This window comes from Paenarthrobacter sp. YAF11_1, assembly GCF_052113445.1.
Classification (GTDB): domain Bacteria; phylum Actinomycetota; class Actinomycetes; order Actinomycetales; family Micrococcaceae; genus Arthrobacter.
Window position 1 is genome coordinate 166734 of sequence record NZ_JBFRDF010000008.1, and the last position, 55004, is coordinate 221737.

The 55004-nt window shown below is 64.2% G+C and carries 57 protein-coding genes and 1 tRNA gene (2 of these 58 cut by a window edge); 34 read left to right on the forward strand and 24 right to left on the reverse strand.

Features of this window, described 5'->3' with window-relative positions:
- On the reverse strand, positions 1–105 hold the start of the coding sequence (gene hxlB / locus AB4Y77_RS14180; protein WP_442014391.1) for a 6-phospho-3-hexuloisomerase. It extends 492 nt beyond the left edge of the window; the window shows 105 of its 597 coding nt (coding positions 1–105); its start codon is at positions 103–105; the stop codon falls past the left edge of the window.
- Positions 106–246: 141 nt separating this feature from the next.
- Between hxlB and AB4Y77_RS14185 the strand changes: the two genes are divergently transcribed.
- On the forward strand, positions 247–1557 hold the full coding sequence (locus AB4Y77_RS14185) for a LuxR C-terminal-related transcriptional regulator (RefSeq protein ID WP_442014392.1): 1311 nt from the start codon (positions 247–249) through the stop codon (positions 1555–1557).
- A gap of 134 nt (positions 1558–1691) precedes the next feature.
- A complete protein-coding gene (locus tag AB4Y77_RS14190; protein WP_442014393.1) occupies positions 1692–1913 on the forward strand; it encodes a hypothetical protein in 222 nt (73 codons plus the stop codon).
- A gap of 84 nt (positions 1914–1997) precedes the next feature.
- Here AB4Y77_RS14190 and AB4Y77_RS14195 read toward each other — a convergent pair whose 3' ends face one another.
- Positions 1998–2495, reverse strand: coding sequence for a hypothetical protein (locus AB4Y77_RS14195; RefSeq protein WP_442014394.1), 498 nt, complete (start codon positions 2493–2495; stop codon positions 1998–2000).
- 234 nt (positions 2496–2729) lie between these two features.
- On the opposite strand from AB4Y77_RS14195, the gene AB4Y77_RS14200 reads away from it, so the two are divergent.
- Positions 2730–3467 (forward strand): ANTAR domain-containing protein, encoded by a 738-nt coding sequence (locus AB4Y77_RS14200; protein ID WP_442014395.1) that lies wholly within the window; start codon positions 2730–2732, stop codon positions 3465–3467.
- 20 nt (positions 3468–3487) lie between these two features.
- Here the strand turns inward: AB4Y77_RS14200 and AB4Y77_RS14205 are convergent, their stop codons facing one another.
- Entirely contained in the window at positions 3488–4339 is an 852-nt protein-coding gene (locus tag AB4Y77_RS14205; protein ID WP_442014396.1) for a LysR family transcriptional regulator, read from the reverse strand.
- 85 nt (positions 4340–4424) lie between these two features.
- Between AB4Y77_RS14205 and AB4Y77_RS14210 the strand changes: the two genes are divergently transcribed.
- Complete coding sequence (locus AB4Y77_RS14210) at positions 4425–5345, forward strand: EamA family transporter (protein WP_442014397.1); 921 nt, start codon at positions 4425–4427, stop codon at positions 5343–5345.
- Between the two features lie 2 nt (positions 5346–5347).
- Here AB4Y77_RS14210 and AB4Y77_RS14215 read toward each other — a convergent pair whose 3' ends face one another.
- Together AB4Y77_RS14215 and AB4Y77_RS14220 are read right to left on the reverse strand one after the other, a co-directional pair.
- Positions 5348–5653 carry a hypothetical protein gene (locus AB4Y77_RS14215; RefSeq protein WP_442014398.1) on the reverse strand — a complete coding sequence of 102 codons (306 nt, stop codon included), beginning with the start codon at positions 5651–5653 and terminating at the stop codon, positions 5348–5350.
- A 95-nt stretch (positions 5654–5748) separates the two neighbouring features.
- On the reverse strand, positions 5749–6465 hold the full coding sequence (locus tag AB4Y77_RS14220) for a hypothetical protein (RefSeq protein WP_442014399.1): 717 nt from the start codon (positions 6463–6465) through the stop codon (positions 5749–5751).
- Positions 6466–6869: 404 nt separating this feature from the next.
- On the opposite strand from AB4Y77_RS14220, the gene AB4Y77_RS14225 reads away from it, so the two are divergent.
- On the forward strand, positions 6870–7250 hold the full coding sequence (locus tag AB4Y77_RS14225; protein WP_442014400.1) for an META domain-containing protein: 381 nt from the start codon (positions 6870–6872) through the stop codon (positions 7248–7250).
- Between the two features lie 43 nt (positions 7251–7293).
- Positions 7294–8316, forward strand: a complete 1023-nt coding sequence (glsA, locus tag AB4Y77_RS14230) for a glutaminase A (RefSeq protein ID WP_442014401.1) — start codon at positions 7294–7296, stop codon at positions 8314–8316.
- A gap of 35 nt (positions 8317–8351) precedes the next feature.
- Here glsA and AB4Y77_RS14235 read toward each other — a convergent pair whose 3' ends face one another.
- The 3 genes from AB4Y77_RS14235 to AB4Y77_RS14245 form a co-directional block, all read right to left on the reverse strand.
- Positions 8352–8759: a DUF6855 family protein gene (locus tag AB4Y77_RS14235; RefSeq protein WP_442014402.1), complete on the reverse strand. Its 408-nt coding sequence runs from the start codon at positions 8757–8759 to the stop codon at positions 8352–8354.
- Positions 8760–8788: 29 nt separating this feature from the next.
- Complete coding sequence (locus AB4Y77_RS14240) at positions 8789–10111, reverse strand: MFS transporter (protein ID WP_442014403.1); 1323 nt, start codon at positions 10109–10111, stop codon at positions 8789–8791.
- 74 nt (positions 10112–10185) lie between these two features.
- Complete coding sequence (locus AB4Y77_RS14245) at positions 10186–10353, reverse strand: hypothetical protein (RefSeq protein ID WP_311211579.1); 168 nt, start codon at positions 10351–10353, stop codon at positions 10186–10188.
- Between the two features lie 198 nt (positions 10354–10551).
- Here AB4Y77_RS14245 and AB4Y77_RS14250 point away from each other — a divergent pair, with 198 nt between their 5' ends.
- Genes AB4Y77_RS14250 through AB4Y77_RS14260 form a run of 3 tightly spaced genes read left to right on the forward strand, consistent with a single transcriptional unit; the run spans position 10552 to position 12984 of the window.
- Complete coding sequence (locus tag AB4Y77_RS14250) at positions 10552–11385, forward strand: hypothetical protein (protein ID WP_311211578.1); 834 nt, start codon at positions 10552–10554, stop codon at positions 11383–11385.
- A complete protein-coding gene (locus AB4Y77_RS14255; RefSeq protein WP_311211577.1) occupies positions 11369–12118 on the forward strand; it encodes a LamB/YcsF family protein in 750 nt (249 codons plus the stop codon). The genes AB4Y77_RS14250 and AB4Y77_RS14255 overlap by 17 nt, the downstream gene beginning before the upstream one ends.
- A gap of 53 nt (positions 12119–12171) precedes the next feature.
- Entirely contained in the window at positions 12172–12984 is an 813-nt protein-coding gene (locus AB4Y77_RS14260; protein ID WP_442014404.1) for a biotin-dependent carboxyltransferase family protein, read from the forward strand.
- Between the two features lie 47 nt (positions 12985–13031).
- Here the strand turns inward: AB4Y77_RS14260 and AB4Y77_RS14265 are convergent, their stop codons facing one another.
- The 3 genes from AB4Y77_RS14265 to AB4Y77_RS14275 are packed head-to-tail and all read right to left on the reverse strand — an operon-like array spanning position 13032 to position 15729.
- The gene (locus tag AB4Y77_RS14265) at positions 13032–13841 is read right to left on the reverse strand and encodes an MBL fold metallo-hydrolase (protein ID WP_442014405.1); all 810 of its coding nucleotides are present in this window, start codon (positions 13839–13841) and stop codon (positions 13032–13034) included.
- A 14-nt stretch (positions 13842–13855) separates the two neighbouring features.
- On the reverse strand, positions 13856–14284 hold the full coding sequence (locus AB4Y77_RS14270; RefSeq protein WP_311211574.1) for a VOC family protein: 429 nt from the start codon (positions 14282–14284) through the stop codon (positions 13856–13858).
- A 50-nt stretch (positions 14285–14334) separates the two neighbouring features.
- Entirely contained in the window at positions 14335–15729 is a 1395-nt protein-coding gene (locus AB4Y77_RS14275; RefSeq protein WP_311211573.1) for a DUF445 domain-containing protein, read from the reverse strand.
- A 50-nt stretch (positions 15730–15779) separates the two neighbouring features.
- Between AB4Y77_RS14275 and AB4Y77_RS14280 the strand changes: the two genes are divergently transcribed.
- The 4 genes from AB4Y77_RS14280 to AB4Y77_RS14295 are packed head-to-tail and all read left to right on the forward strand — an operon-like array spanning position 15780 to position 18210.
- Positions 15780–16667, forward strand: coding sequence for a glycerophosphodiester phosphodiesterase (locus AB4Y77_RS14280; RefSeq protein ID WP_311211572.1), 888 nt, complete (start codon positions 15780–15782; stop codon positions 16665–16667).
- A 36-nt stretch (positions 16668–16703) separates the two neighbouring features.
- A complete protein-coding gene (locus AB4Y77_RS14285) occupies positions 16704–17138 on the forward strand; it encodes a DoxX family protein (protein ID WP_311211571.1) in 435 nt (144 codons plus the stop codon).
- Positions 17135–17902, forward strand: coding sequence for an AzlC family ABC transporter permease (locus AB4Y77_RS14290; RefSeq protein ID WP_311211570.1), 768 nt, complete (start codon positions 17135–17137; stop codon positions 17900–17902). The genes AB4Y77_RS14285 and AB4Y77_RS14290 overlap by 4 nt, the downstream gene beginning before the upstream one ends.
- Positions 17899–18210 (forward strand): AzlD domain-containing protein, encoded by a 312-nt coding sequence (locus tag AB4Y77_RS14295; RefSeq protein ID WP_089593385.1) that lies wholly within the window; start codon positions 17899–17901, stop codon positions 18208–18210. The genes AB4Y77_RS14290 and AB4Y77_RS14295 overlap by 4 nt, the downstream gene beginning before the upstream one ends.
- Here AB4Y77_RS14295 and AB4Y77_RS14300 read toward each other — a convergent pair.
- Together AB4Y77_RS14300 and AB4Y77_RS14305 are read right to left on the reverse strand one after the other, a co-directional pair.
- Complete coding sequence (locus AB4Y77_RS14300) at positions 18207–18767, reverse strand: DUF5684 domain-containing protein (protein WP_311211569.1); 561 nt, start codon at positions 18765–18767, stop codon at positions 18207–18209. The two genes, AB4Y77_RS14295 and AB4Y77_RS14300, sit on opposite strands and share 4 nt — an antisense overlap.
- An 82-nt stretch (positions 18768–18849) precedes the next feature.
- The gene (locus tag AB4Y77_RS14305; protein ID WP_311211568.1) at positions 18850–19479 is read right to left on the reverse strand and encodes a TetR/AcrR family transcriptional regulator; all 630 of its coding nucleotides are present in this window, start codon (positions 19477–19479) and stop codon (positions 18850–18852) included.
- Between the two features lie 92 nt (positions 19480–19571).
- Here AB4Y77_RS14305 and AB4Y77_RS14310 point away from each other — a divergent pair, with 92 nt between their 5' ends.
- From AB4Y77_RS14310 to AB4Y77_RS14335, 6 genes are all read left to right on the forward strand, one after another.
- A complete protein-coding gene (locus AB4Y77_RS14310; RefSeq protein WP_089593387.1) occupies positions 19572–19904 on the forward strand; it encodes a thiamine-binding protein in 333 nt (110 codons plus the stop codon).
- A 40-nt stretch (positions 19905–19944) separates the two neighbouring features.
- Positions 19945–20616 carry an O-methyltransferase gene (locus tag AB4Y77_RS14315; RefSeq protein WP_311211567.1) on the forward strand — a complete coding sequence of 224 codons (672 nt, stop codon included), beginning with the start codon at positions 19945–19947 and terminating at the stop codon, positions 20614–20616.
- Positions 20616–21113, forward strand: a complete 498-nt coding sequence (locus tag AB4Y77_RS14320; protein WP_311211566.1) for a GNAT family N-acetyltransferase — start codon at positions 20616–20618, stop codon at positions 21111–21113. The genes AB4Y77_RS14315 and AB4Y77_RS14320 overlap by 1 nt, the downstream gene beginning before the upstream one ends.
- A gap of 103 nt (positions 21114–21216) precedes the next feature.
- The gene (locus tag AB4Y77_RS14325; protein WP_311211565.1) at positions 21217–21546 is read left to right on the forward strand and encodes a BatC protein; all 330 of its coding nucleotides are present in this window, start codon (positions 21217–21219) and stop codon (positions 21544–21546) included.
- Between the two features lie 2 nt (positions 21547–21548).
- Positions 21549–22754 (forward strand): cupin domain-containing protein, encoded by a 1206-nt coding sequence (locus tag AB4Y77_RS14330; RefSeq protein WP_396136265.1) that lies wholly within the window; start codon positions 21549–21551, stop codon positions 22752–22754.
- A gap of 65 nt (positions 22755–22819) precedes the next feature.
- Positions 22820–23659: a sucrase ferredoxin gene (locus AB4Y77_RS14335; RefSeq protein ID WP_396136266.1), complete on the forward strand. Its 840-nt coding sequence runs from the start codon at positions 22820–22822 to the stop codon at positions 23657–23659.
- Positions 23660–23687: 28 nt separating this feature from the next.
- Here the strand turns inward: AB4Y77_RS14335 and AB4Y77_RS14340 are convergent, their stop codons facing one another.
- Positions 23688–23843, reverse strand: coding sequence for a hypothetical protein (locus AB4Y77_RS14340; RefSeq protein ID WP_311211563.1), 156 nt, complete (start codon positions 23841–23843; stop codon positions 23688–23690).
- Positions 23844–23961: 118 nt separating this feature from the next.
- Here AB4Y77_RS14340 and AB4Y77_RS14345 point away from each other — a divergent pair, with 118 nt between their 5' ends.
- Complete coding sequence (locus AB4Y77_RS14345; protein WP_311211562.1) at positions 23962–24882, forward strand: spermidine synthase; 921 nt, start codon at positions 23962–23964, stop codon at positions 24880–24882.
- Here AB4Y77_RS14345 and AB4Y77_RS14350 read toward each other — a convergent pair.
- Together AB4Y77_RS14350 and AB4Y77_RS14355 are read right to left on the reverse strand one after the other, a co-directional pair.
- A complete protein-coding gene (locus tag AB4Y77_RS14350; protein ID WP_311211561.1) occupies positions 24865–26619 on the reverse strand; it encodes an ABC transporter ATP-binding protein in 1755 nt (584 codons plus the stop codon). The two genes, AB4Y77_RS14345 and AB4Y77_RS14350, sit on opposite strands and share 18 nt — an antisense overlap.
- On the reverse strand, positions 26616–28439 hold the full coding sequence (locus AB4Y77_RS14355) for an ABC transporter ATP-binding protein (protein WP_311211560.1): 1824 nt from the start codon (positions 28437–28439) through the stop codon (positions 26616–26618). The genes AB4Y77_RS14350 and AB4Y77_RS14355 overlap by 4 nt, the downstream gene beginning before the upstream one ends.
- A gap of 40 nt (positions 28440–28479) precedes the next feature.
- Between AB4Y77_RS14355 and AB4Y77_RS14360 the strand changes: the two genes are divergently transcribed.
- The 6 genes from AB4Y77_RS14360 (at position 28480) to AB4Y77_RS14385 (ending at position 34344) form a co-directional block, all read left to right on the forward strand.
- A complete protein-coding gene (locus tag AB4Y77_RS14360) occupies positions 28480–29313 on the forward strand; it encodes a helix-turn-helix domain-containing protein (RefSeq protein ID WP_311211559.1) in 834 nt (277 codons plus the stop codon).
- A gap of 135 nt (positions 29314–29448) precedes the next feature.
- Complete coding sequence (locus AB4Y77_RS14365) at positions 29449–30402, forward strand: ABC transporter substrate-binding protein (RefSeq protein ID WP_311211558.1); 954 nt, start codon at positions 29449–29451, stop codon at positions 30400–30402.
- Positions 30399–31280, forward strand: coding sequence for a siderophore-interacting protein (locus tag AB4Y77_RS14370; protein WP_311211557.1), 882 nt, complete (start codon positions 30399–30401; stop codon positions 31278–31280). The genes AB4Y77_RS14365 and AB4Y77_RS14370 overlap by 4 nt, the downstream gene beginning before the upstream one ends.
- The gene (locus AB4Y77_RS14375; RefSeq protein WP_311211556.1) at positions 31281–32411 is read left to right on the forward strand and encodes an iron chelate uptake ABC transporter family permease subunit; all 1131 of its coding nucleotides are present in this window, start codon (positions 31281–31283) and stop codon (positions 32409–32411) included. It begins immediately after the preceding gene.
- Positions 32408–33496 carry a FecCD family ABC transporter permease gene (locus AB4Y77_RS14380; RefSeq protein WP_442014406.1) on the forward strand — a complete coding sequence of 363 codons (1089 nt, stop codon included), beginning with the start codon at positions 32408–32410 and terminating at the stop codon, positions 33494–33496. Before AB4Y77_RS14375 ends, AB4Y77_RS14380 begins: the two co-directional genes overlap by 4 nt.
- On the forward strand, positions 33493–34344 hold the full coding sequence (locus tag AB4Y77_RS14385) for an ABC transporter ATP-binding protein (RefSeq protein ID WP_442014407.1): 852 nt from the start codon (positions 33493–33495) through the stop codon (positions 34342–34344). Before AB4Y77_RS14380 ends, AB4Y77_RS14385 begins: the two co-directional genes overlap by 4 nt.
- 19 nt (positions 34345–34363) lie before the next feature.
- Here the strand turns inward: AB4Y77_RS14385 and AB4Y77_RS14390 are convergent, their stop codons facing one another.
- Positions 34364–35260, reverse strand: a complete 897-nt coding sequence (locus AB4Y77_RS14390) for a LysR family transcriptional regulator (protein ID WP_311211553.1) — start codon at positions 35258–35260, stop codon at positions 34364–34366.
- Between the two features lie 137 nt (positions 35261–35397).
- Here AB4Y77_RS14390 and AB4Y77_RS14395 point away from each other — a divergent pair, with 137 nt between their 5' ends.
- Together AB4Y77_RS14395 and AB4Y77_RS14400 are read left to right on the forward strand one after the other, a co-directional pair.
- Entirely contained in the window at positions 35398–36780 is a 1383-nt protein-coding gene (locus AB4Y77_RS14395; protein ID WP_442014408.1) for an MFS transporter, read from the forward strand.
- Positions 36781–36784: 4 nt separating this feature from the next.
- Entirely contained in the window at positions 36785–37534 is a 750-nt protein-coding gene (locus AB4Y77_RS14400; RefSeq protein WP_311211551.1) for a 3-hydroxybutyrate dehydrogenase, read from the forward strand.
- A gap of 93 nt (positions 37535–37627) precedes the next feature.
- Here the strand turns inward: AB4Y77_RS14400 and AB4Y77_RS14405 are convergent, their stop codons facing one another.
- Complete coding sequence (locus tag AB4Y77_RS14405; RefSeq protein ID WP_442014409.1) at positions 37628–38005, reverse strand: winged helix-turn-helix transcriptional regulator; 378 nt, start codon at positions 38003–38005, stop codon at positions 37628–37630.
- 106 nt (positions 38006–38111) lie between these two features.
- Between AB4Y77_RS14405 and AB4Y77_RS14410 the strand changes: the two genes are divergently transcribed.
- The gene (locus AB4Y77_RS14410) at positions 38112–38975 is read left to right on the forward strand and encodes an SDR family oxidoreductase (RefSeq protein WP_442014410.1); all 864 of its coding nucleotides are present in this window, start codon (positions 38112–38114) and stop codon (positions 38973–38975) included.
- 82 nt (positions 38976–39057) lie between these two features.
- On the opposite strand, the gene AB4Y77_RS14415 is transcribed toward AB4Y77_RS14410, so the two are convergent.
- Complete coding sequence (locus AB4Y77_RS14415) at positions 39058–40518, reverse strand: amino acid permease (RefSeq protein ID WP_442014411.1); 1461 nt, start codon at positions 40516–40518, stop codon at positions 39058–39060.
- A gap of 267 nt (positions 40519–40785) precedes the next feature.
- On the opposite strand from AB4Y77_RS14415, the gene AB4Y77_RS14420 reads away from it, so the two are divergent.
- Both AB4Y77_RS14420 and AB4Y77_RS14425 read left to right on the forward strand, forming a co-directional pair.
- A complete protein-coding gene (locus tag AB4Y77_RS14420; RefSeq protein WP_442014412.1) occupies positions 40786–42894 on the forward strand; it encodes an ALF repeat-containing protein in 2109 nt (702 codons plus the stop codon).
- A gap of 184 nt (positions 42895–43078) precedes the next feature.
- Positions 43079–43885 (forward strand): IclR family transcriptional regulator, encoded by an 807-nt coding sequence (locus tag AB4Y77_RS14425; protein WP_311211548.1) that lies wholly within the window; start codon positions 43079–43081, stop codon positions 43883–43885.
- A 63-nt stretch (positions 43886–43948) separates the two neighbouring features.
- On the opposite strand, the gene AB4Y77_RS14430 is transcribed toward AB4Y77_RS14425, so the two are convergent.
- Complete coding sequence (locus tag AB4Y77_RS14430) at positions 43949–44386, reverse strand: SRPBCC family protein (RefSeq protein ID WP_442014413.1); 438 nt, start codon at positions 44384–44386, stop codon at positions 43949–43951.
- A 162-nt stretch (positions 44387–44548) separates the two neighbouring features.
- Between AB4Y77_RS14430 and AB4Y77_RS14435 the strand changes: the two genes are divergently transcribed.
- The 3 genes from AB4Y77_RS14435 to AB4Y77_RS14445 all read left to right on the forward strand — a co-directional run bounded on the left by AB4Y77_RS14435 (position 44549) and on the right by AB4Y77_RS14445 (position 48323).
- On the forward strand, positions 44549–46276 hold the full coding sequence (locus AB4Y77_RS14435; RefSeq protein WP_311211546.1) for a urocanate hydratase: 1728 nt from the start codon (positions 44549–44551) through the stop codon (positions 46274–46276).
- An 8-nt stretch (positions 46277–46284) separates the two neighbouring features.
- Positions 46285–47877, forward strand: a complete 1593-nt coding sequence (gene hutH / locus AB4Y77_RS14440) for a histidine ammonia-lyase (RefSeq protein ID WP_442014414.1) — start codon at positions 46285–46287, stop codon at positions 47875–47877.
- Positions 47878–48074: 197 nt separating this feature from the next.
- Positions 48075–48323, forward strand: a complete 249-nt coding sequence (locus AB4Y77_RS14445; RefSeq protein ID WP_311211544.1) for a hypothetical protein — start codon at positions 48075–48077, stop codon at positions 48321–48323.
- Between the two features lie 178 nt (positions 48324–48501).
- Here AB4Y77_RS14445 and AB4Y77_RS14450 read toward each other — a convergent pair whose 3' ends face one another.
- The 4 genes from AB4Y77_RS14450 to AB4Y77_RS14465 all read right to left on the reverse strand — a co-directional run.
- Complete coding sequence (locus tag AB4Y77_RS14450; protein WP_311211543.1) at positions 48502–48723, reverse strand: hypothetical protein; 222 nt, start codon at positions 48721–48723, stop codon at positions 48502–48504.
- A gap of 102 nt (positions 48724–48825) precedes the next feature.
- Positions 48826–53775: an NAD-glutamate dehydrogenase gene (locus tag AB4Y77_RS14455; RefSeq protein ID WP_442014415.1), complete on the reverse strand. Its 4950-nt coding sequence runs from the start codon at positions 53773–53775 to the stop codon at positions 48826–48828.
- Positions 53776–53941: 166 nt separating this feature from the next.
- Positions 53942–54015, reverse strand: a tRNA-Cys gene (locus tag AB4Y77_RS14460).
- An 88-nt stretch (positions 54016–54103) separates the two neighbouring features.
- On the reverse strand, positions 54104–55004 hold the 3' portion of the coding sequence (locus AB4Y77_RS14465) for a glycoside hydrolase family 43 protein (protein WP_442014416.1). The gene runs 65 nt beyond the window's last position; 901 of the gene's 966 nt are visible here — the last part of the coding sequence; its start codon lies off the right edge, out of view — the gene reads right to left on this strand; the stop codon is at positions 54104–54106.

Consider the following 55004-nt stretch of genomic DNA (forward strand, 5'->3'; position numbering starts at 1 on the left):
GATCGCATTGGTAGTGCTCACTATTTCGTCCTGGATCAGGGACAGGTTGAGGGCGGCCTGTGCTGGTGCTTGGCTCAGGGCGGCGTTTTCTGCGACAGCGTCCACGCTCTCTCCTTCAGTTGCCGTTGAAATATGTCTTCCCTTCCAGCTTGGTGCAGCTTGTGGGTGGGGGAAACGCTGTTTTGTGACGGCTTTTCCCACCCTTTTGGGTAGTGCTCGCTCTTCGCTGGCACGTATGCTGGGCCGATGCAGAACTGGGACCTCCTTCACTCCGTCAGCGACCTGGCTGCCGCGCCGCTGAATCGCATTGCCGACAGCCTCCGTCAGGCCACGCTCCCGTTCCTGGCAAGCAGCGCCCTGGTCATCTTCACCGAGGACTGCACTGGCCGGCCCCAGAAAAAGGCAGGCGATGAAGGCGTCGTCAGCCGTGTTTCGATCACAGAATTGGACCGGCTGAGGTCGGCGATGCCGGGTGAGGATCCGTGGCGGACTTCTGCGGTCATCGCCGGTGATGAGCGGGAGGTACTCGCCCTGGGCTACGCGCCCAGCCAAGCGCTGTTGGTCCTGACGGACCCGACCGTGACCGACCCGTCCGTGACCGACCCGTCCGTGACTGCCGGGAAGGAAGGATCGGAAGGCTCGGAAACAGAAGCGGAGGCTCTCCGTCTTCTCACCTACCTATGGCGATTAACCGCTCGACGCATCCACGAGAAAGTAACCGACGCGCCGCCGTCGTACCTTTTGGAATCGCGGGCCGCATCCGCTGAGCGGATCCGTGTGACGGCCGAGCTGGTCGACCAGCACTCCACCACGCTCGAAACGCTGCTCGCGGCCCTGCGGTCGACGTCAATGAACGACGCCGCGGCGCGCGCCTCCGTGACCGACCTCGCCGTCAAAGCCCTGGTGGATCTGCGCACACTCAGCGACCGCACCAGCGACCTGGTGGAAGAACCGGTAGTGACGGCTTTCGAGCGGCTGCGCGAGGACCTTCGGCCCCTGATGCACTTCAGTAATATCGACATTCAGTTCATCGAGCCGCCCGCCAGCGGGCGTGCACTCCCCGGCGAAGTGGCCCATGCCGCCCGTGCCGTGGTCCGCGGGCTGGTCCTGGCCATCGCCGAGCAGCCGGACGTCCGGCGGGTCCGTGCCCAGTGGGATTGCGATGGCGAGAACCTGTTGATCAATGTGCGCGACGACGGTCTGGGCGCCCTCTCGCCGGATTCGCCCAGCATCGCCCGGCTGCAGCAGCGGGTGCAGGCCGTGGACGGTCGGATGTCCCTTGAAGTGATGCAAGGCTGGGGTGCGGACATTTCCGTGGTGCTGCCGCTGGATCCACCGCCTGCCCCCGGCGGCGATATAGCCGTCTGGGATCTGGCACCCCGCGAGCTGGAGGTCCTGCAGCTGCTCACCGCGGGGCAGCGCAACCGGAGCATCGCCGGCGCCCTCCACATCAGTGAGAACACAGTGAAGTTCCACATCCGAAATCTCTTCAGGAAACTCGATGTGCGTTCCAGGGCTGAGGCAATTGCCTTGGCGCACTCGGCCGGGTTGCGTTAAAGCAATTTAGTTCGCAAGCGAGGTCCATATGGAATGCAATGTGGGCTATGTTGTTTCGTAGGCGGCCAAGATCGGCAATTCCAAAGGCTGCTTAGTATGTTTGCAATTGTTCCGTATCGATGAAAGGAAATGCCTTGGCTGTTTCTGTTGAATTGGGCAAAGCACTCGATAAAGCCTACGAAAACTCCACCCTGGACGAAATCCTCGCTGCTCCGCCATCGGCGCTGGCCGGCCTGACCGACAAACATAACGAGCTGCTCGCCGAACTGGGAATCAGAACAGTTCGCGACCTCGGCAGCAACAAGTTCTTCTCCGCCGCCGGGGTGCTGGTGGCATTGTCTGGAAAGACAGGATAGTAAAAGTCACATCGGAAACTGTTTTACGCAAGCGAGCGACGGCGGGAGGTTCCCGGCGTCGTTCGCTTGCGTTTTTCTCGCATTTCAGCGCAGTATTTCCACCAATGCCACCCAGGAAAACACCACCGCCCCGATCAACGCGATGATCGTTCCGAGTGCCACAACCACCAAGCCGGCCGGCAGCGACATGACAATCAGCACCCCGCCCACGGCATAGACCACCAGTGGGAAAACGAACGACGCAATGTGCTGGGCATCCCAACGGTGCTGATGCCCGGGAGTGTCGTCTTCCAGGATGGCGCGGGACGCAAGGACAGCGATCACCCCGCCAGCGAGTGTGCCGGCCAGGACTTCCACCCCAAAGGCCCATAGCTCCTGCCCGGGAATGAGCGCCGCGCATGCCAGGACAACGCCAAGGATGAGGGCGGAGATCGCGGCCCCTGCCCTGGCCGCGAGGCCCCGTGACTCAGCGATCTGTTTGATGTTTACGGACAACGCCACGATCAGCAGCCCACCGAGCGCCGCACCGGCACCGGCAATTGCTACGTTGAACTCGCCCCACGAGGCCAGTGCGGATTCCATGGGCTCAGGGTAGCGGTCCACCCGGAACTCAGGCCAGTGCTGTGGCGTTGGCAGGTGATCCTGTGGCTCCGACGATGTTGAGGGGCTTGACGCTGACCAAGGCGTCCCAATTCCCGGCGGTGCGCCAGAAACCATTCGCACCAGCAGGCAGCCTGTCCGAGCTCCTGATGTGCTCCGTCTACCAGTTAGCGGAAGCACGTGACGGGAGGCCCAACACTTCCTACGATTAGGCCTATGGAACCCAACGGGAGTGCCGAACACATCCGCAGCCTGCACGAGTTGGTGGTCGGAAGCTCGGATATCCATGCCATCCTCAACGGTGTGACCGGCTTTGCGTCCAACGCGATGAGCAAAGTGGCTGGTGAAGACATCGACTGTGCGCTCACGCTGCGCCGCCGCAAGCGCACCGCCACCGTTGCGGGCAGCAGCGAGAGGGCGGTTCATCTGGACAAGATCGAACAATCCCTTGGGCAGGGCCCCTGTCTGGAAGCGCTGGACGCGGGCCGTCCGGTGCTGCTGGCAGACGTTGCCACCGACACCAATTGGCCGAAATACAGCCAGGCTTTGGCGGCTGAGGGTATTCACACCGCCTTGGGCGTGCCCATGGACCTCGGCGAAACGTCCCAGGCGGTCATCAACTTCTTTGCCCCCAACGCCGGTACTTTCACGCAAGCTGTGATCGACGAGGCTGCCGCTTTCACGGAGGTCACCGGCAGTACCTTGCGTCTTGCCATCAGGATCGAAACCGTGGAGCAACTCAACGCGGACCTGAAAACAGCAATGTCTTCCAGAACTGTCATTGACCTGGCATGTGGGGTCATCATGGCCCAGAGTCGATGCACACAGGACGAAGCCTTCGAGTTTCTGACCAAAGCTTCCAGCCACAGGAATCAGAAACTGCATGCTGTCGCATCGGAGATCATCGCGCATTTAAGCGGCAGCACCGAAAACCACTTGCGCTTCGAGGACTGAACTGCGCTTGGTGGGCTGAACTAGCGGTACAACTCCATCAGCAGCTCCACAATCTGCTCCCGCTCGCGCGGCGGATCCTTCCTGGACCAGGCCGCATATACGGGAACCGGTGGGGCGTCCCGGACCAGGCGGTAGGTGACGCCCCGTCGTCGATATTGGTGCGCGGTGGATTCGGCAGTGATGCCCCGGGCTTTACCGCTGCCGATGACCGTCAACCAGTCGTCAACGTCTTGGGTGGGGACAACCTGTGGTGGCCCGGCATCCTCTGGCCAAAGCCCCAGCGTGGTGCTGCCTGTCCGCAGATCCATCGCCACGGGCTGTTGGGCGATCTGCGCCAGTGTCACCGACCTCTTCGGCGCCAACACATCATCCGACGCCATGGCACAGTAGCGTTTTTCGGCGCCCATCCGGACATGCTCGACGGCGGCCGCTTCAGGTTGGCGGCGGAGGATGGCAAGGTCCGTGCTTCCGTCCACGAGGCCGGCGGTGGGTGTGTTGGAACGGACCAGTTGAAGCTCGGCGGAGGGGAAGGCGGCAACCCATCGCCGCTGGAATTCGGTGGTGTGCTCGCCCAAAGCTGACCAGGCATAGCCGATCCGGACCTTTCCCGTACCTGCTCCGGCATCGCGTTCCAGATCTGTCAGGAGGGCAAGGATGCGCCGCGCCTTGGCCACAGCGCGCTCGCCGGAAGTGGTGAGGCGGATGCTCCTGGTGGTTCGTTCCACGAGCCTGACACCCAGGGCCTGTTCCAAGCCCGCGATGTTGCGTGACACTGCTGCCTGGGACATGCGCAGCTCGATGGCGGCATCGGTGAAGGTGCCTTCGTCCACCACTGCCAGCAAGCAGCGAAGCTGCCTCAGCTCAACGTCCATAGCCCCATCCTATTCATGCACCCAGCGTATAAATAGTGGCATCCATGCATTTAGGGGATGAACAGCAGGCGTGCAGAATTTCCCCATGATCGAGACCACGGGAGTGAGCGCAGCCAGCCCGCAGTCGTCCAGGAGAGTCGGTGGAGCGGCCACCCTCGTCGCCAGCGCACTGTCCAACCAGTTGGGTGCCGCATCTGGCTCGCTCGCCTTCCCCGTCATGGGCCCGGTTGGCGTGGTGGCGGTCCGGCAACTGGTAGCGGCCATAGTGCTCTTGCCCTTGGTCCGGCCCCGGCTGCGCGAACTCAGTTGGTCCCAGTGGTGGCCCGTTCTCCTGCTCGCTGTGTCCTTCGGGACCATGAATCTTGGCTTGTACGCGTCCATTCAAAGGATCGGCCTTGGCCTGGCGGTGACGCTGGAGTTCCTGGGGCCGCTTGCCGTGGCTCTGATCAGTTCGCGACGGAAGGGCAGTGCCCTGTGCGCCGCGGCGGCCGCTGCCGGCGTCATTGCCATAACGCAACCCCAGGCATCCATGGACTTTGTGGGCATAGGGCTGGGCCTCATTGCTGCCTGCAGCTGGGCGGCCTACATTCTCCTCAACCGGACCGTCGGCCGGCGCGTGCAGGGCATTCAGGGGACGGCGGCCGCAACAGGAGTGTCCGCCACGCTGTTCCTGCCCGTCGCCGTCGTGATTTTCATGAGTCAGCCTGTAGACGGGTTTTCGGTCCTGTGCGCAGTTGGTGCCGGGATCCTGGCGTCCGTGCTCCCCTATGTGGCAGACCTCATCGCGCTGCGGAGGGTTCCTGCCCATCTGTTCGGCGTGCTCATGAGCATCAACCCGGTGTTCGCTGCGCTGATCGGGGCCGTCGTCCTGCACGAGGAACTTGCCGTGGGTCAGTGGGCCGGTATTGGATTGATCGTCGTGGCCAACGCTGCCGTGCTGTTGCTCGGTAGACGCGTGAAACCGCTTCAGAGTCACAAGGAGAAAAGTCACGACGCCGGCGGCTGAGTCTAAGCGGCTTTGTCGTCCCGGGTGCGCGGCTGCGGCAGGCGCCCCGCACCGCCGTCGGTTCTCTTGCATTGCAGGGGGATGGTGCCGGAACCAGCAGGCGCGCTGGTTCCTTCGAGGGTCTTTTTCGGCCGAGGCCGAGCCATCAGCAGCGCGGCGAAAGGTGCCAACAACAGGAGGAGTGTCACCGCGCCCACCCCGGCCATGCCGGCGAGGAAAACCAATGCCGCCATGAACAAGAGGTGGATATCCGGTGCGTCGGTAAACGCGAGGGAGGCCGTCATGGCCATTCCGTTTGGTGACTTCACATCTTGCTCCTGGGCGCATCCTCTGGGTGTTTTCCGTCTACTGATATGTGGGCGGGTCAGCGGAAATGTGATGCGATTTCAGGAGGCGTTGTTTCTCAGGGTCGGCGCAAAGGCATGTCTTTGGCCAGTTTCACGACGATCTTCTTGTCGTTGCCCGGATCCATGGGGTCATACCAAAGGGTGGTCTCCTGGCCGTCCACTACAGGCTCTGCGGCTGTAATCAGCAAGGCCCTTTGGACCCAGCGTTGGACCCCGCCCAGGTCATGGAACGTGAACGTGACAGTGGTGAGGATCTTCGAGCTGTCACTGAACGAGAGGTAGCCCTTGTCGGTGACCCTGGCGGACGTCATCGTGCCAGTGCTCATTACTTCCGCCTCCCGTCGGGCGGCGGTCCTGCGGGCCCTTGCGCCGATGATTCCCAGGCTGCCGAGGAACAGGAAGATGGCCACGCATCCGGCGGCAACCCACGTGAGGATCGGTGGATAGTCCAGCTGGACTGCGGCGGCTCCCACTCCAAGCGTGGCACCCAGCCACGCCAAGGTTCCGCCCAATGCCAGCCCGAGATTGCTGCTCCTGATGGCCACGGCGGTCCACGCGATGGAGCTCAGGACGAGGAGGGGGATGCTCACGATGATGGCGGTCATGGCGAGGGTCGGAGGCTCGAGGTTTTCCAGGACCGTTAGATGAGGCCAGCCGTAGCCTGCTGCGAGTCCGCCGATGAACTGGAAGCCCAGAGGCAGCACAATGCGGACCGGGCCAGGGCGTTTGTTGGCGCGGAGTTTCCTGGCGGCGATCGGATCTACGGTGCTCATGGAGCCCATTAAACCGTGCAGATGGAAGCAGCGGTGCTCAGTGCTGAAAATGTTGCCTGTTGGGGCCGAAATCGTCAAAGCCAAACATTTTGCCAAGGACCGCGTCACGTTTCCGCAGGTCAGCGCACATATTGAGTGCCCAGGTCGTTGAACCGCGGACTGCGCCGTTGCCCTTTTCGGCTGCGTTGTGGTTCACCGGCGGAGTTAGCAGCGATGGGTGTGGCGGGTTCTGGGACCCGCCCGGGGCGCCGTCGCTGCGTAAACCGGGCTAGTGCGGTCGGTCGTCTGAGTCGCGACCGGCCGCACGATCCGGTTAATCGCAGTATTGTGAACGCCACCGGAAGCCTGTGGTCAGCGGGTCCGGACTCTGGTGCATGTTCCATCAGGGAACCTAGACTGACCGCATGGCGCAGACCCAGACCCGCATTGTCCGCGTTGTTTCCCTGGCGTTGCTTGCTGCTGCTTTCCTGGCAGGCTGCGCGGGGAGCGGCACCAGCCCGTTCGTCGGAGTCTGGGGTGATACCAGCGACACCAAGCAACCCTCCCTTGACGTGAAGTCCGACGGCAGCGCCACCGGAACGGATGGCTGCAACCGGCTCGTCGGCTCCTGGAAAGAGGACGGAAAAACCGTTCTGTTCGGGGGTTTCTCGTCCACGCGGATGGCGTGCCAAGGCGTGGACACGTGGCTCTCGAACGCTGCCACCGCCAAGATCCAGGAGGACGGAAAAATGGCGGTCTTCGGCCAAGGCGGGGATCAGATCGGCACACTGGCTGCCGGCAAGTAGCTCCCAGCGACAATGAGTCATCAACGTATAACTGGGGGGAGCCGTGTTGGATTCACGTGGCGAGGGTGTGGAACAGGCCGTTTCTACGGGAACTTTGCCCGGTTGGCAGCAGGTTGATTCGCTGGTGGCCGCGTCGCATGAGCGGAACCGTGCATGCAGCGACGGCGCGGTGGCGGACTACATTCCTGCCCTTGCCCAGGCCGATCCCGAGCTTTTCGGTGTCTGCGTGGTTGAGGTGGACGGCGGCGTGCATGTGGCCGGTGACGCTGATGTGAAGTTCTCCATCCAGTCCATCTCCAAAGCGTTCGTCTACGCACTGGTGTGTGAAGAGTTCGGGCACGCTGCCGTAGCTGACCTGGTGGGGGTGAACAACACCGGGTTGGCGTTCAACTCGGTGATGGCGATCGAACTCAACAATGGTCATCCCATGAACCCCATGGTCAACGCCGGGGCTTTGGCCACCACCGCGCTGATGCCCGGCATGACGCCGGATGAGCAGTGGGCCGCCATCCATTCGGGGCTGTCCGCTTTCGCGGGCCGCGACCTGGTGCTGGATGAAGAGGTCTACGCGTCCGAGGCCGCCACCAACACCCGCAACAGTGCCATTGCCCGCCTTCTGGAGAGCTACGGCAGGATGGGCCGCGATCCATTGGACGTGGTGGATGTCTACACCAGGCAATGCTCCCTGCTGGTCAGTGCCCGCGACCTCGCCATCATGGGCGCCACACTCGCAGACGGCGGGGTCAACCCGGTGACGGGCAAACGCGTGGTCTCGGCGGACGTATGCCGGGATACCCTGGCGGTTCTTGCAGCCAATGGACTGTACGAGCGGTCAGGGGAGTGGCTGTTCGAAATCGGACTCCCCGGCAAGTCAGGAGTGTCCGGTGGCCTGCTGACGGTCTCACCCGGTAAGGCCGGAATTGGAGCCTTCTCGCCACGGCTCGACGCCGCGGGAAACAGCGTGCGTGGCCAGCAGGCCACTGCGTATCTCTCCCGCGTCCTCGGTTTGAACATCTTCGCTTCACAAGCGCACGTACCGGACGAAAAATCCACGATTGTCCCCTAGTGCAGCTGCGGTGGCGTGGGGGCGCACCGGGCGCGCTATGGTCCGATGGCCCGCATAGTGTTGTTGCGCTTCTCATGCGTCAGCTCAGCCAAGCCGAGGGCCTCCAGCAGGGGAGGCATGTACATTCCGAACCGGCCCCGGTAGCCCTTGCGAAGTCCGTACCAACCACCCACGGGATTGTCCGCGCTCCGGCCCCACGCTTCGACGGTTCCGGGGGCGGCGTCTTTGCCCTCGTCGGCGGCGCCAAGAGGTACCCAGTCGCCTTGCTCCAGGAGCCAGGAATGGAGGTCCTCGATGCCACGGAGCTGGTAGAGCAGCGTGGTGGATCCCACGCGGCAAACCACAGACGGGGGATCAGCGGCCTCGTCCTTATACATGGTGTAGTCGGAGGATCCCGGGGGAGTGGTGAGCTGCCACGGATCGTCTTTGGTTCCTGCGGCCATGGTGTGTCCTTCCTGGGGTGGTGCCCACGCTACACAGCGTCGGGCTGGGTGTCTGCAGCTTCAGGATCGGAGGCATCGGAGGCATCGGCGGTCAGGGGGTTCTGGATCTCATCAGTCATCATGCGTGCCGCGAAGAGTGCAACAAAGGCCATGATGGGGCACGCCAAACCGCCGACGAAGAATATCAGCCAGATCGGAACCACTTCCGCAATGGGGCCGGCGAGGGCCATGGAAACAGGCATCAGGGCCAGGGAAACAAAGAAGTCCAGGCTGGATATCCGGCCCAGCAGATGCCGTGGCACGCGCCGCTGCAGCAACGTTCCCCAGATGACGGTGCCGATCCCCTCGGTGACTCCGAAGATGAGCATGGCAGCGCCGAGCATCCAAAAGCTGTCCATGAACCCAATGGCTGCCACGGGCAGGCTGCCGAGCCCCCACGTCACGACCATGACTGTCAGGTAGCGGCGGGGGAGACGAAGGGATGCGGTTGCCAGCGCAGCGATGGCGCTCCCTACGCCCATGATGGCCAGCAGGAAACCGAACATCCTCGAGTCGCCGCCCAGCTGGTCCTGGACAACGAACGGGAGCAGGACCTCGATGGGACCTATGAGGAACAGCACTGACAGGCAAGCCCAGATCAGGGTCCACAACAGCCAAGGGGTGCGGATGGTGTAGCTGAACCCCTCAGCGAGGTCTCTGAAGAGAGACGACTTCGCCGGTGTCCCATCGCTGCCCACCGCCCCCGGAGCGGCCAATCCCAGCGTTTGGCGGCTCAGGAAGTTCACAATTCCGAACGCCAGCAAATGGCACACGGCAACCCCCGCCACAGCGTGTGCCGGGGACAGTGCTGCCACCAGGATCCCGGCAAGTGCCGGGCCCGCCGCCTGTTGCAGGACCGGCCGCACGGTGCCCTCCAAACCATTGGCGGCCAGGAGATCGTCGGCAGGCAGGATACGCGGCAGGATCGCCGAATATGCAGGGAAGAAGAACGCCTGCCCCACACCCAGGACGAAAGCACCGATGGCCAAATGCCACAGTTGAAGGACGTCTAGCATGGCCAGCGCCGTGATGGTGGCGATGACGGCCAGGTTCGCGCCCTCCACTGCAATGATCAGAAGACGTTGGGGAACTCTGTCGGCCGCAATGCCTCCGGCCAGCACGAAGCCCACCAGGCCCACGCTGGCAGCAGTGGCCACCAGAGACAATTCCAGCGGACCACCGCCGAGGTGGATCACCTCATAGACCATCGCCACTGCCCACATGCCTGAGCCAAAAATGGAAATGGACAGCGCGGAAATCAACACGCGGAATTCCCGGTGCGCAAACGGACGCAGCGCTCTTAACGCAGCCATTTCACCAGCCTAGACCTGGGAGTTGGCGCTGTGGAAGGCGCGCCTGCTGACGACGACGGCGGTAGGAACCTCGGTTATGAAGCGCCCGACGGCGGTGCGTCGTCGTCGTCGATGTCCGGGCCTTCAGCCGGGTCCTGGCTGTGGACGCCGGTATCGTGCGAAACCCAGCCTTCCGTTTCACCCTCCGCCGGGGCGTCGGTGTGGTGTCGGATGACGTGTTCGTTCTTTTCCGAGGCATTCATAACGGATACTTCCTGTCCTTGGTGGACTGCTTCCGTGAGTGCCCCCAGTCTACGCCGCGGGAGCTCAGCTGGGACGTCCGCTGTGCGCGGAATAGTATCCACATAGCGCCAAGGGGAGGTCTCGCAGGACAGGGCTGTGGCATAGGCTGAATCCAGCAGTTCCCCGTATGACGACCCAGCTGCCAAGGAGAGGTGAAGATGCCCAAGCGACCCAACCCGGCGGTGAAAATCGCCCAAGAGACAGCCCACAACGCAGTCTTCGATCAGCAAGGCAACACCAAGCCCGGCGTCCACAATGTCCTGCTGAAGGCGGTCGAAGTCCAGCGCCCGTTGGTGCTGGCAAACCTGCGCAGGCTGCAACGCAGACACCCCCATGACACCCCGGCCCAGCTCGCAGCGAAACTTGAACGCCACTACTTGCTCGCTATCTCCGGTGGAGGAGCAGCGGTGGGTGCAACGGCCGTCGTGCCTGGCATCGGAACCGCAGCTTCCCTGGGACTTTCCGCGCTCGCCACGGTCGGCTTCCTGGAGACCACCGCGTTGTATGCATCGTCCTTGGCGGAGCTCCACGGCATCCGGCTCACGGATCCTGTACGGGCGCAAACCATGGTCATGGCCATCATGCTGGGCGAGGAAGGCACGTCCATGCTCGGGGCACTGAGTGGCCAGTCGCTCGGACGCGGCAAGGGCGTGACCAACGCATGGGGCAGGACCCTCACCAAGAAGATTCCGGGAAGCGGCTTTGGCGTCATCCGCGACTCCATCCAGCGGGCCTTCCTTAAGAACCTCGTGAAGCGCCAGGGGACCGCGTTCCTGGGCCGTGCCTTGCCTTTCGGCGTGGGCGCAGTAGTGGGTGGTGCCGGCAACCTCATGATGGGCCGCGCCGTGGTTTCCACAGCCAAGGAAGCTTTCGGTCCGCTTCCGGACACCGTCCCGGGTGAGCTGCTCCCCAATGCACCAAAGAATGCTGTCGAGCCAGAAGCGGCCGAAACCCTCACGCTGGAAGGCGGTAACAGTGGACCTGAACGCTGACCTCGGGGAGTCTTTCGGCTCCTGGACCATGGGTGACGACGCCTCGATGTTCCGCATCGTGAGCAGTGCCAACGTGGCCTGTGGCTTCCACGCCGGTGATCCCCTCACCATGTTGGACAGCTGCCGGGCGGCGTTTGAACTGGACGTCCGCGTTGGAGCGCATGTGGGATACCGGGACTTGGCAGGCTTCGGCCGACGTTCCCTGGATATGACCTTCGACGAACTCTTCGGCGACGTTTTGTATCAACTCGGCGCCCTCGATGGGATGGCCCACGCTGTGGGAGCATCGGTGGACTACGTGAAGCCACACGGGGCGCTCTACAACCGGATTGTCCGTGACGCCGAGCAGGCTGAGGCCGTAGTGGCCGCTGTCCACGCCTACGATCCCGGGCTGCCCGTGCTTGGCTTGCCGGGCTCCGAATGGCTGAAGCTCGCAGAAGAAGCCGGTCATCCGGTGTTCCGCGAGGCGTTCGTGGACCGTGCGTACCTTCCGGACGGCACACTTGTACCCCGTACCCAGGACGGCGCAGTGCTGCATGACCCCGCCGCGGTGGTGGCTCAGGCCGTAAGGCTGGCAACGCGCAAGGAAATCCTGGCCATCGACGGAACCGTTGTCCCTGTAGTGGCTGATTCCCTCTGCATTCACGGAGATACGCCAGGGGCTGTCACCATGGCCGCTGCAGTCCGGGAAGGTCTTGAGCAGGCCGGTGTGCAGATTGAGGCCTTCGCGTAGGCCTGATGCGGCGTAATCCACGTTCTGCTGGTTGGTAAGGGAGGGTTTGCTGGATGAGTGCAGTGGTGGTGGTCCCCGGAACGCTGACGCTTGCCCTCAAGCCCGATCACGCCCTGGACCGGATGTCCCTGCACTTGGCGAACGCCTTGCTGGGAAATCCTGAACATGCGGCCGGACTGGAGGTGCTGGTGGGCGGCCTGAAGCTGAGGTTCGTGACCGGGTCGGCCGTGGCAGTCACCGGCGCCGAGGGAGTGGTGACGCTCAACGGCTCGGAATTTCCGCTGAACAAAGCGGTCAGGGTAGCTCCCGGAGCAGTGTTGGACTTCGGCCCTGCGTTGTTTGGGATCCGTTATTACGTAGGGGTCCAAGGTGGCGTGTCGATGCCCGGCGAAGCGCTGTCGGCCGGTGCGGCCGTGACGTTCGGAAAGCCACACGGCCAGGGTTTTCCTGAGGTCAACCACCCTGCCCGGCGGGCACTGGACCCCGAGAGGCCGGTAGTTGCCAGGGTTTCCCGTATGCCCCAGGGGCCGGGCGACCCGCAGACGCGGACTATCGACGCCGGCACATGGCTCCGCTTGACCACGGAACCGTGGACGCTCTCGCAGGAATCGGACCGCGTGGGTGCGCGATTGATGGGTCGGCCACTTGAGGTTGGCCACGTAGCTACAGATGCCGAAGCCCAAGCAGCCCATCCTCAACCGTTGGCCTTGGGCTCAGTGGTGCTGCCGCCGTCGGGCCTTCCCGTCATTGCGTTGGCTGGCCGTCCGGCAACGGCCAAATCGCCGGTGGTCGCCGTGGTGCGCGACGAAGACCTGGACCTGATCGGCCAAGCGAGGCCAGGGCAGATGGTGCACTTGCTCGGCTGAGAAAATGCGGCGTCGATTTTCTCAAGAACGGCATTCCATGAGAAAACTCAGCCCCGCCGTTTTTCGGCCAGTCGCTGCACCTGCCACCCATGGATGTCGGCCAGCCACTCCAACGGAGCGGACGGGCCAACCCTGGGGTCCTCGGCCTCACGGTCATCCAGCAAAGCCTGCACGTAGGCGCGATCCAGAGCAATGCGTTCCCGCAACTGCCCAGCCAGGCCCACTGAGCCGTGGCCCGGGACGACGGCAACAACATCGCCGGCCACGGAATTGAAGAGCCGCAGCGCTTCAAGATAGTCAGTGAGCGGATCCGCTGCCTCGAGGTCGAGGAACGGCATCAGGATGTCGGACAGCATGTCGCCGGCTACCAGGACACCGGCCCCCTCGATCAAGAGGGCCGCGTGGCCAGGGGCGTGGGCTTGATGCTCCAGAATGCGGACGGTGGGTCCGTCCCACGGGATCTGCACAGTACCGGCAGGCAGTCCGGAAATGAGGCCGAGCAACTCCATCGGGATCTCATCGGCATGCTCCGGAGGCAGCCCTTCTGCTATCTGCTCCTTCCAGTCAGCAGCGGCCAGGACCGTCTGGATGGAGGCCGCGCAGCGCGCCGTGCCGTAGCGGGGCGGGCTGCCGAAGTCAGGGTGCCAGAGCACATGGTCCCAGTCGGGGTGCGTGGAGAAACCGGCCACGACAGGCTGGCCCAACTCGCGGAGGTCGTCCGCGATGGTGGCCATTTCGTTGACCGTAATGCCGGGGTCGATCAGCAGGACACCTTCCCGGCCCTGCACCACCGTGCAGTTGCTCTGGATGAATTCGCTCTCGTGAACCAGAACGCCCTCAGCGACGTGCTTCAGCATGGGAGTGCCTCCCTTTAGAGTTTCTGCGCCAGCATGACCAGGATCCCGCTGGGCCCGCGGAGGTAGGTGAGCTTGTAAACGCCCTCATAGTTCGCCACACCACGCAGAGGGAGGCACCCGTGCTTGGCGGCGATCTCCAGGGCTTGATCGATGTCGTCCACCGAGAAGGCGACCCGGTGCATGCCGATCTCGTTGGGAAGGGTGGGGTTGGTCTCGATCGCGTCAGGGTGGATGTACTCGAAAAGCTCCAGTTGGCCGTTGCCATCCGGAGTTTGGAGCACCGCAATCTTTGCGTGGTTGCCGTCCAGCCCTACTGCCGTATCGGCCCATTCACCGCTGACCGTGTCACGGCCCAGCACGGTGAGGCCGAGATCCGTGAAAAAGGCGATGGTTTCTTCAAGATCCCGGACCGCAATACCAACGTTTTCAAGTTTGATGGGCATGTGCTGAAGGTACCAAGGCCCACGGGATAGCTCCAGAGCGCCGCCGGTAGCTAGCCGAACAGCAGGTGCGCCACCGTAAAGATCGCGAGCCCGGCCAGGGCGCCCACCACGGTGCCGTTGATGCGGATGTACTGGAGGTCCTTGCCCACCTGCAGTTCGATCTTCTGGGACGTTTCCTCGGCATCCCAACGCGCCACGGTGTCAGAGATGACGCCTGCGATGTCCGAGCGGTACGTGTTCACCAAGTAACCCGCCGCGTCTCCGATCCAGGCGTTGACCTTGCCGGCCAGTTCGTCGTCGTTGACCAGTCGCGTACCGAAATCGCGGACGGCGCCCTTGAAGCGCTGGCTCAGTTCACTGTCCGGATCGTCGACGGCGTTGAGCAACGCAGTCTTCACGGTTCCCCACGTGCGGGACGCCAGTTCGCGGACTTCGGGGTCGCCGAGGATCTGGGCTTTGATGGACTCTGCGCGCTCGATCATGGCGGGATCATGCTGAAGGTCCTGGGCCAGATCCTTGAGGTAGGCATCGATCGACTGGCGCACCTGATGGTTCTGGTCCGACTGAACAGCGCGGACAAATTTGGCGAGCTCCACATAGACCCTGTCGCCCACCAGGCCGTCCACGAACGTGGGCACCCACAGGGGCGAGCGATCCGAGACCAGCCGGTTGACCGTGGCGTGGTTTGCATCCACCCAGTCGGCGGCGCGGTCAACCAAGAGGTCAACCAGGGTGTGGTGGTGTCCGTCGGCGAAGATCCGTTCAGCCATCCGGCCCACGGGCGGCCCCCATGGCGGGGTGAGCAGGTGCTTGCGGACCATTCCCTCGATGACTGCCTGTACGTCGTCGTCGTTCAGGACGGTGAAGGCACCACGGATGATCGCGCCGCCTTCCTTCGCCACGCGTTCGGCTCCGCCCGGCGCAGACAACCACGTGCCGGCCTTGCGGGCAATATCGATGCTGGCCAACTTCTCCTGCACAACTTCCTGGGAAAGGAAGTTGCTCTCGACGAAGTCACTGAGCGATTCGCCGATCTGGTCCTTGCGGCGCGGAATGATGGCCGTGTGGGGGATCTTCAGGCCCATGGGGTACTTGAACAGCGCAGTGACCGCAAACCAGTCAGCCAACGCGCCCACCATGCCGCCTTCAGCTGCCGCACGCACGTATTCCAGCCATGGATACTGCTTCTGGAACGCGAACGCCACGGTGAAGATCACCGCCATGGCGATCAGCAGCGCCAGCGCCAACCGCTTCATGCGGAGCAGCGCGGCCGCCTTTTCCAGGTCACCTGCTGAAAGGTCGACGACGGCGGCGCCCCGCCGTGCGCGGGCGGAACCGGTGCGGGCGGAACCTGCGCCTTCGGAACCTTTGAAACCCGGCTGATGGGGCAGCGGGTTGGGGTTGGTGACGTCTTCAGTTGGGATTTGTTCAGAGTTCACCTGCATGAGCCCAGCGTAGCCCCCGCAGATGCACGGAGGTGGGCTACCGTGTCTGCATGACTAGCGACGACTTCGCCCCAGTCCGGCCCAAGGTCTACGCCCATCGCGGCGCGAGTGCAGCCTACGCCGAGCACACCAGGGCGGCTTACCTGCAGGCAATCGCCGACGGTGCCGACGGTGTGGAATGCGATGTCCACCTGACGCGGGACCAGCACGTGGTGTTGCTGCATGACGCCAACCTGGACCGGACGTCCACCGGCACGGGGCCGGTTGCGGAGCACACGTTGGAGGAGCTCCGATCCTTGGACTTCTCGTCGTGGAAGGGCGCACGCATTCCCGAGGCTTATGGGGGAGTGGCCGATCAGTTCCTGACCTTGCCGGAATTGCTGGACATCCTGCGCGGGGCCGGCCGCGAGATTGGTTTGGCGATTGAGCTCAAGCATCCCAGCCCTTACCGGCTGAAGCTGGAGGAGAGGGTGTTGGCGTTGCTGGAAGAAGAAGGCTGGACGCCGGAAGAATCCCGGCTGGAGAACATCCGGATCTCCTTCATGAGCTTCGACACCGATTCCGTCCAGCGTTTGCTGCAGGGCGTGCCAAAGGAGCACGTGTGCCAACTGGTGGACGATTTCACGGTGCAGGAGCTTCGGCAGGAACTCGGGCTGGGCTTCCTGACCGGCGGCGCGGTGGCCAACGTCATGCGTGCCACGCAGCTTGAGGCGGAACGTGTCCTGGACGCAGGCGAAGCATCAATCGCCGGTCCGGGTATTGACTACATCAGGGAGCATGCGCGCAACGTGCAGCGCTGGTTGGAAGCCGGGCGTATATTCCGCGTGTGGACTGTGGATTCGGAAAAGGACGTGGCACTCTGCCAGGGACTTGGTATCCATGAGATCACCACCAACAAGCCGGCGCAGGTACTCAAGCAATTGATGGTGTCCAGCTGACTTTGGGGGCCCCTCCGGTTGTGATTGAGTGGTCTCATGTCATTTCGCTGGTCAGCACAAGCAACCCGAACCACGTCCGCAGTAGCTTTGAGCGCACTGCTCCTGGCCAGCGCCGCAAAGCATTTCCGCACGCCTAAGTTCTACTACCCGGTGGTGCCGGACTACCTATGCCGCAACGACGAGCCGGTTGGCCGCCCGAATGGACCGCTGGCAGTCATGTCCCGCGAGGAATGGGTTGCCTCGTCCGGGCTGATCGAGGTGGCTGCCGCCGTCGGGCTGCTGATCCCTGCTACGCGGAAGGTGACCGCGGATGCCACCACAGCGATGTTCACTGCATTCCTTGCCGGGCATATTGATGCACTTCGTCACGCCTACGGTCCCGATGGCACGGCAGCCGAGCGCCGCATCCATACAGTCCGCCTGCCCCTGCAGATTCCACTGATCCTGTGGTCGTGGAGTCTGCGGAAATGAGTGGCAGTGCTGCCCCCATGAAGCTGAGGGAGTCGCCGGCATTCAAGGTGGCCGTGTCCCTGAGTATCGCTACGGGTCTCTATGGGGTGTCCTTTGGAGCCCTCTCAGTGGCATCAGGGTTCGATTTCTGGCAGACCATGGTGTTGAGCCTGTTGCTGTTCAGTGGTGGATCGCAGTTCGCTTTCATTGGCGTCGTGGCAGGAGGCGGCTCCGGAGTCGCGGCCATGACAGCCAGCGCCTTGCTCGGGTTACGCAACGGCATCTACGGCATGCAGATCAACGCGATGCTCCGCCCCGGCGGATGGAAGCGTTATGTTTCGGCGCATATCACCATCGACGAATCAACAGCGACGGCGTCGGGCCAGTCCGATCCCGACGAGCAGCGCCGGGGGTTCTGGACCGCCGGAATCGGTATATTCATTCTCTGGAATATCTTCACGGCCATCGGAGCCTTGGCCGGCGATGCAATGGGAGACCCCAAACAATGGGGTTTGGACGGCGCCGCGGTTGCTGCTTTCCTGGCCCTCCTCTGGCCGCGGTTGAAAGGCCGCGAGCCCTGGGCCATCGCCGCTGCCTGCGCGCTGGCAACCATCCTGGCCGTGCCGTTCGTTCCCTCGGGCGTTCCCATCCTGGTGGCGGCGGTGGTGGCGGGTGTTATCGGTTGGTTCAGCCACGCACGCCTGGACGAAGGACTGGAGCCGGACGTGGATCCCTATGCGGAGAAACACCGGCACGAGAACCCTGGAAACGGCGGCACGAAGTGAATCTCTGGCTATGGATCCTGATTGCCTGTGCGCTGGCATACCTCACCAAGTTGGTGGGCTACTTTGTCCCGGCCAAGCTGTTGGAGAGCCCCCGCATCATGCACGTGGCCGGCACCATGACCATTGGCCTGCTGGCCTCCCTGACGGTGGTCAACGCTGTTGCCTCCGGACAAGGGCTGGTCCTTGATGCCCGCATCGGCGCCCTGGCCGCCGCCGCCGTCGCGCTGTGGCTTCGCGCACCGTTCCTGGTGGTGGTGATTTCGGGCGCCGCGGCCGCGGCTCTCCTCAGGCTGCTGGGCTGGGGCTAGCGGTACTGCTGGCCATTGGGCTGCTGGACCGGCGGCTGTTGGCCAGGCTGCTGGTACGGCTGCGGGTAGCCCTGCGCATAACCCTGCGGGTACGGCTGCGCATAACCCTGCGGGTACGGCTGCGCATAACCCTGCGGGTAGGCCACGAATTGCCGCCCGGCCGCCGGACCCAGGTAGGGAGCGGAACCGTAGGAGAGCATCGGCACGAAGACCACCGGCAACAGGACCAATCCAACGGTGTAGCCGGCGTCCTTGCCGAACGACTTGGAGAGGTCGTGGAGCGCCACGATGCTGAAGTAGATTCCTGCGAACGGGATGAGGGTCAGCAGGAACCAGTACCAGGGGCGCCCGGCGATCTCCATGAGCTTGATGCTGTTGTAGATCGGAACAAAAGCTGCCCACGCAGGGCGTCCTGCCTTGGTGAACATTCCCATGTAGAGCACACCGACGATCGCAAAGACCACTGCGAAGTAAATGACCATGAGCAGCAGGACCAGGCCGGCTGCCGCAGCGGATTCGGATCCGCTGGATGAGTATGAGCTCAGGGGAATATTCATACGACCGAGCCTAGTACCCCACAGGCTGTCCCGCGATGGGCAGGTCACACCATCCAGCGCCCGTGCGGTTGGCCAGCCTGGGCTAGAGTGCCTCGGTCAGCGTCACACCCGGGATGCCGGACTGTTCCGGAAGCGGCCGGGACGGGCGCTCGGTCCGGATGGCGTCTTCAATCAAGGCCACGGGGCGCTTCCACGCCGCAGAGCCCGGTTCCATGGTGTCCACGGCGCCAATCAGCATGGCCACCAGCCGGACCATGTCCTCGATGGTGATGTCGCGTCGCAAGGAACCCTGGCCCTGGCCCCGCTCAAGGAGGGTGGCCATGGAGCCGATGATGCCGCGGGTGATGCCGATCAGGAGTCCGCGCCGGCCTGCGACGGCGTCAAGGAGGTTCGCGTCTTCGCTGGCTACCTGCATCACGGCATCGATGACGTTGATGAGTCCTTCTGCGGCGTCCATGCCGTCCAAGGCTGCTGCGGCGACGGGGTCTACATGCTGGCGCAGTTGGCGTGACAACGCGGCGAGGACCAGTTGCTCTTTGTCCGAGAAATTGCGGAACAGCGTTGCGGGGCCAACCCCGGCGGTGGCGGCAATGGTCTGCAGGGGCACTTCGGGCCCGTGTTCCCGGAAGCATTGCCGGGCAGCGGTGATGATTTTGTCCACATTGCGTGCGGCGTCTGCCCTGAGGGGCTTGCGTTCAGAGGGCTGTTCCATGCTTGTCAGGGTAGCAACGGAGCGCCCTTGGCCCGTTGTTACGCGGGAGTAGGCCGTTATATGACAAACCAGTACGTGAAACACTGGATTTTATGTTGCTTGCTTTCTCAGTCGCCCCTTCGGGCCAGCCCGCATCCGCCGCCAACGGCGGACCCACCCCCGACGCTTCCGTGCACGACGCCGTGGCTGCCGCCGTCAAGATCGTCCGTGAATCCGGACTGCCCAACCAGACGGACTCCATGTTCACCACCATCGAAGGCGAATGGGACGAGGTCTTCGACGTCGTCAAACGCGCCACCGAAGCTGTGGGCCGCTACGGCAGCCGCGTCTCCCTGGTGATCAAGGCCGACATCCGGCCCGGTTACAGCGGCGAACTGACCGGCAAGGTGGAACGACTCGAAGAGGCGATCTCCGCCACGGACTAGATCCTTCCCCAGCGGAGCCACCGGTGCCAGACTGGGGGCCATGATTGAACACGTGGCCGAGCCCGGTTGGGTCGACGTCGAGCGTTACCTGACTGACGTCGTCGTGCGTCCTGAGCCTGCCCACCAGCGGGCCTTGTCGTCCGCCGTCGAGGCCGGCATGCCGGCGATTGAAGTAGCCCCCAACGCAGGCAAGCTGCTCCGGATGCTGGTTCAGATGTCGGGGGCCAGCCGGGTCCTGGAGATCGGAACCCTGGCCGGTTTCAGCAGTATGTGGATGGCACAGGGACTGCCCGACGACGGGCGGCTGGTGACGTGCGAATTCCTCCAAAAGCACGCGGACGTGGCACGCGCCAACCTTGATGCTGCCGGGGTGGGGCACAAAGTGGACATCCGGGTGGGCGCTGCCCTGGACACCCTTCCCACGTTGGCGGGGCAGGAATCGTTCGATTTCGTCTTCATCGATGCGGACAAGGAAAACGACTCCAATTACCTCGATTGGGCCATCCGGCTGGGGCGCCCGGGCACGGTCATCGTGGTGGACAACGCCATCTGGGACGGCGCCATCCTTGAACCCGAACGGGATGAGGTCAACGCGCCCGGCATCGTCAGGATGCTGGACATGATGGGCCAGGATCCGCGCCTGGACGCCACAGCCATCCAGACGGTGGGCAGCAAGGGCTGGGACGGTTTCGCGATAGCGCGGGTGCGCTAGTGGATTTCACGCTTCGCCCCGCTACGGTGGACGACGCCGAAGCGATGGCCCTCATGCATGTCCAGTCGTGGCGCGAAAGCTATGGGCACCTGCTGCCCCCGGTGTTTTTCGAGCAACAGGAAGCGGCGCTCCCCGACCGCATCCAGCGCTACCGGGACTACATCGCGGCGGGTCACGCCCGGATGCTGGCCCACGATCCCGACGGACTCCTGGTAGGCATCGGCGCCGCAGGCCCGGGCAGGGATGAGGACAGCCCCTGCGAGCGGGAGCTTTTCATGCTCTACACGTTGGAACGCATCCATGGCAGGGGAGTTGGCCAAGCATTGGTGGATGCTTTGATCGCCGATGGCCCGGCGTACCTCTGGGTCCTGGACCACAATCCGCGCGCCCAGGCTTTCTATCGGCGAAACGGCTTTGTTCCGGACGGCAAACAGCAACTGTGTGATCCCTCCTGGTACTCGTTGCCGGAACATCGCATGGTCCGCCCCGGGCTGTAGCAAGTTCCCACCGCACGAGCTGTTCCCACAGCTGACTCATCTGGATATGGTGATCACGGGCGGTGTCGATGAAGGCCGCCCGGTCCGATTCCCGGGAGGAAGCATGTCTATTCCAGAGCAGGATCCAAGCCAGCAGGAAGGCCCCGCGGACGGTGGCGCGGGCGGCGTCCCCGGCATGCACGACGGCGGTGCTGACGGTGGTGCCGACGGCGGCGCAGATGGTGGTGCAGAAGGCCCCGCGGACGGTGGTGCGGACGGCGTCCCCGGCACGCACGACGGCGGTGCTGACGGTGGTGCCGACGGCGGCGCGGACGGTGGTGCAGAAGGCCCCGCGGACGGTGGCGCGGACGGCGTCCCCGGCACGCACGACGGCGGTGCTGATGGTGGTGCGGACGGCGGCGCGGACGGCGGCGCCGGACAACCGGGCAGCTAGGTTTGAGCTCCACCAGCACTGATTTCCAGGACCCCGCCGCCGTGAAAGGCGGCGGGGTCCTGGAAACACGCTTGATCGACATCGGCCAGGAGAAATTCGCCAGTGACGTCTGGGGGCGAACCGCCCTGCTCACCCGTGGGGCCAGCGACTTCTCCGATGTGTTCTCAGCCGGCGCAGTCGACGAACTGGTTTCGCGGCGCGGACTGCGCACGCCTTTCCTGCGCGTCGCCAAAGGCGGTTCAACGCTTCCCGAATCCTCCTACACGTCTCCGGCAGGGGTCGGTGCCACCATCCCCGATCAACTTGATGACACCGCGCTATGGCGCAAATTCGCTGACGGAGCCACCCTCGTCCTGCAGGCATTGCACCGCACGTGGGAGCCGGTGTCGAGTTTCAGCTCGCAGTTGAGCACGGAGCTCGGGCATCCTGTGCAGGCCAACGCTTACATCACCCCGCCACAGAACCGTGGCTTCGATGACCACTACGACATCCATGACGTCTTCGTGCTGCAGATCGAGGGAACCAAGCGCTGGGTCATCCATGAGCCGGTCCACGTGGACCCGCTGCGAAGCCAGCCGTGGACTGATCGCCGCTCCGCCGTCGAAGAGGCTGCTCAAGGTGCGGCGTACATCGACACGGTCCTCGAGCCAGGCGATGTCCTCTATCTGCCGCGAGGCTGGCTGCACGCCGCCCAGGCGCAGGGGAAAGTCTCCATCCACCTCACCTTGGGTATCCACAACTGGACCCGCCATACCTTGGCCGAACATCTGGCACAGGCAGCGCTTGCCGCACTTAGCGACGATCCCGGGATGCGCAGGTCCTTGCCCTTGGGCGCCGACGGACCTGAAGAGGAGATCGCTGCAGTCCGGGAACGTCTCGCCGCCGCTGTCCTTGAAGCCGATACCACGTCCCTTTTCCACCGCGCCCGCAGGGGTCAAGGGCGTCCAGCTCCGCTTGGTCCGGTGGCCCAGCTCGCGGCCATTGACGGCCTCGGCCCCGAATCGGTGGTTCGACTTCGGGAGGCCCTGGAGGCACGGTTTGATGGCTCACGCCTGACCACCCGCGTTGGTTGGCTCGACTTCCCGGACGCAGATCTGCCGTTCGTGCGGCGCCTGCTGGACGGCGGGGATCACCGCGCGGCAAACATCGGCCTGGAACTGGCCGAAAGGTTGTTGCGCGCAGGAGTTCTTGTCCCTGTCGCACAATGACGTCACCTGCAGCCGCAACGGCACGCTTCCTCTGCGCGGAAAGTGCCCGGGTGCGCGGCGACTCAATGGCAGGCACTGCGTCACCCGGCCTCGCCTGGGTCCTGGTGGAATACCGGGGCGCGTGGCCGCCCAACGGCTTCGAAGCCCTTGATCTGGAGGCTGGGACCAAGGCACTCGTCATCTCTGCCGCGCGGACGGCGAATGCACGGATTCTCCTGATACGGCGGCCCGGACCCCGCCGCCGCCCCGGTCCGGGCAAGTGGGCAGTCCTTCGTCACCAAAGCTCCGGCGCCTATCAACAGCACTGGGGAACGTGGGAGCGGGACGAGGACCTCGCCGCGATTGTTGCAGCCTTGGCATCTCCCGGAGAGCCCGGTTTCCCGCCGGTCATCATGGTCTGCGCCCACGGACAGCACGACCCCTGCTGCGCAGTCTGGGGACGCCCTGTGGGACGTGCGCTCAGCGAGCACTGGCCGGAGCTGGTGTGGGAGTGCTCCCACATTGGCGGTGACAGGTTCGCGGCCAACGTGGTGATCGCTCCCGACGGCGTGTACTACGGAGGACTCGACGCCGGGACCGCCGTGGCCACCGTTGAGGAGCACTTCGCCGGCCGTATCCACGCGGAGTATCTGCGCGGTTATACGGATCTCTTGCCGCCGGAGCAAGCAGCGGTCGCTGCGGTGTTGGGGCAGTTCGGTCCTGCCGGCCGGCATGATTATGCGGTCACGGAGACCTTGCGCGAGGGCGATCACTGGCGCATCCACATCACTGGGCGGCCGCCCCGCCCGGCGGATATCGAGGTGGAATTGCGGTCCAGTCGTGCACCGCAGCGTCAGCTGACCTGCCGGGCGCCGGAGGAGGGCTCGGTGGTCGTCTACGAGGCCCTTTCCATCCGCAGAACCTGACAGGTGGGGACCGCCAGAACTGCCGGGCCTAGCGCGATTCCGAATCGTCGGGCGGATCCATGTCCAGCGGTGAATCGAGGAGGCCCGGCGGTTTAGGCACGCGGGCGAGCATCAGGCAGACCACCGTCAACCACGCGACGGCGACCGTCAACACCTCCGCCCACACCGATGCTCCGAGTTCCATGGAGAGATCATATGGCTCCAGAGGCCATAAAGGTAAGTAGCCTTATGTTCAAGATGACCGTCCGGAGTAATGTGGCGCTCCACTAGGCTTGGAGCATGACTCAAGCAGGGCTGAAGTAGTGGCGAAACGCGGCAAACCCAACAGGTCCCAGAGGTCGACGACGGGAGTCGTGGAGGTGCCTTCCGGCACCCGTCCTGATGGTCCGGTCGCGGGGGTCTACTACATCGATACCGGCGACTGCGAGCTCATCCCGGACCAGGACAACTCCAATGGGTGGCTGCTGAAGATCAACGGTGTGATGAGCTCGCACATTGACCTCGCGGATCCGCTGTTCCTGGATTTTGAGTACATGCGCTGGATCGCTGCCTTGGTGGAATCGCGCTGGCCGCCGGAGCAGAAACCGAAGTTGCGGGCCTTGCATCTCGGCGGGGGAGCCTGCTCCATGGCGCGTTACTTCCACGCCGCCTACCCGGAAGCCCGGCAGGTAGTGGTGGAACTGGACGGCAAGCTGGCCGACTACGTACGCGGCTGGTTCGACCTTCCCAAGGCGCCCTTGTTGAGGCTCCGGGTGGGCGAAGCCCGGCAGGTCACCGAATCCCTCACCCCGGACACCCGGGACCTCATCATCCGCGACGTCTTCGCCGGCGCCTTCACGCCCCGTGCGCTGACCACCCGCGAATTCACGGCGCAGGCGGACGCGGTCCTTGCCCCCGACGGCCTGTACGTGGTCAACTCCGGGGACGCCCCCGACCTCAAGAATGCCCGCGCAGATGCCGCGACCATTGCCGATACGTTCGAGCACACCATGATCATTGCGGACCCTGCCATGCTCAAGGGCCGCCGCTACGGCAACATGATCATGGCCGGCAGCCACGCACCCTTCGGAGATGACCCCACGCTGGCCCGCAAACTCCTGGGCGGAGGCGTCCCGGCGCACATCTGGGACGATGCGAAGGTGCGGTCCTTCGCGGCGGGAACTCCGGTGCGGCACGACCCCGTAGCCGTGCCAGCGGCCGAACCCTCAGTTGCGGCTGAGTGAGCTGTTCCACGCCTCCCACAATGTGGCGTACCGGCCCCCGCCGGCCAGCAGTTCCTGGTGCGCACCCGACTCGATGATCCGCCCCTGCTCCATCACCACAACGGTGTCCGCTGATGCTGCTTGTGATAATCGGTGTGCGATCACCACGGACGTCCGGCCAGCCAACGCGGCTTCGGCAGCCTGGTCCAGCATGGTGGCTGAGCCTGTTCCCGCCTCAGCAGTAGCTTCGTCGAGGACCGCGATGGGCGGATCCTTGAGCATGAGCCGGGCGAGCGCCAGTTGCTGTGCTTGCTCCGGGGTAAGCTGGTGGCCGCCGGCGCCTACGGACGTCTCCAGTCCGTCGTCGAGCGTGTTCATCCACGTAGCCCCCACAGCGGCGAGGACGCGCGAGAGTTCCGCGGGGGAAGCGTCCGGTTTGGCAAGCTTGAGGTCCTCGGCCAGCGTTCCGGAGAAGACATGCACCTCTTGGCTGACCATCGCGATCCTTGAATGCAGGTCCGCGGGGGCTGCCGCGGCTGAGTCGAGCCCACCCACCCAGGCGGTCCCGCTGTCCGGGTGTTCAAGGCCCATGACCACCTTGGCCAAGGTGGTCTTTCCGGCTCCCGAGGTGCCAACGATCGCTACCCGTTCGCCCGGACGCACTGTGAGCGAGACGCCGTGGAGCGCGGGTCGCTGGCCCGGGTAGGCGAAGGTGACGTTATCCAGGACGATGCCGGAATCAGTGCCGCGGGAATCGGCGGCAGGGGTGGTCTTGGCCGTGGACATGGTCAGCCCGAACATGCGCCCCAGGCCGGCAGCCGCTTTCTGGAGTTCATCGAACTGCCCCAGGACCAGCCCGATCGGATCGAACAGCCGGTAGAAGTACAGTGCCGCCGCGGTAGCCGCACCAATAGTGACGGTGCCCTCGGCGTGGAGCCAGAAGCCCACCACAAGCACTGCGGACAGGCCGATGAACTCGGCAAGGTTGAGGCGGTTGTAGAACCGGGTCAGGTAGCTGACGCCCTTGAGCGCGTGGCCGATGTTCTCCTGGGAAGCAGTCGCCACCAGCTCCGCATGGCGCGACCCCAGGCCCAACGCCAGGACCGATGGCGAGCCATGGACGGTCTCGATGATCTGTTCGGTCCGGTTGGCCTCGGTGATACGGACGGTCCGGTAAATGGGGGCGGTCCGTTTGAGGAACCAGCGCAGCGTGAACACCTGCAGGGGTGCGGCGATGAGGACGGCCACTGCGAAGCGCCAGTCGATGACCCCAAGGCCCAGCAAAGTGACGGCGATAGTGAAGGCGGCGCTGGTGAACGCGGGCAGCACTCCGGAGATGGCCTCGCTGACAGCCTCGACATCGCCGGACACGCGGGCCACAACATCGCCGATGCCCGCCTTTTCGAGCTGCGCCAAGGGCTTCCGGACAGCCGCCGCGAAGACCTCCTCACGGAGGCCGGCGAGGGCTTCCTCGCAGATCCGGGCCAGCAAGTTCTGGCCGAGGATGCCCAGCAGGGCGCCGCATCCGCCCGCCACCAGCAAGCCGATGGCCAGCCACAGCAAGTTCATGACGTCTCCGCCGCTGGCCGCGATGTTGACCATGATGCCCAGGATCGCCGGCGCTGCCAGTCCACAGCAGGCCGCCGCCAGCAGGACGAATATGGTCCAGGCGAGCCGTCCGGGGCGCTGTGCCAACAGGCGCCACATGGCCCGTCGGGTCTCGCGGGGTGTGGCGATGGGCAGGATATCGGAGCTCATGAACCCACCACCTCGCGGTAGCCGGCCGACGTCGCGAGGAGTTCCCGGTGCGTCCCGGTTTCCGACGCGCCATCGCTACCTCCCACCACCACCCGGTGACAGACGGCCAGCAGTGTGGGACTGGTGGTGACCAACACCAACGCCTTGTCCGGGAAGTTGCGGAGGCCGTCCGCGATCACAGCTTCGGTAGCGGTGTCGACGGCGGTGGTGGGGTCGTGCAGGACCAGCACCGGCTGCTGCTGGTGCAGCGAGCGGCCAAGAACCAGCCGCTGCCGCTGCCCACCGGACAGGCTCTGGCCATGTCCGGTAAGAACGGTTTCGGTGCCTTCCGGCAGTTGGGAAACGAAGTCCCCGACGGCGGCAGCCGCCATGGCGCGCTCTTGCAGGGGGATATCGGCTGCTGCCACATTGTCGCGGACACTGCCGCGGAAAAGGACGCCTTCATGGCTGTCGGCGAAAACTTTGGAGCGGACATCCAGTGGGTCCAGATCGGCGGCATCGTAGCCGTCGATGGACACTACGCCGCGGGGAGCGGGTGTGCGGAAACCAAGGGTGTCCACCAATCGCCTGGCTTGCGAGCCGTCCGATAGCACCACGCCCACGATCTCCCCGGCGGACGCCGTGAAGGGCGGGAAAGCGCTGTTGTTCGGACTGTTGCGGAGTTCGAGGAGCGGCGCCGGTTCCCCCACGAGGGTGGGCCGTGCCGCTGACCCGGCCGCCGCCGTCGTGCGTTCTGCTGCGGCGATACGGTCCCTGGAAGCAGCGCGGTGGCCGTCGGCGAGGCGTTCCCCGTCAACAGGTGCGGGCACCGCATCCGGTTCCTCAAGCAGTACCGCGATGCGTGCCGCCGAGGCCCGTTTCCGGGCGAGTTCCACGCTGAGGAAACCGAGCGCGGCCATGGGTCCCTGGACGAATTGGGCCACGCCGACAACCGCCACCAGCTGGCCTACTGTGATGGTGCCTTGCACGGCGAACCACGCTGCGAAGAAAGCGATCCCGGCCAGGAACGCAGCGGACAGCGCGGTGCTGGCGCCGTTATAGGCGGACCTGGCCCGGACAGCCCGCAGCCCGGCCAGCAGTGATGTCCGGCTGGCGGCCTGGTAACGGGTGACGGCTGCTTCCTCGGCGCCGAGACCCTTGAGGGGGCGTGATCCGGTCACGAAGTCCGTGGCCAGGGCACCGGCGCGGGCCGCCGAGGACTGTTCCACATCGCTGCGGTCCTCCAACGGTTTGGTGAGGCGCTGCATGACCACCAGCATGACGGGGGTGGCCACCAGGACTGCGATGCCCAGGGGGACCGAAATCAGCAGCAGTGTCACTGCAGAGGTTACGACGCCGGCTGCGGCGGCGAGGCCACCACCGATGAGCCAGGACAGGCCGGCAACCCTGTCTGCGTCGGAGGAGGCGATCGCCACGATTTCGCCCGGTGCGCGCCGGGCTGCCATGCCGCGTGGGTGGAGGGTGCGTTCCACCGCCAACTGCCGGAGGTCGTGCGAACCATAGAGGAAGGAGCGGTTGGTGGCCAAGGTGCCGATGCGCCAGGAAAGGGCGAGCACCACGAAGACGACAGCCAACGCGCCAAGCCACCAAAGGAGGGCCCCGGCGTCGTGCGGTGCAATTGCTTTGTCCACGGCGGCGCCGATGGTCGCGGGAACCAGGGCCTCGCTGACCTGGTGCAGAATAAAGCCGGCGCAGCCCACCAGCAGCAGCTTCCAGCGGCCATTGGCCATCAGGGTGTATTTGAAGAGACGGGAAGCCGTCCACGGTGTTGGCTTGTTACGCCCGGGTGGGCAGGACGGAATGGCGGAACGGGAGGGCATGCTTACCATAGTAAGGCTCACCTAACTTCGAGAAGGCCATATGACCCGCCAAGCTATATCGCAATCCGGACAGACCGTGCCACAGGCGACGGCAGCGGTGGAGGTGCACCAGGTCTATGGCGTCTACACGCAGTATTTCGAGTGCGCAACGCCGGCAACCTGGACTGAACACGTCCACACTACCCATGAGCTGCTCTGGGGTGCCCGGGGCGTTCTGACGGTGGAAGCTGACGGCGGCTTCTTCGCCGTACCGGCAACGCTGGGCCTTTGGATCCCTGCGGGCGTGGTCCATGCTGTGAAGTCCACTCAGGGGACGGGGTTTTACTGCTCGCACATTGACGGCCAGGTAGTGCCCCATCTGGCGAACCGTACAGTGGCGGTGACGGTGCCCGCCGCCGCGCAGGAGTTGTTGCGCCACATGAGCGATTTCGATATGGACGACTCCCTCCGTCAACGCTCGGAGCAGGTGGTGGTGGGGCTGCTGGATGTTGTGGATGCCCGGCCGATGCTGCTCCCGATGCCAACCGACCCCCGCCTGGAACTCATAGCCCGGGCGCTCCTGGATGATCCTGCCCTGGACCGTTCGCTGGAGGAGTGGAGCGTGGAGGTTGCCATCAGTGTCCGCAACCTGTCCCGCCTGTTCCACAAGGAAACCGGCATGACGTTTGCGCAGTGGCGCATCCATGCCAGGGTGCGGGTGGCCTTGGGGCTGCTGGCCGCCGGTTACCCCGTTTCTTCGGTCAGCAGGAGGGTGGGTTACAACAACCCGAGTGCCTTCGTCCAAGTGTTCCGAAAGGTGATGGGGCACACTCCTGGCTGGTATGTGGCCTCGCTTAAGGCCGGAAACCATCACTCTTTGGCCGGTTCCGAATAGATTCCAGCGGTCAAAGGAGTCCTTGCGTTGTTAGGGTAGGTATACCTAACTTCGGTAGTCGCTGACTAAGCCCATCATCGGGCCGCGGCCACCAACGGGAGCTCTCCGTCTCCCCTGAGAACCAAGAGGACCGCAGTGATTTCACGCACTAAAACCATGTCTGCCGCCGTCGCAGCCCTGGCATCCGCAGCCCTTCTGCTGAGCGGATGTGCCACTACCGATGCCAGCGCGAGCGCGAAATCGGAAACCCGCACCGTCACCAGTGAGGTCAAAGAGGTCAGCATACCCGCAGAGCCCAAGAAGGCTTTGGGCATGTACACCACAGACCTGGACATGCTGATCACGCTGGGCATTCCGCTGGCCAGCCAGCAGCCCATCCGCGACAGCGGCTACACAGGCTTCCCGTACTTCTTTGACCAGGAAGCACTGAAGGGCATCACGCCCTTCACCAACTACCCGGAGTTCAACTTCGAGGCCATCCTCAAGGCCCAGCCGGACGTCATCCTGAATGGCCTGGGCTACGAGAAGGAGCTGGACGGCAAGCTCTCCGACATCGCTCCCACCTACACGTTCAACGGCTTCGACGGCAGCGACTGGCGCACCAAGTTCAAGACCGTAGCCGAGGCCTTCGACAAGACGGAGCAGTACCAGGCGTGGATGGACAAGTACCAGGCAAAGGTGGACGACGTAAAGAAGCGTCTGGCCGCCGCCGGCAAGAGCGACCTGGTGATTGGTCCCGTGGATTACTACGAGGACCAGGTATCGGTCAGCTGCTACGGAACGCCGTGCCTGGTCATCAAGGACCTGGGCCTGAAGGTGTCCCCGCTCGCTGACGGTGAAGGCTCCAAGCTGAGCGCCGAGCAGTTGGAACAGCTCAACGGCATCGATGCCATCATCACCACCGAGGTTCCCGAGAAGGACGGCGCCAACCCGGACGCCTTCGCCCCGCTGGCCAACAACAAGCTGTGGACCTCGCTGCCCTTCGTGGCCAACAAGCAGATCCACACGTACGACCTCGAAATGATCTACGGTTCCCCGAGCGGTCAGTACGCCCTGCTGGAGAAGTTCGAAAAGGCCCTCCTGCCATGATGAGCATCTACCGGGCCGAGGTCCTCGCTACCCGCCGTTTGACGCCTGGAATGGTGCGGATTACCTTCGGCGGTCCCGGCCTGTCCGGCTTCGACACCACGGGTGTCGGCGACGAATACCTCCGGGTCTTCCTCCCCGATCCCGGCACGCATGAGGCCCGGCTGCCCATCTCCACCGGAGACTCCTGGGACTGGTCCGAGGGCGTGGAGCCGTCCGCCATGCGGACCTACACGGTCCGCGCTGTGGACCCCGCCGCCGGAACGGTGGACATTGACTTCGTCGTTCACGACGGCGGATTGGCAGCTTCCTGGGCACAGCGCGCCCAGGTGGGTGACGTCGTCGGGCTCAACTCGCCGACCGGACTGTACGAACCCCCGGCCGACCTCCAGTGGCAGATCCTGCTGGCCGACGCTACCGGCCTCCCGGCGGTCGCGCGGTTGGTGGAGCAGACACCGCCGGGTGTTCGGACCCGGGTGCTGATCGAGGTGGAGCACCCATCGCACCAGCAGGAGCTGACCCTGGGCGCTGGAACCGAGGTCGCTTGGATCTACGGCGGCAACGGCCATAGCCAGTCCCGGCTGGACGAGGTCCTGCGTTCCATGGAACTCCCCGGCGGCGTGGGCTACATCTGGGTGGCCGGCGAAACCAAAGTGCTGCGCGGGATCCGCAAGTACCTTCGGCATGACAAGAAGCTCACTCCAGAGTCCTACAAGCTGATCGGCTACTGGACGGACAAGAGCGAAGCCTGGGAAGCGCGTTGGGAAAACCTCGACGCCGAAACCCGCCGATGGTTCGACGATCTTTGGTCCAACGAGAAGCGCGATCGCGAGGAAATCGTGGACCTGCAGGACGCCAAGTTCGAATTGCTGGGCCTCTAAATGGCGTCCGGAACCATGGCACCGCGCCCTGTCGCTGAAGCTTCTGTTGCTGAGGCCTCTGTAGCTTCGGTAGCTGACATGCAGGACGCGGTGCCGGTTTCTTCTGCACGTGAGCGCCCAGCGGGGTTGGTGGCCGTGAACCGGTACCGCCTCCTGGGACTGCTTTCAGCGATTGCCGCGCTGGCCCTGGTTCTGTGGCTAAGCCTGGTGGTGGGGTCTAAAGACGTGGACATGGGCCATCTCTGGCCTGCCATCACCGCGTACAACGGTACGCCGGAGCATGTGATCATCCACGACCTCCGCCTGCCCCGCACTGTCACCGGAGTGGTGGTGGGCATAGCCCTCGGCCTGTCCGGGGCGCTGATCCAGGCCTTGACGCGCAACCCGTTGGCGGACCCCGGCATCCTGGGCGTCAACGCGGGTGCGGGCTTCTTCGTAGTCCTCGGGGTTGCGCTGTTCGGAGTGACCAGCATCCACGAGTACATCTGGTTCTCCTTCGCCGGTGCCGTGGTTGCCACCGTTGCTGTGTACTTCATCGGTTCGCGGGGGAGAGGCGGGGCAACACCGCTCCGCCTCACCCTTGCCGGCGTTGCCCTGGGAGCAGTCCTGGGCGGAATTTCGTCAGGGATCACCCTGTTGCGGCCCGCCGTGTTCGACAGCATGCGCAGTTGGAGTGCCGGGACGTTGAGCAACCGTACGTGGGAAATCTTCACCACCGTGGCGCCGTTCATCCTGGTGGGGACGCTCATAGCGCTCGCCCTTGCGCGGCCCCTTAACGCCGTGGCCATGGGCGACGACACCGCCAAGTCCCTCGGCGCCAACCTCATCCGCACCCGGGTGTGGACCATCGTGTCCGTCACCCTGCTCTGCGGTGCCGCAACGGCCGCGGCAGGACCCATCGGCTTTGTGGGGCTGATGATTCCGCACGTTGCCCGGTGGATCGTCGGGCCGGACCAGCGCTGGATTCTGGCCTACACCCTGGTGCTTTCACCCGTACTGCTACTCGTCTCTGACATTGCGGGCAGGCTGGTGCTCCGCCCCGGCGAAATGCAGGTAGGCATCATCACCGCCTTCATTGGTGCGCCTGTCCTGATATGGCTCATTCGACGCCGGAAAGTGAGCACGCTGTGACTTCGGTTGACCAGGCGACTTCCCTGGAACGGGCGCCTTCCATCAACTTCGGCCGGCGGACGCTCGCTGTCCGCCGCTTCGGCGGGCGGCTGTCACTGCGCGTCGACGTCCGTACCCTTGTTGTCACCGCCGTCCTCATCGCCGCCGCCCTGGCGCTCGCCGTCGTCGCCCTTGGCCTGGGTGAGTTCAGCGTTGCGGTGCCGGACGTCGTATCGGCTTTGCTGGGTCAATCCAGCGGAGCCGTGCACATGGTGGTGGTGGAGTGGAGATTGCCCCGCGTCCTCCTGGCCCTGTTATTGGGGGCGGCCATGGGGGTCAGCGGGGCAATTTTCCAGTCGCTGACGCGCAATGCGCTGGGAAGTCCGGACGTCATCGGCTTCAACACCGGTGCCTACACGGGTGCCCTGGTGGTCATCCTGCTGATGGGTGGCGGCTACTTTGCTGTCTCCGCCGGTGCGCTGGTGGGCGGCCTGGTGACTGCTGCTTTGGTGTACGTGTTCGCGTACAAGAAAGGCATCCAGGGCTTCCGGCTCATCATCGCCGGCATCGCTGTGAGCGCCATGTTGGCTTCCGTGAACACGTTCATGATCCTCAAAGCGTCCTTGGAACAGGCCATGTCCGCCGCCGTCTGGGGTGCCGGTTCCCTGAACAAGGTCTCGTGGGACCAGGTGCTGCCCGTGGTGGGTGTCTTTGTGCTGCTGCTGGCCGTGTTGGCGTTTTACGGCAGGCGGTTGGGGCTCCTGGAGATGGGCGACGACGCCGCCAGGGCCTTGGGCGTTCGGCTGGAAGGTTCGCGGCTGGTTCTGGCAGTGGTGGGCGTGGCGTTGACCGCGATGGTCACCGCGGCGGCCGGTCCGATCGCGTTCGTCTCCCTTGCCGCCCCGCAACTGGCACGCCGGTTGACCCGCTCCGCCTCGGTGGGCATGGTTCCCTCTGCGGCTATGGGAGCCTTCCTGCTGGTGGCCAGCGACATCGTGGCGCAGAACCTGTTCGCGCCGATCCAATTGCCCGTGGGTGTGGTGACCGTCAGTATCGGCGGCTGCTACCTCGTGTGGCTCCTTGCCCGGGAAGTGAAGCGGCAATGAGCGAAGAAGTGAAGGAGATTGCTGTGACTGATGTGTTGGATGTTCCGGTTTCTGTTGGCCCGCTGACGGCTTCCGCCCGGCTCCACGCTGAGAATGTGAGCCTGGGGTATGCCGGCCGGACCGTGTCCGAGGCACTTGACGTGCGCATTCCCGATGGTGAGTTCACCGTGATTGTTGGGCCGAATGCCTGCGGAAAGTCGACGCTTTTGCGTGCGCTGTCCCGGCTTCTGGAACCCACGTCCGGCGCTGTTCTCTTGGACGGGAAGAGCATCTCCTCATACGGTGCCAAGGAAGTCGCGCGTCGCTTGGGGTTGCTGCCGCAGACATCCATCGCCCCCGACGGAATTACCGTGGCGGACCTCGTTGCCCGCGGCCGATACCCGCACCAGAAGTTGCTGCGCCAGTGGTCAGAGGCTGACGAAGCCGCTGTTGTGGATGCTTTGGAAGCTACCAATGTGACCCCGTTGTCCGGCCGCCTGGTGGATGAGCTCTCCGGTGGTCAACGGCAACGCGTGTGGGTGGCCATGGTCCTGGCCCAGCAAACCCCGCTGCTCCTGTTGGACGAGCCCACTACGTTCCTGGATATCGCGCACCAGATTGAGTTGCTGGAGTTGTTCCGGCGGCTCAACCGCGAGGGGAACACCCTGGTGGCCGTGCTGCATGACCTCAACCATGCCTGCCGCTACGCCACGCACCTCGTAGCCATGAAGGACGGCGCAGTGGTGGCCGAGGGGCGGCCTGCCGACGTCGTCACAGCCGAACTGGTGGAGCACGTGTTCGGCCTGCCGTGCATCGTGATCGATGATCCCGTGAGCCACACGCCGCTGGTGATCCCGCTGGGTTCCTGACTTTCCCCACCTCGGCGGGCTATTCCGCCCCCAGCAACTCTTCCCGTCTCCGCTCAGTCTCCTCCCGTAGTGCCTGCACGACGGCGGCTACCGCGGGGCGGCGCATGGAGTCCGGGCGGAGGACCATCCAGTAGGGGAGCAGCTCGGCGAAGTCCGAGGGCAGGAGACGCACCAAATCAGCGTGACGATCGGCCATGAAGCACGGTAGAAAACCAACACCTGCTCCGGCCCGGGTAGCTTCTACGTGAACGAACACGTTGGTGGAGCTCAGGCCGTCGCGCATAGTGGGGACCAGCCGGCGGGGAGCATCCAGGTCATCGACTTGGAGCATGGAATCCACAAAGTAGACCAGCTGGTGCTGCGTGAGTTCCTCGATGCTTGACGGGGTACCGTTGTCCTCCAAATAGGCGCCCGACGCATACATCCCCAGCCGGTATTCGCCCAGCCTGATCGCTTCGGCCCGGTGGACCTGCGGCGTCCCCACCACCACTTCGATATCCAGGCCTGAGCGCTGCTGCAACGCCCTTCGCGTCACCGTCACGATTTCCACGCTCAGCCCGGGGTGCTCCCTCCGCAAGCGCGCCACCGCTGGGGCTGCGATATAGGCGCTGAAGCCATCGGTCGCGGTCATGCGTACGACGCCGGTGATGGGGTCGGGCGCGCGGTCGCTGGGTCCCAGCGCGCCCACCGCAGCCTCGATCCGCTCTGCGACCAGCACGGCTTCCGCGCCCAGCTCCGTCACTTCCCAACCGCCCGAGGCACGCGCGAGGATCCTGCCGCCCAGCGCCTTCTCCAGCGCCGCTATCCTGCGCGAAACGGTGGTGTGGTTGAGTCCCAAGGCCTGGGCCGCCGTCGTAAATTTTCCTGAACGTGAGACGGCGAGGAAGATGAGGAGGTCGTCCGGGTTAGGCTTCATATCTGCAATTTTGCACACACATAGTGCTGCTTTGGTCATTGAGGCACAACAAATCTGCGGCAATACTCAGTGGAGCACTTCGTGTTGTGGATCACATCACGTTCAAAAGGGTCAAAGAGGACACTGAGGAGATGGATATGAGCGTAGAGCAACGCTCCGCATCAAAAGCAGGGAAGGGCGCCGGCGAAGGCTCCGGACTCAAGAAGATCGTCGCGGCCTCGATGGTGGGCACCGTGGTGGAGTGGTACGAGTTCTTCCTCTACGCCACCGCCGCCACGCTGGTTTTCGGCAAGTACTTCTTCCCGAGCACCGGCAACGAACTGGACGGCATCATCCAGGCGTTCATCACCTACGCCGTCGGATTCGTTGCCCGCCCGCTCGGTGGCATCGTGTTTGGCCAGATCGGCGACAAGCTGGGCCGCAAGCCCACCCTGCAGCTGACCATCGTGATCGTGGGCGTCTCCACCTTCCTGATGGGCTGCCTCCCGGGCTTCATGGAAATCGGGTACTGGGCACCCGCCATGCTGGTGGCACTCCGCTTCATCCAGGGCTTCGCACTGGGCGGCGAATGGGGCGGCGCCGTGCTGCTGGTGGCTGAGCACAGCCCCAACAAGTCCCGCGGATTCTGGTCATCGTGGCCGCAGGCAGCAGTGCCGGTGGGCAACCTCCTGGCCACGCTGGTCCTGTTCGTCATGTCCACCACCCTCAGCAGCGAAGCCTTCCTCGGCTGGGGCTGGCGCGTCGCATTCTGGCTCTCCGCCGTGATCGTGTTCGTTGGCTACTACATCCGCACCCACGTCACCGAAGCCCCCATCTTCCTCGAAGCCAAGGCACAGGTGGAGGAGTCCAAGGCCATCAGCTACGGCGTGGGCGAAGTCATCCGCAAGTACCCCAAGGGCATCCTGCAGGCCATGGGCCTCCGCTTCGCCGAGAACATCATGTACTACCTCGTAGTGAGCTTCGCGATCGTCTACCTCAAGAGCGTCCACAAGTACGACACCTCCTCTCTCCTGATGGCACTCCTGATCGCCCACGTCATCCACTTCCTGGTCATCCCGCAGGTGGGACGCCTGGTGGACTCGTGGGGACGCAAGCCCGTGTACCTGGTGGGCGCGATCGCCGGGGCAACCTGGCCGTTCTTCGCCTTCCCCATGTTCGACACCAGGAACGCTGTGGTGATCGTGCTTGCCGTGACCATCGGCCTCTGCCTGCACGCCTTCATGTACGCCGGACAACCGGCCATCATGTCCGAGCTCTTCCCCACCCGCATGCGCTACTCCGGCGTCTCCCTCGGCTCACAGGTCACCTCGATCTTCGCCGGCTCACTCGCACCGCTGCTGGCAACCCAGTGGCTCAAGGACACCGGATCCTGGGTTCCCACCGCGATCTACCTCGTGGTCGCCTGCGCCATCACCGTCGTCGCAGTCGTTTCGCTGAAGGAGACCAAGGGCATCGCACTGCAGGAAGTGGACGAGGCCGACGCCATCCGCCACGGACTGACTACCGCCTCGAAAGGCTGATCTTATGGACAACTCCTTGAACGGACGCAAAGCACTGGTGACCGGCGGGGCGAGCGGGATCGGGGCTGCCTGCGCCCGTGCGCTCGCCGCCCGCGGGGCGAAAGTAGTAGTGGCCGACGTCGATGCCTCCGGAGCTGCGGCGCTCGCCGACGAGCTGGGCGGCACAGCCTGGACGGTGGACCTGCTGGATGTGGACGCTCTGGCCGCACTCAGCCTGGACTGCGACATCCTGGTCAACAATGCCGGCATCCAGAAGGTCGCGCCGATCGAGGAGTTCGAACCCGCGGAGTTCCGGCGGATCCTGGCCCTGATGCTGGAGGCGCCGTTCCTCCTCATCAGGGCCGCACTCCCGCACATGTACGCCAACGGGTTCGGCCGGATCATCAACATTTCGTCGGTCCATGGGCTGCGGGCGTCCGCCTACAAGAGCGCGTATGTCTCCGCCAAGCACGGCCTCGAAGGGCTCAGCAAGGTCACCGCCCTGGAAGGTGGTGAGCGCGGCGTCACGTCCAACTGCATCAACCCGGGCTACGTACGCACACCCTTGGTGGAGAAGCAGATCGCGGATCAGGCCCGGCTCCACGGCATCCCCGAAGCCGAGGTCCTGGCCAAGGTGATGCTGACTGAGTCCGCGGTGAAACGGCTGGTGGAGCCTGCGGAAGTAGCGTCGCTGGCAGCGTGGATGGCCTCCGACGACGCCGGTATGGTCACCGGCGCGAGCTACACCATGGACGGTGGCTGGTCGGCCCGGTAGACGCCGGCCCGCGCGCCCCTCGCGAGACTACAGTTAATGCCAATGTTCACGCGGAACATTGGCATTAACTGTAGTTTCGGCGGGGGATCAGGGCTAACTTTGGCCGCCGATGATTTCCTCGGCATTATCGAAGGCCCAGGTCACCAGAGGGATAAGCAGTGCCGTGAGCTCGCGGCCGCGTTCAGTCAGGCTGTAGTCCACGCGCGGCGGGATAACGGGTTGTGCATCGCGGCGTACCAGCCCGTCCCGTTCGAGCGTTTTCAGGGTTTGCGCCAGCATTTTTTCGCTGATGCCCTCAGCTCGTCGGCGCAGTTCGCTCCATCGCTGATCTCCTTCGGAAAGCGAGAGCAGGATCAGCACTCCCCACTTGCTGGTGATGTGGTCCAGAACCGTTCGGCTCGGGCAGCCGGCTGGGAAGACACCGTCCGCAACGCCGGCCGGGAGGGGAGTCAAGAGGGTACTTACTTTCATGTCAGTACCTTACCTTAAAGTGCGTACTCTCTTTCGGGAAGCTATCTGTGAAAGCGTTGGTTGTGATTGGTGACCGACCCACTAACTTCCTTGAGAGGAACCAGTCATGAGCATCGTCATTACCGGAGCAACAGGCCAGCTGGGCCGCCACGTCATAGAGGCCCTGCTTGAGCGCGATGTCCCCGCTGACAGCATTGTCGCCACCGGGCGCTCCATCGAAAAGCTGTCCGATTTTGTTGCCCGAGGCGTTCGCGCCGTTGCAATGGACTACGACGACGCTGCTTCGGTGGCCCAAGCTCTGAAGGGTGCCACCAAGGTCCTTCTCATTTCGGGAAGCGCCGTCGGCAAGCGGGTAGAGCAGCACCGCACGGTCATCGAGGCTGCAAAGGCCGAGGGCGTGCAGCTTCTGGCCTACACCAGCATTGCCAACGCAGACACCACCCGCATGAAGCTGGCCGCAGAGCACCAGGCCACGGAATCCATCCTCAAAGAATCCGGCGTTCCTTTCGCCCTCCTTCGCAACAGCTGGTATTTCGAGAACTACACTGACCAGTTGCCAGGAACGCTGGCGCAGGGAGCACTCGCGGGCAGCGCCGGAAACGGCAAGGTTAGCGCCGCCTCCCGTGCCGACTACGCGCAAGCTGCGGCCGCGGTTCTGGTCGCGGAGCACCAGGCCGGCAAAATCTACGAATTGGGCGGGGACGAGGCATTTTCCTTGGACGAGCTGGCCGCCGAGATCAGCGCTGCATCAGGCAAGTCCATCGAATACCGGGACCTCCCCGCAGACCAGTACGCTGATCTCCTGACGGGCGCAGGGGTGCCGGAAGGCTTCGCGCAGATCCTCGCCGATACCGATCTGGGCATTGGCCGTGGCGATCTTTTGGTGACCACGGGTGATCTCCGGAAACTGATCGGGCGCCCGGCAACTGCCTTGTCCGAGGCCGTGCGCTCCGCTGCTTCTGCCATCTGAGCCGAGCCCCCTCGCGAGACTTCAGTTAATGCCAATGTTCCGCGCGAACATTGGCATTAACTGTAGTTTCGGCGCAGGGAAACTAGGGTGCCTTCACCGCGGGGATGGCGGCGGTCTCGTCCACCAACTCTGCCCGGCGCAGGCCGCCACCGCGGACCCACAGTTTGTAGGCGACGAACAGGAGAACCAGCCAGGTGCCGCCTACATACAGGGCTACCCGGGTGTCCTCGAAGACGCCCAGGATCACGATCACCATGGCCATGAACGCCATGGTCAGAATGGACGCAACAGGCCACAGCGGGGAACCGAACTCCGACGCCGGGAGTCCCTTGCGCTTGATCTCCCGTTTCATGGCCACGTGCGACGCCAGGATCATCACCCAGACCCACACGGTAGCGAAGGTGGCGATCGACGCGATGAGCACGAAGACGTCCTCAGGAATCACAGCGTTCAACACGACGCCAATCAGCAGGATGCCGCCCATCATCACCACGGTCATCCACGGAACGCCGTGACGGGAAATCTTGCTGAAGCTCTTCGGCGCGTGTCCCTGTTGAGCGAGGCCGAACAGGATGCGGCCGGCTCCGAAGATGTCGCTGTTGATGGCCGAGAGCGCGGCCGTAATGACCACGGCGTTGAGGATGTGCGGTGCCGCCGGGATGCCCAGGCCGTCGAAGATCTGGACGAACGGGCTGCCGCTGCTGCCGATTTCGTTCCAGGGGAAGATGCTCATCAGCACACCCAGGGTCAGCACGTAGAAGAGCAGGACGCGGACCGGCACCGTATTAACAGCCTGCGGAATGACCTTCTTGGGGTTGGTGGCTTCACCCGCTGTGATGCCGATCGTTTCGATCCCGCCAAAGGCAAACATCACGACGGCGAACGCGGCCAGGAGCCCCTCAAAACCGTTCGGGAACAAACCGCCGTGATTCACCAGGTTCCCCAGTCCCGGTGCCACGCCGCCGCCGTCGCCCGTTTGGAAGCCGAACACCACGATCGCCGCACCGCCCACGATCATGGCGATGATCGCCACCACCTTGATGAGCGAGAACCAGAACTCGAGTTCGCCGAACACCTTCACGCTGAGCAGGTTCATGGCGCCGAGGAACAGAATGATGGCCAGAACCCAGATCCATCTGTCCACTTGGGGGAACCAGAAACCCATATAGATACTGAAAGCGGTGACGTCGGCGATGGCCACAATGGCCATCTCGAACACGTACGTCCACCCGGTCACGAAACCCGCAAACGGTCCCAGATACCTGGACGCATACTGGCCGAAGGACCCGGAAACGGGGTGTCGGACGGCCATCTCGCCGAGTGCCCGCATCACCATGAACACGGCCGCGCCGCCAATGATGTAAGCAAGGAGGACGGCCGGGCCGGCTTTCTGAATCGCAGAAGCAGAGCCGTAGAAGAGGCCCGTGCCGATTGCGGATCCGAGGGCCATGAAGCGGATGTGGCGGACGTTCAGGCCTCGGCTGAGCGCCGTACCCGCGGCCTGGAGAACAGAGCTCTCCGCGGCCAGCTTGGTTTGTTGCATAGTAAAACCTTCTCGTCTTTGGGAGGGGATCGCTATCCAGCACATCACTTTTGGGCCTCTTGTGATCGGACTCACGGGGGTTTGGTGTCTTTGATCGCAGACACTGCGGCTTTGGCGGATAGGACGGCTTTTGGAGGGTGGTCAAAGTCATAGTCTCCGTTCGGATATGATGACCGCGGACAGCTCATCAAACCGGTCAGGCATCCCTCGCTTTTCAGCGTCGCCCACTTGAATTCAGCGCTGCCACCGCATCCTTATGGGGGACTTTTGATTTCTGTACTTCGTCACACTCGACGCCGTTGGGCCGCTGCCGTTGTTGCCCTTGTGGCTGGCGCGTCTTTGCTCTTCGCAGCCCCCGCGCAGGCTTACGACACTCCTGATTTTGAGGTTCCCAGCGCATCGCAAGCTCCAGTCCCGTATGTTGAACGGGCCTCCGACGCGGCGGGCGTACTTGAGCTGTGGAGGACGGGTGGCCCGGCCACCCGCGCAGCAGCGGCGTCGGCCCTCGTGGGCGGCGAAAGTGCGGTCCAGGCATTCGTCGACGGCGGACAGGACGCCCCGCTGGCAGCGGACCGCAAGCAGCTGGTCACCGAGCTGACGGAGCGGGGGAGCGAGCATGTTCGGTCCGTTGCCCAGAAGATCCTTGCCACCGGTGATCCGGTCAGGATCGATGCCTTCCTTGCAGAGGGCTGGGCTGGGACATGGCGGGGCGACCTCAGGACTGTGACCGCGTACTTCCTTAACTACGGCAACGTCCACGTTCGCCGTGAGGCCGCAAAGAGCCTCGATGAAGGCGACAAAGCCGTGGAGCAGTTCGTCCTGACCGGGTGGAGGAACAAAGCGAAGATGGCAGACCGCCAATCGGCATATGGCCTCATCGCTTCCGGGAATCCTGCCGTTTCTGTCGCGGCCAAGGCAGCGCTGGCAACCGACGACTCTGAAATTGTGGCTGATTTCCTTCGCTACGGGCAGTTCGTTGCAGGCGACCATCACACTGAGTCGGCTGCCGTTTCTGCACTGCTCCAGCAGGTCAAAGACGATCTCAAGGCCAACCCCGCAGGAGCCGCAGCAGTCGCCGACCGGGCGAAGACCGCCGTCGAGCAAGCGCGAAACACCGCCGTGGCTGCACGGAAAGCAGACACGACACGTCTGACTGTTGATCGTGATCTCCTCAGTGCCCAGGCTGGTCCGCGAAATGTCCTGGACAGCGCAACCGCGGTTTCCGAGAAGCCGTTCAAGGAAACGTTCGCAAAGGCTGCCAAGGAGTTGCCCGGGCTTCTGGCGACCGTTTCGGCGCCCGGTGCCGACCTTGATGCGCTGATCAAGGAAGCCCGGCAGGTCACACTGGATCTAGTACTGGTTGGCACGCCTGAAGTGAAGAAGGCAGCCGAGGCCGCGATGTTGGGTGGCGATGCAGCGATCAAGAACTTCGTGGCCAAGGGCCACGCAGAAGCAATTGCGCGGGATTCAAGCGGAGTATCCGCTTTCGGCGCGGACCGCCAGCGCGTTTACCAACTGCTGGACCTCGGTGGCAGCCACGTGAACAAGGCGGCGGACCTTGCCCTGGGATCCACCAACCATGCGGCTGTCCGCTACTTCCTTGAGTATGGTTTCGCTACTGCACAAGACCTGGACGACCGCATCCTTGCCTACGCCACTCTCGACAAGGGTGCGGAACGGCGGGCAGCCGCCACTGTGGCGCTGGAGGGCAGCCGGGCTGACCTGCGGGCATTCGCCACCACCGGGCAGTTTGCTGCTGCCAAGCGCGACGAAGCCACCGCCGCCCACGTTGCCTCGATTGACGCCATGCTTGCCGAACTCGCCGGGTTGGCAGACAAGGCAGCGGTCGACGCCGGTATAGCAGCCGACGCTGCGAAAGCCGCCGAAGCAGCCCGTCAGGCAGAGGCAGCGAGGGCTGCTGAAGCGGCCAGAGCCGCCGCAGCGGCGGAGCAGGAGCGCGGAAAGCTTCCGTTGAACGTACCGATGGTTGATTCTTCCGAACTGTTCGGAGCAGCTCCCACTGTGGTGCCGTGGCCGCAGGCGCCCGTTTCCGCCGTCGCGCTTCCCGTCACCGGGGAGGCTCCGGACGGCGAGCCTGTTGACGCTGAACGTCCTGACATCACAGATGTCGACGTCCCGCCGGCTGCGACGTGGCCCAGCGAGTCGACGTCGGCGGAGTCTTTGTCGCAAGAGGCGGCCGCACCCTTGGCTGCTTCCTCCTCCGGTTTGGGTGGCTGGACCATCGGCCTGATTGCGGCGTTGGTTCTGGCTGCTGCCGGTGCCATCACGTTCCTGCTGCGTCGGAAAGGTTCAGTCCCGGTGCCGGCACCCGTAAAGCCGGGCACCGCGGGCACTGCCCCCAAGCCCAAGCCGTAGCCCTCGCCTGGCCCCGCCCCTGCCAGAACCCCAACCGGGGGCCTGGGCAAGCCCGGTGTCTGGCACTCCAGACACCGGGCAAGCCCAACGGGTTGGCTGCGCAGCCCGGCAGGGTGCACGCTTGAGTACGGGATACCGGACAGTCGATGGTCCGCTGGTCCCGAACCCTGAGCAGTGAGGAACCATGACAACGTCGCCAGTGGCACCGGGCAAGGCCACTTCCAAAGTCCCTGCCGCCGAGAACACCCTGCGGATACTGAAGCTGCTGGCCTCGCGACGCGGGCCGATGGCGGCGTCAAACATTGCCACGGCACTGGGCTTGCCGCGATCCAGTGTCTACCACCTGTTGGGGGTGATGGAAGCCAACGGCTTCGTCCTGCACCTCCACGAAGAGCAGCGATACGGGCTCGGCATCAGCGCTTTCGAACTCAGCTCGGCATACTCTCGCCAGGAGCCTTTGTCCCGGCTTGGGCGGCCCATGCTCGCGTCACTGGTTGATGTGATCGGTGAGAGTGCGCACCTCGCGGTGCTCCATGGCCGGGACGTCCTCTACATCGTGGAGGAACGCGCCAAGAACCGCCCCAGCCTGGTGACCGACGTCGGGGTCCGCCTGCCCAGCCACCTCACGGCGTCAGGCCGAGCGATCCTCGCCGCCCTTCCAAAGTCGCAGGTCCGTGCGCTGTATCCAAACGCCGCCGCCTTCACTTCGCGGCATGAGGTGGAGTTCCCCATCATGAAGTACTCCGCGTTGTCGTCTCACCTCGATCAGGTGCGGCAGCGTGGCTATGCCACGGAGAACGGCGAAATCACGCCGGGGTTCTGCTCCATCGCCGCCGCAGTAACGGACCACGTTGGATGGCCGACGGCGGCAGTCGCCGTCACGTTCTTGGAGGACAAAGTGCCGGCTGAGCAATGGCCGGTGCTCGCTTCACGTATCCGGAAGGCGGCAGACGAACTGTCGGTCCGGATCCACGGGCGCCCGGCGGGCTAGCCAGCGGGCCGGGACTCTAGCAAGGCCGGCAGGCTGGCAAGGCCGGCAGGCTGGCAAGGCCGGCTAGCCCGGCCCGGGGTTGTCGCGCTCCACCAATTGCCGGAAGGCCTCCAGCTCGCCTTTGAAGCTGCCCTTGTAGGACCCCATGGCGAAAAGCCGGGCGAAGATCCCGGAGATAACTCCCCGGGTGACGAACTCCTGGTTGATGCGCGTGCCGTCGCCCTCGGCAGTGAAGGTCACGTCCGACTCGCCTTTCAGGATCGCGTTGCCGAAACGGGTGCGGAGATGCCTAGGCCGCTGGACGGCGAGGATTTCGGTGGGGCTTGCCATGCGGCCGAACCACACTGTGTAGCTGCTGCCGGCCTGATCGATGGACCCTGCGAGGTCAGTCACGCGCGTAACGCCCCCGATCCACTCCTTGAAGCGGTCCAGGTCCGTCCAGGCCGCGAAGACGCGGTCCGGCGGTGCCGCCACGAGCGTCGTCACCCGGTACGTTGCCATGGGTCCAGCATGCGCTCATTGCCGCTCAAATGCGAGAGGGTCCACGGGTCTGTAATCCCGGACAGCACCACTCCAAAAGCCGTTCCAGCCGCGGGATAAAGGGGCTTTAGTAGAAGCAGAAGATCTTTCCACCACACACTTCCCACAGACGAAGGAGTCACCATGGCACCCGCCGATTTCACCACTGGTGCCCGTCCGGTCAAGGCCGCCCGGGGTACTGAACTTACTGCCAAGTCGTGGCAGACCGAGGCGCCGTTGCGCATGTTGATGAACAACCTGGATCCTGAGGTCGCTGAGCGCCCGGACGACCTGGTGGTTTACGGCGGCACGGGCCGTGCTGTGCGTTCCTGGGCTGCGTTCGATGCGATCACCCGGACCCTGGAAACCATGGAGAAGGACGAAACCCTCCTGGTGCAGTCGGGTAAGCCGGTGGGTGTGTTCCGCACCCACGAGTGGGCGCCCCGTGTTCTCCTCGCCAACTCCAACCTCGTCGGTGACTGGGCGACGTGGCCTGAGTTCCGCCGCCTCGAAGCTGAGGGTTTGATGATGTACGGCCAGATGACCGCCGGGTCCTGGATCTACATCGGCACCCAGGGCATCCTGCAGGGCACGTACGAAACGTTTGCCGCCGTCGGCAACAAGTTGGCTGCTGAGGGGCGTCACCCGGCACCCGCCGCGGAGGGTTCCACCGAGGGCCCGCTGGCCGGGACGCTGACGTTGACGGGTGGTTGTGGTGGCATGGGCGGCGCCCAGCCGCTGGCCGTGACGTTGAACGACGGCGCGTGCTTGATCGTGGACGTTGATGAGACCCGTCTGCGCCGCCGCGCGGGCAAGCGGTACTTGGACGAGGTCGAAACCGATCTGGATGCCGCGATCGCCAAGGTCCAGAAGGCCAAGGACGAGCGTCGTGGCTGGTCGGTGGGTTACGTGGGCAACGCCGCGGAGGTGTTCCCGGAACTGCTGCGCCGCCATAAGGCCGGGGAAGTGACCTTCGATGTGGTCACGGACCAGACGTCGGCCCACGATCCGTTGTCCTACCTGCCTGAGGGCATCACGGTGGCCGAGTGGCACACCGAGGCTGAGGCGGATCCGGAAGGGTTCACCAAGAAGGCCCAGGCTTCCATGGCCCGCCACGTCCAGGCGATGGTGGAGTTCCAGGACGCCGGCTCTGAGGTGTTCGATTACGGCAACTCGATCCGTGATGAGGCACGCAAGGGAGGGTACGAGCGGGCGTTCGAGTTCCCCGGCTTCGTTCCGGCCTACATCCGTCCGTTGTTCTGCGAGGGTCTTGGCCCGTTCCGTTGGGTTGCGTTGTCCGGGGATCCGGAAGACATCGCTGTGACGGACAAAGCGATCAAGGAACTGTTCCCGGAGAACACGCACCTGCACAAGTGGCTCGACGCTGCTGCGGACCGTGTGGAATTCGAGGGCCTGCCGGCACGTATTTGCTGGCTCGGGTACGGCGAACGCGCCAAAGCCGGCCTGCTGTTCAACCAGCTGGTGAAGGAGGGCAAGGTCAAGGCTCCGATCGTGATCGGCCGTGACCACCTGGACTCCGGTTCCGTGGCGTCTCCCTACCGTGAGACCGAGTCCATGGCCGACGGCTCCGACGCCATTGCTGACTGGCCTTTGCTGAACGCCCTGATCAACACCTCTTCGGGTGCTACCTGGGTTTCGATCCACCACGGCGGCGGTGTCGGTATCGGCCGGTCCCTGCACGCCGGACAGGTTTCCGTAGCCGACGGCACGGACCTGGCCGCGGAAAAGCTCGAACGGCTCCTGACCAACGACCCCGGCATGGGCGTCATCCGCCACGTCGACGCCGGCTATGACCGCGCCGTCGAAGTCGCCAACGAACGCGGCGTCCGCATCCCCATGAACGAGAAGTAGGCAACACCATGACCATCACCACCAACGAACAACTCACCGTGACCCTTGGCTCCAGCGGCGTCACCCCGGAAGACGTCGTCGCCGTCGCACGCCACGATGCCAAGGTGATCATTTCCCAGGATGCCCTGGACAACGTGGCCAAGGTTCGGGCCCACATTGACGATCTCGCCACCAGCGATGTCCCGGCGTACGGTATCTCCACCGGCTTCGGCGCGCTGGCCAACCGCCACATCCCCAACGACCTCCGCACCCAGCTGCAGAAGTCGCTGATCCGCAGCCACGCTGCCGGCATGGGCCCGGCCGTGGAACGCGAAGTGGTCCGCGGCATCATGTTCCTCCGGGCCAAGACCCTCGCGTCCGGCCGCACGGGCGTCCGCCCCGTAGTTCTCCAGACCATGGTGGACGTCCTCAACGCCGGCATCACCCCGCTGGTCCGCGAATTCGGTTCGCTCGGCTGCTCCGGCGACCTCGCACCGCTGTCCCACTGCGCGCTGGTCCTCATGGGCGAAGGCGAAGCCATGGGTCCCGACGGCGAACTGTACGGAACCGCTGGCAAGCCGCCTGTTGCTGAGCTGCTCGCGCAGCATGGCATCGAGCCTGTCACACTCGCTGAGAAGGAGGGGCTGGCCCTCGTCAACGGCACCGAAGGCATGCTCGGCATGCTCCTGATGGCCATCGCCGACATCCGCTTGCTGCTTGCGACGGCGGACGTCACCGCCGCGCTCAGCGTCGAGGCACTGCTCGGCACTGACCAGGTGTTCCTGCCGGAGCTCCACGCCGCACTGAGGCCGCACCCCGGCCAGGCCGCCAGCGCGGACAACATGCTCCGCGTGCTGTCCAACTCGCCGATCGTTGCTTCCCACCGGATCAACGACACCAAGGTCCAGGACGCCTACTCGCTGCGCTGTGCCCCTCAGGTTGCGGGCGCCGTTCGCGACACCGTGGACCACGCCGCACTGGTGGCTTCCCGCGAACTCGCCGCAGCGATCGACAACCCGGTGGTCCTCCCGGACGGCCGCGTCACGTCCAACGGCAACTTCCACGGCGCTCCCGTGGCCTATGTCCTGGACTTCCTGGCCATCGCCGTGGCGGACCTCAGCTCCATGGCCGAACGACGCACGGACCGCATGCTCGATCCCGCCCGCTCGCATGGACTGCCGGCCTTCCTCGCCGGAGACCCCGGGGTGGACTCAGGCCTGATGATCGCCCAGTACACCCAGGCCGGCCTGGTCTCGGACAACAAACGCCTCGCGGTTCCGGCCTCGGTGGACTCCATCCCGAGCTCCGCCATGCAGGAAGACCACGTATCCATGGGCTGGCACGCCGCCCGGAAGCTGCGCAAGGCCGTGGAGAACCTTCGCCGCGTGCTCGCCGTCGAGCTTGTCACCAGCGCCCGCGCCATCGACATGCGGACGCAAATGTCCGACGGCGAACTCACCCCGGGTCCCGCCGGTACGGCAGTGCTTGAGGTGCTTCGTGAAGTAGTTCAGGGCCCGGGTGCTGATCGGTTCCTGTCGCCGGAACTGGAAGCGGCTGACCGTTTGGTCGGCTCGGGTGCGGTCCGCGCGGCCGCCGAATCCGCCGTCGGGATTTTGGCCTGACGTCGAATAAAACGCTCATTTGATGGGCATCTTTGTCACGCCCCGGTCTTTGTTCGCAACGCAAGCGCCGGGGCGTGGCAAATGTAGTAGAACTTATGGTGTACGTCACGTCCACAACAACGGTGTTGTGGGCTTGACGGTCAACCGTTAACAACTCAATACACAACAGAGAACATCCACAAAGGGGTAGAAGTTCAATGAAGGCACGCGGAGCAGTCCTGTCCAGGCGAAGCGCTCACTCGGCTACGGTTACGGACTGGAAGACGCTGAACGTTGGCGAGGCGGTGGAAGTGGTCAAGTATGCCCACGTGATAGCCACCGGCAGGGTCGAGGAAATCTCCAGCAGTGGAAATGTGGTGTGGCTCGAGCACTCCGGCTCGGGTGTTACTGAAGAAGGCAAGGAACTGTTCATGAAGTCCGACGGCGTGACTCTCCGCCGGGCATAGGCACCCAACTGAGTCGCAGTTGAGCGCGTTTTGGCCGCTCAAAACGCGCCTAATTGTGACCTACATGGGTGGAGTAGCAGATAAACAGAAACCGGGGCTCGTTCCCTTCCGCGGGTAGTAGATGCGGAAAGGAACGGGCCCCGGTTTTTGGCGTCGCTGCCGGAAATACGTTGGGGTATCAGGCAGCGATTACTTCGCGGGTCTGACCGAAGGGAACGGATTCGTCCAGAGCCACGGTGTAGGTGCCGGGCTCGTGGCGCGTCACCAGAATTCCGCAGGCAGCGTCTGCTGCTGCGTTTTCGATCAGGGCATCCACGGCGCGGTCGAGTCCGTCGTGGATCTCGTCTGCCTTCGAGAAGGACAGGCGAATTTCGCGTTCTGCAATCATTGCAGGGGTCATTGGGGGCCTCCTATTACATGCCGCATGCGAGGGCGACCCGTCAATCATAGTTGGTGAGCGCCGAAAATATGTAAGATGACTGGCAGCTAGGTGACCTGCGTCTCATCTCCGAACCATGGCGCGGAGGAGTTTCACGGCTACTGAAAGAGCAGCGATGTCCACCGGACCGGGCTTAATGGCCTCCCGGATGGTCTCTTGGACCCGCGCCAATTGCTCGATGTTTCCGTGCTCCCAATCCACGATCCGGTCCACAGGATCAGCGGCCACCGGAGACCGTGGAGTATGCCGGACCACCGCCTTGGTCATGTCGGCGAGAACCAGGTACATGTCATCCCTGAGTGCAGCCCGGGCCAGGGATTCCCAATGGGTGTCACGCGGAAGCATGGTGATGTGTTCCAGCAGCGGGATGGCCGAAATCCGTTCGAAGACGGCGAAGTAGACCTCCGCCACGGCCTCCGCCGGCTCCTGGAGTTCCTCTGCGATGGCCGAGATGTCCAGCAGTCCGTAACTGACCAGCAGCTCAGATGCTCGGATTCCCAAACTGTGGGGCAAGCCAACGGCATCGGTGTGGGCGAGCCGCTTCTGGGAGTGTGCCAAGTTGATGCCGTGCAGGAAACCCGTGAAGTTGGCCCGCATCAGGGACATCGGTTGCTCCAGCCGGGCCAAAGCATCGGAAAGGGGCTTGTCGCGGAAATCGTGGGTGACGTACCAGCGCACCGACCGGTCCAGGAGGCGTCGCATGTCCAGGGCCACTGCGGCACCGTGCTCGCTGGGCGTAGTGGCCGGTAGTTGGGCAATTGCCTGGGTGACAGAGTCCAGATCCCAGAGCTTCCGCATCACCACGAACCCGCGCGCCACGGCGGCCGCGGACACCGTGGTTTCTTCCATGGCCCGGAAAGCGAAGGCGATACCGCCCATGTTGATCATGTCGTTGGCCACCACGGTGGCAACGATGTGCCGGCGGAGCGGATGCGTTGAAAGATGTTCGCCGAACCGCTCCGCGACCTGCCTGGGGAAGTACTCGCGCAGTGTTTCCGAGAACCATGGATCATCAGCGAGTCCGCCTTCCGTGAGCTCCCGGGCGAGCTCGATCTTGGCGTAGGCGGCCAGCACGGCGAGCTCGGGAGTGGTCAGACCCTTGCCAGTGAGGACGCGCGCCTGCAGTTCGCCGTTACTGGGGAGGGACTCCAGTTCCCGGTCCAGGTCCGTTACGGATTCCAACCAGTCCATGGTCCTTTCGAAGCTGGGGCTCCATTCGACGGCCAGTTGCTTGTCATTGAGGAGCAGGACGTTCTGCTCATCATTGGTTTTGAGCACCAGCCGGCCAACTTCCGCCTGCAAGGACTGCAAGAACGCCGTCCGTTCCGATGCGGTCATCTTGCCTGCTGAAATCATGCGGTCCAGGAAGATCTTGATGTTCACCTCGTGGTCCGAGCAATCCACGCCCGCCGAATTGTCGATCGCATCGGTGTTCACCAGGATGCCCGTCAGCGCAGCCTCGATCCTGCCGCGCTGCGTGACGCCAAGGTTTCCACCCTCGGCGATGATGTGGGTGCGGAGCTTGTTGCCATCGACGCGGATGGCGTCGTTCGCTTTATCCCCGACGTCGGCATGGGACTCCGTGGACGCCTTAACGTAGGTGCCAATTCCGCCGTTGTACAGCAGATCGACCGGTGCCATGAGGATCGCCTTGAGAAGGTCCGGTGGGCTCATTGCCAACTGACCCGCGGGCTCGGCGCTTTCATCCAAACCCAGCGCGAGCCTGACCTCGTCGGTGAGGAGAATGGATTTGTCGGTCCGCGGAAAAATACCGCCTCCCGGGCTCAGCTTGGCGGGATCGTAGTCGGCCCAGCTGGATCGGGGGAGCCTGAAGAGCCGCTCCCGCTCCGCATAGGACTCGAGCGGGTCCGGCGTGGGGTCCAGGAAGATGTGCCGGTGGTCGAAGGCGGCGACCATTTTGATGTGGTTGGACAAGAGCATGCCGTTGCCGAAAACGTCACCGCTCATGTCGCCGATGCCCACCGCTGTGAAGTCCTCGGCCCTGGAATCGATCATGAGCTCACTGAAGTGGTGCCGAACGGACACCCATGCACCCCGGGCGGTGATGCCCATCTGCTTGTGGTCGTAGCCCGCCGATCCGCCCGATGCGAAAGCGTCCCCGAGCCAGAAACCGTACTCCGCCGCAACGGCATTGGCGATGTCGGAGAAGGCAGCGGTCCCTTTGTCTGCAGCGACCACCAGGTAGTAGTCGTCGCCGTCGTGCCGCACCACCCGGGGTGGCGTGATGACGCGACCGTTGCTGCCGCCGTCGGGATCCGGTACCAGGTTGTCCGTGACGTCCAGCAGGCCGCGGATAAAAGTCCGGTAGCTGTCCTGGCCCTCCGCGAGCCAGGCAGCGCGGTCCTCCGCCGGGTCGGGGAGCCGTTTGGGGAAGAATCCACCTTTGGCCCCGGTAGGAACAATCACTGCATTCTTGACCGTTTGCGCCTTGACCAACCCCAGAATTTCGGTTCGGAAGTCTTCGCGCCTGTCAGACCATCGGAGGCCACCGCGGGCGATTGGACCGAAGCGCAAATGGACCCCTTCAACCCGTGGTGAGTAAACCCAAATCTCGAAGCGTGGCCGTGGCGGTGGGGCCACCGGGAGCCCGGACGGATCGAGTTTGATGCTGATATACGGCTGGTCCAGGTAGAAATTGGTGCGCAGGGATGCATCGACCACGCTCGCGAGCGTTCGGAGGAGACGGTCGGCGTCAAGGACCGGGATGGCGTCGATGGCTTCGGCCAGGGTGGCCCTGGCAGTGTGGATTGCCTGCGTCCGATGACTCAGCCCACTGTTGCCCTCCTCGAAAACATCGCCATGGGATGTGGCCCCGGAACGGTTGGCGAGCTCAGGATCAAACAGGTCCGGTGCGTAACTGTCCGGGTTGAACTTCGCCTCAAAGAGTTCCAGCAACGCGTGTGTCGCCTGGGGGTTGGTCCGGAGCGTGTCAGCGATGAATCCGTACGAGTTGGTGCTCCCCAGTTGCCGTAAGTACTTGGCGTAAGCGCGCAGAATGGACACTCTCCGCCAGTCGATGCCCTCCTTGATGACCAACGCATCGAAGGCGTCAGACTCCGCGTCGCCACGCATGGCGGCGCAGAACGCGCCCGCCAGCAATTCGCCCGTCGTCAGGGGATCCACGCCGCGCGGGTACTTGAGCCCGAGGTCGTACAGGAAGAACTGCCTGCCGTCTCCACGCTGCACGTCGAAGGGCCGCTGGTCCAGGACTTTCAAGCCGAGGTTGTGGAAGAACGGGAGAATCTGGGTGAGGCTCCTGGGGCGGGTCAGATACAGCCGGATCCGGGCGTCCTCGTTGAGCACAGCGGTGCCGGGCCTCGTATAAACGGTCAGCAGGGGATCGGGTTCCGGATCGTTAGTGGCCGGGAAACTCTCGAACGCCGAGATGTCCTCAACAGCGTCCTCCACCTCAAAATCGGCCTTATAGCTGGCCGGGAACGCGGCGGCCCACTCACGGGAGAGCCGCACCGCCTCTTCTGAGGGATACCGCGCCTGCAGCGCCTCGGCCAGACCCTGTGCCCAGGTCCTGGTGGCGGCGATGATCCGAGGCTCCAGGATTGCGGCATCCACGACGCCGGGTGTCCCGCCGGGCGTCCGGCCGGACGGCCCGCCGGGCGTTCCGCCGTGCGTCGAAGCCGCTTGCGGAAGGAGCACCCGGAAGAACACCCGGGCCATGGCGGACTCGCCCAAACGAAGCTCAAACTCGATGGCGTCCGAACCGAAGGCCTCGCGAAGTTCACGTTCAATGCTGAGCCGAACGGCGGTGCTGTAACGGCGGCGTGGCAGGAACACGAGCGCGGTCATGAACCGCCCATAGGAGTCCGGACGGAGGAACAGCCTGGTGCTGTGACGCTCCTGGAGGCGCAGGATCTCGCGGGCATGGTCGGCCAGTTGCCCGGAGTCGATGTGGAACAGCTCATCGCGGGGATATCCCTCCATCACGGCCAGAAGTTCCTTGCCGTGATGCGAGCCGGGCGGGTAGCCAAACGCCCGGATCACTTCGTTTACTGTGTCGCGGATGACGGGAATCTGCAGGGCTGAATGTGCCATGGAACTGGGGGCGAAGAGCCCCACAAAGCTGTGCCGGGCGGTGCGGTGCTGATCTGTACCGTGTTCAGCGGCACCTCGTTCCGTAGTCCCGGCCGCTTGCACCGTGATTTCGTCCAGGTAGGCGGGGCGCAGGACCGTGGAGCGCTGGGTGGACTTGGTGAGGGTGAGTAGCCGGGGTTCCGCGTGGTCCATTTGGTCCACCTCCACCGGATCCCGCAGCACGCCCAGCCCCCGGCGCCCGTGATACCCGAGGAACACAAAGTTTCCTTCACCCAGCCATTGCAGCAGCTCGCGGGCTTCCTTGGCCTCCCTGGTTTCAGGACCCGAGCCTCTCACCTCGGTCAACGCCTCCACCTCGCGGGCCAATTCCTCATGGATTGCAGCATGGTCCTCTGCGGCCGCCCGCACGTCGAGCAGGACCCTCCGGAGCCGGGCCACCAGGCGGTCCGTGGCCGCGTCGTCCGGGAGCCGGGGGACGTCGATTGCCATCCACGCTTCGGCGAGCGGTCCGCCGTCGTGCTCTTCGTATGGGGTGGGCAACTGCGGACTGCCGCCGGCAGCTGAAGGTTCGACGCCGGTGGGCAGCCCGATGCGCTGAGGCGCCCTGTGGATGGTGGTCAGGCGATGGGTGGCTGGGTCGCGGGTGACGGTGAAGGTGGGGTGGACCAGGAGCCGGATGGATGCGGTGTCCCGGGCGATTTCGGCGGTGACGGATGGCAGCAGATAGGGCATGTCATCGCTGACGATCGACACCACGCTGGCGTCGGGCTCATGCAGGATTCCGATCACGTCCTGCCCAGGCTCCCGCCGCTCGGCCAAAGACCGGTGGTAGCGGGCCCGTTCCAGCAGCGTTTCCGGCGTGTAGCTGCGGACGTCGTCCTCTGCCACGTGCTGGTAGTAGTCGGTCAGGAATCCGTCCGCCGCCTCGATGCTGGGTGACATGGTGCTGCGCCTCCGCTGCGCAAAGGAGCGGCCGTGCTGTTGCGGTCGGCAAAGTCCCTGCGCCTCCCCTCATGCTCCCGCGAGGTGGCATTTGATGGCAATGTTTGAGCGAAACATTGCCATTAAATGCCACTTCGCGGAGGGGGTTCCGGGCCTCGGGATCCCTTGGACGTGGTGGCGGGATTCGAACCCGCGTACGCTGCTTTGCAGGCAGCTCCCTGGCCTCTCGGGTACACCACGTGCAAACGACACTAGGCGTCTCAGTGCGGCCGGATCAATGTTCATTTCGCGGCCTTTCGCTGCGCTACGCAGGCCGTCGCCGGGCTACTCAGCGTTGCGCAAGGTTGCTGCCCGTTAAGCCGTGGACGCCTTTTGGAGACTCAATGCGAAGGAGGGTAGTGCGTTCGTGAGGTGAGTCGTTCGGAGTGTGGAACACCAGGTAGTCAGATCCGTCGGAGGCGCTCAGGATCATTCCATGGCCACCGTTGCGTGCCCAGAGCGGCGTGTCTTCCTGGATCCACGGTCCAAGAAGGGTGCCGGTAGGTGAGTTGGCTACTCCCATGGCATATCCTTCGTCTCCAAAACTGGACCACAGCATCTGGATACTCCCTGTGGGCGTCCGGCGTATAAAAGGTCCATCCGTGAAGAGAGGGTCCTTGGCGAGCTTCAGCGCGCTGGGTGGTTCAACGCCCTCCGGAAAACGCAGGGGCTTGCTCCACGACGCGGAGGATGCCCGGAAGAGCAGTTGCGGATTACCGACCGCTTCCTTGAGGTCGTCGGAGAGCTGCATGGCATACATTTCGCCATCCGCCAGCGGCGGTTCTCCTGCGGCGGTGGCTTCCGCTCCGCGGCTGTACACCAGCCATGGCCGGGACTCATCGTCCAAGAAAAAAGTTCCGTCAAGGCAGGGAACTCCCAAAGGTGTGACGGGGCCGTCGCTCCACGGCTGGAAGGGGCCGGTGGGCTCGTCTGCGACCAGGATCGCGACTCCGCGCACCTGGGAGGCGCTGGCGACGAACGTGCCGAACAAGAAATAGCGTCCCGCATGGGCGTGGACTTCAGGAGCCCAGAACTGCGAGTCGGACCAGAAGCCCTCAGGCGGTCGGAACGCAGGGAGGGGACCGTTCCAGTGCTCCAGATCATCACTGGTGTAGCAATCGAATCCGGTGGCAGGGCCGCCCCACACATTCTCATCCGTGGTACCGAACAGTACGTACCAGCCACGTGTG

Excerpts from the sequence above, each read along its gene's own strand:
- AB4Y77_RS14185 (WP_442014392.1), top strand. The coding sequence starts at position 247 with ATGCAGAACTGGGACCTCCTTCACTCCGTCAGCGACCTGGCTGCCGCG.
- AB4Y77_RS14195 (WP_442014394.1), bottom strand. The coding sequence starts at position 2,495 with ATGGAATCCGCACTGGCCTCGTGGGGCGAGTTCAACGTAGCAATTGCC.
- AB4Y77_RS14200 (WP_442014395.1), top strand. The coding sequence starts at position 2,730 with ATGGAACCCAACGGGAGTGCCGAACACATCCGCAGCCTGCACGAGTTG.
- AB4Y77_RS14205 (WP_442014396.1), bottom strand. The coding sequence starts at position 4,339 with ATGGACGTTGAGCTGAGGCAGCTTCGCTGCTTGCTGGCAGTGGTGGAC.
- AB4Y77_RS14210 (WP_442014397.1), top strand. The coding sequence starts at position 4,425 with ATGATCGAGACCACGGGAGTGAGCGCAGCCAGCCCGCAGTCGTCCAGG.
- AB4Y77_RS14220 (WP_442014399.1), bottom strand. The coding sequence starts at position 6,465 with ATGAGCACCGTAGATCCGATCGCCGCCAGGAAACTCCGCGCCAACAAA.
- AB4Y77_RS14225 (WP_442014400.1), top strand. The coding sequence starts at position 6,870 with ATGGCGCAGACCCAGACCCGCATTGTCCGCGTTGTTTCCCTGGCGTTG.
- AB4Y77_RS14235 (WP_442014402.1), bottom strand. The coding sequence starts at position 8,759 with ATGGCCGCAGGAACCAAAGACGATCCGTGGCAGCTCACCACTCCCCCG.
- AB4Y77_RS14240 (WP_442014403.1), bottom strand. The coding sequence starts at position 10,111 with ATGGCTGCGTTAAGAGCGCTGCGTCCGTTTGCGCACCGGGAATTCCGC.
- AB4Y77_RS14245 (WP_311211579.1), bottom strand. The coding sequence starts at position 10,353 with ATGAATGCCTCGGAAAAGAACGAACACGTCATCCGACACCACACCGAC.
- AB4Y77_RS14250 (WP_311211578.1), top strand. The coding sequence starts at position 10,552 with ATGCCCAAGCGACCCAACCCGGCGGTGAAAATCGCCCAAGAGACAGCC.
- AB4Y77_RS14260 (WP_442014404.1), top strand. The coding sequence starts at position 12,172 with ATGAGTGCAGTGGTGGTGGTCCCCGGAACGCTGACGCTTGCCCTCAAG.
- AB4Y77_RS14265 (WP_442014405.1), bottom strand. The coding sequence starts at position 13,841 with ATGCTGAAGCACGTCGCTGAGGGCGTTCTGGTTCACGAGAGCGAATTC.
- AB4Y77_RS14270 (WP_311211574.1), bottom strand. The coding sequence starts at position 14,284 with ATGCCCATCAAACTTGAAAACGTTGGTATTGCGGTCCGGGATCTTGAA.
- AB4Y77_RS14275 (WP_311211573.1), bottom strand. The coding sequence starts at position 15,729 with ATGCAGGTGAACTCTGAACAAATCCCAACTGAAGACGTCACCAACCCC.
- AB4Y77_RS14280 (WP_311211572.1), top strand. The coding sequence starts at position 15,780 with ATGACTAGCGACGACTTCGCCCCAGTCCGGCCCAAGGTCTACGCCCAT.
- AB4Y77_RS14285 (WP_311211571.1), top strand. The coding sequence starts at position 16,704 with ATGTCATTTCGCTGGTCAGCACAAGCAACCCGAACCACGTCCGCAGTA.
- AB4Y77_RS14290 (WP_311211570.1), top strand. The coding sequence starts at position 17,135 with ATGAGTGGCAGTGCTGCCCCCATGAAGCTGAGGGAGTCGCCGGCATTC.
- AB4Y77_RS14300 (WP_311211569.1), bottom strand. The coding sequence starts at position 18,767 with ATGAATATTCCCCTGAGCTCATACTCATCCAGCGGATCCGAATCCGCT.
- AB4Y77_RS14305 (WP_311211568.1), bottom strand. The coding sequence starts at position 19,479 with ATGGAACAGCCCTCTGAACGCAAGCCCCTCAGGGCAGACGCCGCACGC.
- AB4Y77_RS14310 (WP_089593387.1), top strand. The coding sequence starts at position 19,572 with ATGTTGCTTGCTTTCTCAGTCGCCCCTTCGGGCCAGCCCGCATCCGCC.
- AB4Y77_RS14315 (WP_311211567.1), top strand. The coding sequence starts at position 19,945 with ATGATTGAACACGTGGCCGAGCCCGGTTGGGTCGACGTCGAGCGTTAC.
- AB4Y77_RS14325 (WP_311211565.1), top strand. The coding sequence starts at position 21,217 with ATGTCTATTCCAGAGCAGGATCCAAGCCAGCAGGAAGGCCCCGCGGAC.
- AB4Y77_RS14335 (WP_396136266.1), top strand. The coding sequence starts at position 22,820 with ATGGCAGGCACTGCGTCACCCGGCCTCGCCTGGGTCCTGGTGGAATAC.
- AB4Y77_RS14340 (WP_311211563.1), bottom strand. The coding sequence starts at position 23,843 with ATGGAACTCGGAGCATCGGTGTGGGCGGAGGTGTTGACGGTCGCCGTC.
- AB4Y77_RS14350 (WP_311211561.1), bottom strand. The coding sequence starts at position 26,619 with ATGAGCTCCGATATCCTGCCCATCGCCACACCCCGCGAGACCCGACGG.
- AB4Y77_RS14355 (WP_311211560.1), bottom strand. The coding sequence starts at position 28,439 with ATGCCCTCCCGTTCCGCCATTCCGTCCTGCCCACCCGGGCGTAACAAG.
- AB4Y77_RS14360 (WP_311211559.1), top strand. The coding sequence starts at position 28,480 with ATGACCCGCCAAGCTATATCGCAATCCGGACAGACCGTGCCACAGGCG.
- AB4Y77_RS14370 (WP_311211557.1), top strand. The coding sequence starts at position 30,399 with ATGATGAGCATCTACCGGGCCGAGGTCCTCGCTACCCGCCGTTTGACG.
- AB4Y77_RS14375 (WP_311211556.1), top strand. The coding sequence starts at position 31,281 with ATGGCGTCCGGAACCATGGCACCGCGCCCTGTCGCTGAAGCTTCTGTT.
- AB4Y77_RS14385 (WP_442014407.1), top strand. The coding sequence starts at position 33,493 with ATGAGCGAAGAAGTGAAGGAGATTGCTGTGACTGATGTGTTGGATGTT.
- AB4Y77_RS14390 (WP_311211553.1), bottom strand. The coding sequence starts at position 35,260 with ATGAAGCCTAACCCGGACGACCTCCTCATCTTCCTCGCCGTCTCACGT.
- AB4Y77_RS14395 (WP_442014408.1), top strand. The coding sequence starts at position 35,398 with ATGAGCGTAGAGCAACGCTCCGCATCAAAAGCAGGGAAGGGCGCCGGC.
- AB4Y77_RS14400 (WP_311211551.1), top strand. The coding sequence starts at position 36,785 with ATGGACAACTCCTTGAACGGACGCAAAGCACTGGTGACCGGCGGGGCG.
- AB4Y77_RS14405 (WP_442014409.1), bottom strand. The coding sequence starts at position 38,005 with ATGAAAGTAAGTACCCTCTTGACTCCCCTCCCGGCCGGCGTTGCGGAC.
- AB4Y77_RS14410 (WP_442014410.1), top strand. The coding sequence starts at position 38,112 with ATGAGCATCGTCATTACCGGAGCAACAGGCCAGCTGGGCCGCCACGTC.
- AB4Y77_RS14415 (WP_442014411.1), bottom strand. The coding sequence starts at position 40,518 with ATGCAACAAACCAAGCTGGCCGCGGAGAGCTCTGTTCTCCAGGCCGCG.
- AB4Y77_RS14425 (WP_311211548.1), top strand. The coding sequence starts at position 43,079 with ATGACAACGTCGCCAGTGGCACCGGGCAAGGCCACTTCCAAAGTCCCT.
- AB4Y77_RS14430 (WP_442014413.1), bottom strand. The coding sequence starts at position 44,386 with ATGGCAACGTACCGGGTGACGACGCTCGTGGCGGCACCGCCGGACCGC.
- AB4Y77_RS14435 (WP_311211546.1), top strand. The coding sequence starts at position 44,549 with ATGGCACCCGCCGATTTCACCACTGGTGCCCGTCCGGTCAAGGCCGCC.
- hutH (WP_442014414.1), top strand. The coding sequence starts at position 46,285 with ATGACCATCACCACCAACGAACAACTCACCGTGACCCTTGGCTCCAGC.
- AB4Y77_RS14445 (WP_311211544.1), top strand. The coding sequence starts at position 48,075 with ATGAAGGCACGCGGAGCAGTCCTGTCCAGGCGAAGCGCTCACTCGGCT.
- AB4Y77_RS14450 (WP_311211543.1), bottom strand. The coding sequence starts at position 48,723 with ATGACCCCTGCAATGATTGCAGAACGCGAAATTCGCCTGTCCTTCTCG.
- AB4Y77_RS14455 (WP_442014415.1), bottom strand. The coding sequence starts at position 53,775 with ATGTCACCCAGCATCGAGGCGGCGGACGGATTCCTGACCGACTACTAC.